Source organism: Pilimelia terevasa (genome assembly GCF_014647915.1).
Lineage (GTDB): Bacteria > Actinomycetota > Actinomycetes > Mycobacteriales > Micromonosporaceae > Pilimelia > Pilimelia terevasa.
The window spans coordinates 340,675-398,345 of record NZ_BMQC01000003.1 but is presented as its reverse complement, the minus strand read 5'-3'; the positions used below and the strand labels follow the sequence as shown (position 1 = coordinate 398,345).

The window sequence follows — 57,671 nt, the reverse complement described above, 5'->3', positions numbered from 1 at the left end:
TTCCCCGGCTTCCCCGACGCAGTCATGGGTCCCTGAGGTGCCTGCGGCTGGCCGGGGTGGTCCGTGATCAGCCGGCGCAGCGACCGCGTCTGGCACGGCCTCGGACAGGGCCTCGGACGACTGCGGCAGATGACCCTGACCATCACCTCTCACGTCCGCGGTACAGCAGCCCACCCTTCGCCAGTCACGCGCGTCCCGCTACCCGCACCCGAGGGCACGGCCGGTCGGCAGCGGCTGCCGGTGCGGCCCATTGCGCGGTGCATGAAGGCGCCACCTCAAAGCCGTGACGCGAGGCGCGACCGATGCCGTCCGTAGTCGCGCCCGGAGCGGCCAGAACGGCGTGTCCGACAAGATCGCGTCGCCCGACCGATCGACTGGCTGGGCTGGTCGAGGTGCTTCGGCAGGCGCTGCAAAAGCGTCGTGCTCCTTGACCGCCATCATGTCGAGGCCCTGTCTGTGGTGCGGTGAGCCCGGCGGCCTTGTTGGCGGTGGCGGCCTATCGGAGCTTGTCGGAGCGCATCGCGATTCCGTGCCGCACCTAGGGCTCCTCGGCGCCCCAGTGTCTGAGTGCGAAGATCGCCTCGCGCAAGGCGAGCCCGCGATCGGTCAGCGTGTAGGCCCGGGTGTTGTGCCGGAGGGGCAGGCGGAACAGCACGCCAGCCGTTTCGAGTTCGCGCAGGCGGGTCGCGAGGATGTTCGTCGGCACGCCGAGGTCGCGCTGCAGATCGCCGTAGCGTTGTGGCCCGTCGAGCAGCCGTTCCACGATGAGCAGGGCCCACCGTGCTCCGACGATGTCGAGGGCCGCGGCGAGGTCGCTCACGCGGTCGGATGGGCGTCCGCCTTCATCCAGAACGGCGAGTAGTGGTAGCCGTCGGGGTCGTCGAATTGGCGCTGGTACATGAAGGGATAGTCGTCGGTGTCACCGATCCGGCCGCCGGCGGCGCCGGCGCGGTCGACGAGTTCGTCGACCGCCTCGCGGCTGCCGAGGTCGAAGGAGACCGTGACCTTCGAGGGCGTCTGAGGGCCGCCGATCAGCGCTTCGGCGCCGCCGACGCTGGCGTACATCTCGCGGCTGCCGAGCATGACGTACTGCTCGGGCGCGATCGCGAAGCACGACACGTTGTGGTCGGACATTTCGGCGTTGAGGGTCCAGCCGAGGGCGGTGTAGAAGGCGGTTGCGCGCGTGACGCTCTCGACCGGGCAGGTGATGAAAAGGCTCATGTAGCCGACACTTGCAAAATACAAGTGACAAGTCAAGTCCCGGCCGCGCGCTCCTGGGCGACAAACGCCGCCATGATCGTGCTCACCGACAGCGGCAGCTTCACCACCGCGATACCGCAACGCATCGACGGCCGGATCGTGAAGGTCACCGGCCCGGTCTCTGGTGACGAAGCCGCGGGCCGGCGCCTGAACTTGACTACCAGCGCGAGGCGACCGTGGTACGGGCGGGCGTTAGCTGCTCGCGCCTGGGCGGCGAACGGGCGGCGTTCCATGTCCCCCACGGGGGCAGATCGTCGGGTCGCCGGTCATTCGGTCATTGTTCCGGCTTCGGGTGCACGCGGATGAGGGTTTGCTGGCCCGCGGCGACGAGCGTCGTCGCGGTGACGTCGGTGCTGAAAACCTCTAGCTGGCAGATGGTTAGCGTCCGGCCGGCTCTGAGGACTGTGCCGACCGCTTCGAGGCGGTCGCCAGCCGCCGGCGCCAGTAGGTTGATCTTGTACTCGACGGTGAGGACCTCGGCGTCCTCGGGGAACAGGGTGAGGGCGGCGTATCCGCCAGCGGTGTCGGCGATGGCGCTGGTGGCTCCGGCGTGGATGTAGCCGTGCTGCTGGGTCACATCGGGCCGGGCGTCGAGGGCGATGTGCACGCGTCCGGGTCCGATGTGGGTCAGCCGGGCGCCGAGGTGCCGCATCAGGCCCTGCCGTTCGAAGCTGGCGGTGATCCGCTGCCGGACGGCGGGGCTAGCGGCTTCGTTCTTGTCCTCTTCCACGGGGTTCCTTCCCGGCGCGCCCTGCTGTCGGTGTCGGGTGCTGGTTGACCGCTTGTTCTACCAGCAGCACTACGTCGATTATGACAATGGCGGCACCGGAGAAGCGGGTCACCGCGGGCGCTGCCCTCGTTGCCGGTCGGCGGGGTGGCGGGTTTGCCGAGCATGCGTTCCCCTCCGTCCGGACCTGCGCTTGCCAGGGGTGGACATGGGCAGCAGTGACCGGGTCCCGACGCGGCACACCGGCAAGGACAGCGTGCGTGACCCTGCACGATCTACTCGGCGCGGCCACCGTGCCCGGCCCCACGTGCTGGTCGGTCACTCCTTCGGCGGACTACTGGCGGCCAACGCCGAAACCTACCCCGCCGAGGTGAAAGGGCTCGTGTTGGTCGACCCTTCGCTGCCGCATCAGGTCGATCTATACGATGCAATCCTTGAACGTGAGCGTGCCGCGGCCAGAGCCGCGGACGAGCAGAATCCCGCTTTGATGAGGGTCTGGTCGGCGGTCTTGGTCCACCGGAATGGTTCGCATCGCTGGTTGTAGGCGTCGATGAATGCTCGGATCGCGCCGATCAGGTCGGGCACCGAGGTGAACGTCCCGCGGCGGATGGCCCGGCGCCGGAGTCGTCATCGGTTCCATTTTCGTCGCCAGCGCACTAGGAGTGCTGCTGCTGCGCACGGACGTTCCATTGGTCGTAGTCTGAGTCGTCTATTAGTACGGTGGCCGCGAGGCTACCGTGAGTTCGTGACTGAGTCGCCAAAATGTTGCACGGATCGAGCGTTGGTCATTGAGGTGATCTCAGCAAGTCTGCTGGAGCCGCGCGGAGACGACGCGGGCGTCACGTCCGTAGCGGACGATGATGGAGGCGCGGGGCGTCGGAATAGACAGGTTTGCGACAGTGGATTCGCCATCCTCACCGGCCGTTGGCGTACCCTCAGACACACCACCGCCAGCGCCGCCAACTCGGTCGGCGCTTGTGCTTGACACTGCGAACACTCCGGCTCTCACCAGGACGAACGGGGTTCCTGACGCTGGCCGGCCGGGTGGACGGGACTGTGACGGGACCGGCTGCGATCAGACTCCTATGAGGTCACTGCCCGCCCGGCCAGCACCACCGGTGGTGCGCCAGCTAAGCGGACGACGGACCAACAGCAAGGACACCCGAACCGCGGGCTCAGTCGTCAGTAAAAGTCAGGCCATTAACAAACTACGTGAATCGGGCGCCCTGGTCGCCCTGTCATGAATCTGTCATGGTCCTTCATGCATTCTCCTCTTGTCAGCACGTCGCCCTACCGAGCGGCTTCACCAAGTCCGCGGGGCACCCGACCTGCTCTCGCCGGACCGAGGTCCAGTTCAGGTGTCCGGCCCGAAGATTGCCGCGACTGTTTGACCTACGAATTCCCCACCTGTGATCTCGGAGGCGGTTCCCTCGCCGCCACTGCGCGAAGTCACGAAGGAGCGCCTCCATGACGATGGTGTCAACGCCATCACCCGCCCCGGTCGCCTGGTACCTGGCCCCTCCGCAGGAGTCCGCCGGGACGAGCCAGCACGGCATCGCCGGAGCACCGGCCCACCATGGTGAACTGCTGCAGGGGGTGTTCGCCGTCGACGGCGAACTACGGAGGGCACTGGTCAGTCTTGCCCATCCCGGTGCCGGCACCGTTGCCACGTTCCGTCCGCAGAGCAGTCCCGGCCTCTCGGTCACAGACGCCTCGCTGACCAAGGTGCGACGGGCCGCCGAACTGACAATGGACGAACTCCGTGCGTTGCCGACAGCTCCGGCCGGCGGCGTGGTGGAGATCGTCAGCAACGTGCCCCGCGGGGTGGGGATGGGCTCCTCCACCGCTGACGTCGTCGCCACGATCCGGGCGGTCGCCGACTATCACGGCGCGGAACTCCCGCCACACACGGTGGCGCGCCTCGCCGTGGCGGCTGAACGCGCCAGCGACTCCATCATGTTCGCCGACCAGGTGGTGCTCTTCGCGCATCGGGCCGGCCGTCTTCTCGAGACACTCGGGACGGCGCTGCCGCCACTGATCGTGCTCGGGTGCAACACGGGCGCCGACGGGGTGGACACGCTGGAGCACCCCCCGGCTGAGTACGACGAGCGCGAAGTGGCCACCTTCGGTGTGCTGCGCGCCGCGCTGCGCCGCGCCGTCGCCACCGGCGACTGCCGGCTGCTCGGGCGGGTGGCCACGGCGAGCGCACGGCTCAACCAGCGCTTTCTGCCGAAACCGCAGTTGGAGGTGCTGATCGAGCTGTGCCTCCGGCACGGTGGCAGCGGCGTGCAGGTCGCACACAGCGGCACGGTGGCGGGGCTCATGTTCGACGCACGGTCACCCGACGTGCAGAACGCGGTGCACGCCTCGACCGTAGAGCTGGAACGCCTCGGGTTGCAGGTCACCACGGTGCTGCGGACGACGACCGATGCGGTACGCCCGGCGGTGCGTGCCCGATGACCATCGTCGTGCCCTTCCCCGAGGTGACCGCGGCGGAGGAGATCCCGAAGGTGATCCGCCTCTCCCACAACCTGTACGCCCTCTCGTTCTCCCTGATGAAGCTCATCCCCGCCCGCTACATCCTGCGTCGCGCCGTGGCGGACGGCCGGATCGGCGCCGACACCGTGATCGTGGAGACCACCTCCGGCACGTTCGGCCTGGCCCTCGCGATGCAGGCGGCCCAGCTCCGGCGCCGACTCGTGCTGGTGAGCGACCCGGCGATCGACGACCGGCTCCACCGCCGGCTGACCGACCTCGGCGCGGTCGTCGAGCGGGTCCGGGGCGAGGCTGCGGTCGGCGGGTACCAGCAGGCCCGGCTGGACCGGCTCGCCGAGGTCCAGGCCGAACGCCCCGATCACTTCTGCCCGCAGCAGTACTCCAACACCGACAACCCCCGCTCGTACGCACTCGTCGCGGAGATCCTCGCCGAAGCGCTGGGCCAGGTCGACTGCGTGGTCGGCCCGGTGGGCTCGGGTGGCTCGATGTGCGGGACGGTCGCTTTCCTGCGCTCGCTGACGCCCGACTGCGTCGCCGTCGGGGTCGACACCCACCACAGCGTCCTTTTCGGGCACCCGGATGGTCACCGTGGCCTCCGCGGCCTCGGCAACAGCCTGATGCCGCAGAATCTGGATCACCGCACCTTCGACAGCGTGCACTGGTGCTCCGATTCGCTCGCCTATCAGGCAACCCGCCTCCTGCACCGACGACACTCTCTGTTCAAGGGTCCGACCAGCGGGGCCGCCTACCAGGTGGCGCGCTGGTGGGCGGCGGCCAATCCCGACGCGGTGACCGTGGCCATGCTCCCGGATGACGGGTCTCGCTACCAGGACACCGTCTACGACGACGGCTGGCTGCGGGACGGTGGGCACCTCCGCCCACCCCTGCCGGACGAGCCCCGACCGGTCAGCGACGCGGGCGACGCTTCCGGGCAGTGGACCAGCTTCGCCTGGGAGCGGCGCACGCTCGACGATGTGCGGGCGGTCGCCCGGTGAGTGGGGGCGGGCGGCTCACCAGCCACCTCGACGCCAGGATCCACCGGGTGATCTACGGTGTCCTGTCTCCGGCCGAGATCGCCGACGAGTTGCGGGCGACCGCGACCGTCGACCGCGCGCACCTGATCATGTTGGCCGAGAGCGGGATCGTGGACCACGAACCGGCCACCGGGCTGCTGCGCTGTATCGCTGAGTTGACGGCAGTTGATTTCGCCCCGCTCGTGGACCGCCCTCTTCCGCGCGGCCTCTACCTCATGTACGAGGCATACCTGGCCGAGCGGCTCGGCCCTGACGTGGGCGGTGTGCTGCACACGGGACGCTCCCGCAACGACCTGAAGGCCACCATCACCGCGATGCGGTTGCGGGATCAGGTGCTCGACCTCGTCGGGCAGGCCGGCCGGCTCCAGGCCGCGCTGCTCTCCCGGGCCCGCGTCTACCGGGACGTGCTGATGCCGGTACACACCCACTTCCAGGCGGCGATGCCGATCACGTACGGGTACTACCTGATCGGCATCGCGACGGCGGTGTCGCGGGACATCCGCGCACTGCGGCACGCAGCGGAAGGGCTCGACACCTGCCCTCTCGGCGCGGGCGCTGTCGCGGGTACCGACCTTCCGATCGACACGAACCGCACAGCCGCACTGCTCGGTTTCGCCACCGGCCCGCGGCACGCACTCGACGCCGTGGCCGCGCGGGACGCGGTGCTCCGGGTCCTCGCCGCCGCGGCCGGACTCGCGGTGACGCTCAGCCGGCTAGCCGCCGACCTGCAGTCGTGGAGCACGGTCGAGTACGGTTTTCTCCACTTCCCGGACCGGCTGGTCGGCGGCAGTTCCGCGATGCCGCAGAAGCGCAACGTGTTCCCGCTGGAGCATCTTCGCGCCAAGGCCGGCCGGGCCATCGGCGCCTGGACGGCAGCGGCCGGCACCATGAAGGCGACGCCGTTCACCAACTCGATCGAGGTGGGCACGGAGGCGGTCGCGGACGCCTGGCCCGGCATCGAAGCGGTGCTCGACGCGCTGCTGCTGGCACAGTCGATGGTCCTCGGGGCCCGCCCTGACCCGGAGCGCATGCGCGACCGGGCGGAGAACGGTTTCACCACGGCCACCTGGTTGGCGAACCGGTTGGTCCGCGGCGGCGTCCCGTTCCGGCAGGCACACTCCCTGGTCGGGGACGCGGTCCGCCGTGCGATCGAGGCGGGTAGCTACGACGTGCGCCCGTTCGGGCCGTCCGGCTGGCTCGACCGCGTGGACGTGGCCGGGGCGGGCCTTGCGGAGGTGGTGCAGCAGCAGCGGTACGGCGGCGGACCAGGTGACTTCGACGGCGCGGCCGCCGGCCCCGTCGCTGAGTGGCGGGGCCACACGGACTGGCACACGCGGTACCGCCACCGCCTGGAGCGGGCCGCACGCGAACTGGCCGCCGCCGCGGCCGCCTTCACCGATCCTGCACCCCGCGGAGCTGACACCCATGCGTGACAGGCCCTGGCTCGTGCTGGTGGAGAGCAACACCACCGGCACCGGGCGCCTTTTCGCCACCACCGCGCGCGCCCTGGGGCTGAGCCCCATCCTGCTGACCGCGGACGAGACCCGCTACCCCTATGTGGTGGTCGACGGCCTGCCGTACCGCCGGGTCGACACCAGCGACGAGGCGCTGCTCCACCGGACCTGCCGGAGTCTCACCCGGCAGGCGCCGATAGCGGCGGTCATGTCCTCCAGCGACTACTTCGTGGCGACCGCCGCGCGGGTCGCACACCATCTGGGACTGCGCGCTCCTGATCCTGAGGCGATCGCTCGGTGCAGGGACAAGGCGGCCCAGCGTTTCGCCCTTCGTGGCCGGCCCTGGTCGGTACCGTTCGCTGAATGCCGCGACGTGGGGTCCGCTGTCGAGGCGGCCGCCGAGCTGGGCGGCGATGTCGTACTGAAGCCGGCGCTCGGTTCCGGCTCCGAGGGCGTGCGCGCCTGCAGCGGAGCGGACGAGGTCGCGGTGTGGGCCCGGCGGCTGCTGGCGGTCACACACAACGAGCGCGGCCTGCCCGTCGTCCCGCGGATCCTGGTCGAGGAGCGGGTCCACGGCCCGGAGTTCTCGGTGGAGTTGATCGACGGCACGGTCTACGGGGTCACCGCCAAGCACCTCGGTCCGCCGCCGTCGTTCGTCGAGACCGGCCACGACGTCCCCGCTCCGGTTCCTGCGGCCGACCGGGCAGCTCTGGCCGCGGTCGCGCGGGAGGCCTGCGCCGCGGTCGGTCTGCGCAGCGGGGCGGCGCACGTGGAGCTGCGGCTGCCGAGAGGCGGACCGAGACTGATCGAGATCAATCCACGGCTGGCCGGTGGCATGATCCCCCATCTCGTGCGCCTGGCCACCGGACACGACATGATCGCCGCGAGCATCCTGTCCGCCGCCGGCCACCCGCTCCCACTGCCCGACCGCCGTTCACTGCACCACGCGGCGATCCGCTTCATCACCGTGCCCGGGGACGGCCGCGCGGCCGACCTGGACCCGCGGGCCGCGTGGGACGTCGCGGGCGTAGTCGACGTCTGGCTGGCCGCCGACCGCGGACAGCGATGTGCGAGGCATGACTCTTTCCGGGACCGCATCGGCCACGTCATCGCACTCGGCGAGGACACCGCGGACGCCGCCGACGCCGCCGAACGCGGTCGGGCGGCGATCGTAGGGCCGCACCCGGTCTCGACCACTCGTTGACAGCCGGTCCCCGTCGCCTCTGGAGGGCATCATGGCGCCACTGCGAGTCGCGCTCCTGCGCGCCGACGACCACCACCACCGGTACCTGGAGACGGCGCTCCGCTGCCGCTTCGAGGTGGTGTTCTGCGCCGTCGAACCGGGCCGGGCCAAGGTCCGGCGGCTCCGGCGCCGCCGCAGGTACCGTGACTACGCCTACGCGAAGTACCACGACATCCGCCGCAGCGTCACCGGCAAGGACCGGTATCGGCGGGAGTACTTCCGCCACGTCCCCGACCTGTCGGGTGGCGAGGGCACCGTCCTCGTCGACTCGATCAACGCGCCCGAGGTCGCCGCCGGTCTCGCCGCCGCGCGGGCCGACGTGGCCGTGGTGATCGGCTGCTCCATCCTCGGCGACGCCGTCCTGGCTGCCGCGGGTTCCCGTGTGATCAATCTGCACGGGGGCTTCCTGCCCGACTACCGGGGCAACCACTGCGTGTTCTTCGCGATGTACCACGGCGAGCCGGAGAAGGTCGGCGTGAGCATCCACTACGTGGATGCCCGCATCGACACCGGACCGCTGATCCAGGTGGTCCGGCCGCCCCGCCACGGTGACGAGACCGCGGAGCAGCTCTACTGCCGTGCCGAGAAGCTGGCCGTCCACCGCCTCGTCGGGCTCCTGGACCGGCTGGCCGGCGGAGCGGAACTGCCGGGCGAGTCGCAGCCGGCGCGCGGTCGGACGTTCCGCACGAGAGACCGCGGCCCCACCCACGACGTGCGGATGTGGGTACGCCGGCGGTCGGCGCGCACCCGGCGCGCCGGGTGACCGGCGGGCCGGGTGCCGCGACGACCGGTCCAGAGCCCGGGCGGCGTACGGGCGCCGGCGTGCTGGCCGCGACCGGGGCGTACGGCGTCTGGGGCCTGCTGATCCTCTACTGGCCGCTGCTCGAACCGGCGCCCGCGCTGGAGATCCTCGCGCACCGGGTCGTCTGGTCGCTGGTCATCGTGGCCGTCGTGCTGGCTGTCCAGCGCGATCTGCGGTGGATCCGTACCCTCCACCGCCGCCCGCGTCAGGCGGCGTTGCTGGCCGCGGCGGGCTGCCTGGTCGGGGCGAACTGGGGTCTCTACATCTGGGCGATCAACAGTGGACACGTCGTCGAGGCGGCCCTGGGCTACTACATCAACCCGCTGTGCAGCGCGCTACTGGGCCTGCTGGCGCTCCGGGAGAAAATGACCGGCGCGCAGTGGGTCGGCGTGGGCCTGGTCATGGTCGGGGTGGTCTGGTTGGCGGCCGGCGCCGGACGACCACCGTGGGTGGCGGTCGGGCTGGCCGCCACATTCGCCTGCTACGGGCTGCTCCGCAAGTGGGCCGCGGTGCCGAGCTGGCGGGCGCTGGCCGTGGAGACCTTGATGCTCGCCGCCCCGGCGGCCGCGTACCTGACTTTTCTGGCAGCGACCGGGCAGAGCCACTTCGCCGACTCCCCGGCGGGGGCACTGCTGCTCGCCAGCACGGGCCTTGTCACCGCGCTGCCCCTCGCGCTCTTCGGCTTCGCGACGGTCCGCACCCCGCTCGTGGTGATGGGTATGCTCCAGTACCTTCTCCCGACGGTCCAGTTCGTGATCGGCTACTACTGGTTGCGCGAGCCGGTCAGCCCCACCGAGATCGGCGCGTACTGCTTCGTGTGGGCTGGCGCGGCGGTCTCCCTCGTGTCGTACGCCCGGAGACAGGTGCCCCGCTCCCGGCTGGCCGACCCACCCGCACCCGAGCAGCTCTCGCGGGCCGACACCAGCCGCTGGCACCCGCTGGAGGAGAAGCCCGCGCCGGCTCTGGCCCCACAGGGATCTGTCGAGAGAAGGCCCCGGCACACCTTCGACTGTCGCGGCGAGTGACGGCCGGTGCCGCAGTGTCGGCCGGACGACGGTGCAGTTCGGACAGTGGCCCCCCCGCAGCCCCACGCTGAGTAACCACCGGATGTGTGCCGGAACCGGGCGCCCGACAGACCCGCTGCCGCGGGCCCCGGCCTTGGTGTCACGGAGCTGTCATCGACCGTACGGGAGGCTCAGCGCCGGGGCCGGCCGCGGCTCGCGGACGATGAGGTGGAGGAGCTGTGGAGTATCCGAGCGAGTTCGACGCCCCGGGGGTCCGGCTGCGCGCCTACCGGGACGAGGACACGGCCGGGGTGCTGGCCATCGGGCGGGACCCGGAGACCATTCGCTACACGCCGGGCGCGTCGGGCGACCGCGACGCCGAGGCGGTTCGGACCTGGATCCGGGTGCACTCCCGCTCCCGCTGGGCGGAGGGCCGGTACGACTACGCGGCGGCCGATCCCCAAACCGACGAGTTCCTGGGAAGCGGCTACCTGCGCGTGACCGCGCGGTGGGCCAGCGGCGAGATCGGGTACCTGGTCCGGCCGACGGCGCGGCGGCGGGGGGTCGCGACCGCGATGACGCGGGCCCTGGCCGACCTGGGGTTCGCCCGCGGGCTCCGGCGCATCGAGCTGCGGACGATGTGGGAGAACGTCAACAGCCAGCGGGTGGCCCTGGCGGCCGGCTTCCGGCGCGAGGCGGAGCTGCGCGCGGCACTGCCGGGCGACAGCGGCCACAGCCACGACGTCATCGTCTGGAGCCGCCTGGCCGCCGACGACGGCGCCCGGGTGCCGCCGCTGCTGCCGCCGCTGCCGGCCGGGGCGCTCTCGGACGGCGTCGTGACCCTGCGCGGCGTCGGACCTGGCGACGCGGCCGCGGTGCGGGCGCTGGTCGGACCGGACGGCGGGTGGGGGGCGCCGCCCGGGCACGACCTCGTCACCTGGTGCGCCCGCTCGCCGGCCCGCTGGCTGGCCGGCGAGCGGGCCGACCTGCTCGTCCTCGACGCCCCCACCGGCGCTCCGGTGGGCCTGCTCGCGCTGGACAGGTGGGAGCCCGCGGCCGGCCACGCGGTTCTGTGCGCGGCGGCGGTGCCGCAGGAACGGCGGCAGGGCGACGGCGCGCGGGCCGTCGCCCTGCTGGCCGCGTGGGCGTTCAGCGCCGGCGCGGCCCGGCTGGCCGCCGTGGCGGCCGCGGACGACATCGCCTGGCAGCGGGTGCTGAGCGGGGCGGGCTTCCAGCCGCAGGGGCGGCTCGCCGCCTTCCTGCCCCGGCCGGGCGGGGCCTGGGCGGACGCGTTCAGTTACGCGCTGCTGCCGTCCTACCAGTCGGCGGCCGGCTGACCACCGGCGCCGCCGGCCAGGTGGGGGCCGAGGGGGTACCGGGCGAGGCGGACAGGGACGCCGTCGGCGATCCGCCACCACGCCAGTTCCCGGGTGTCGTCCGGCGGTCCGAGGACGGCTCGCCGGGCCGCCTCGCTCACCCGCCGCAGTGGGGTCGCGTGGCGTAGATGGTGCTGGTTCCGGCGGCGCCGCCCGTCCCGGCGGGCGACATCGCCGGCGAGTGCCTGCCAGTCGCCGGTCGCCGTCTCGGCCAGCCGGTCGCCGAGCCCGGCCGTGGCGGCACCCGGCGCCCAGCAGACCACGTCGACCTGCTGCGCGCGGCCCGCGATCGTGGTGCGCCCCCCGGGCCGCCGGCGGGGCTCGCCGGCGGCGTCGACGATAGGGCCCTCGTCGGCGAGGAGCGCGTCGAGGACAGCCGAGTCGACCCCGCGCGGGCGCACCAGCGTCACCGCGAGGATGCCGTCCAGCCCGGCGACGGCGCTCAGGGGCGGGCCGGCGGCGGGGCGGCTGCCCGCCGTCGGCGGGTCGGCCGGGAGCGGGGCGACGGTGCCGAGGGTCGCCACCACCTCCGGTACCGGGGACGGCGGTCCGGCCAGGAACAGGCGGGCCGCGGCGGGCACGTACCGCGTCACGGCGAGGGCGTCCACGTCGGCCGGCGTGATCCGGCGTACCGACTCCGTCGTGGTGCGGCCCACGGCGTCCAGCCCCGGCTCGGCGGCGGCCGCGGCGGCCAGCAGCGGACCCAGCCGGAGCAGGGGCTGGTGGTCCATCCGCCGGGTCTCCAGGAGGACGGCCTGCCGCTCGCCCTCGAACACCCGCCGGTCGGCGGGGGGCCGGCGGCCGGCGGCGATGGCCAGCAGCCGGCGCAGCAGCGGCGCGACCCGGACGGGGTCGCCGGCGGCCTCGAAGCAGGTGCGGTCGACGTCGGTGACGGCGAGCAGGGGAATTCCGGCGCCCGGTCCGGCCGGTGCCGCGAGCCCGTGCAGGTGCTCGGCCAGGTGCGCGGTCCCCGACAGACCCGCGGGATCGTCGCGCGAGCCGCAGTCGACCACCAGGCAGGCAGCGAAGGAGCGGGCCCACGGCAGGACCTCGTACCGGACGGCGAGGCCGCCGGCGTTGAACGCCCGGATCCCCGCGGACCGCGGCCCGGTCATCGGATCTCCTGGTAGGCGTCGGCGAGCTGCCGGCGGTGGCGCGGGTCGAACACCCCGACGGCGGCGACCGCCGGCGGGTCCGGGGCGAGGCACAGCGGGGGCGGGTCGGTCAGGAGGCTCACCGCCGCGCAGCGCTCGGCGACGAGTCGCTCGCCGTGCGCCCGCCGTCGGGCCTCGTCCACCAGCCCGAACGGTCCGTCCAGCGCGGCCAGCAGCCCGGCTCGGCTCCGCCAGCGGGCCACGTCCCACTCGGATCTCGGTACGCCGCCGGCCAGCCCGCGCAGCGTGGTCGCCAGCACCCGGACGGCCGCCGCCGCGTTCTCCGCGGCGACGGTGGCCGTGGCGCCGATCGAGGCGGTGCGGTCCTCCGCCCAGCAGGTCGCGGTGAAGCCGTAGGCCAGGGCGTGGCGGTGGCGCAGTTCCCGGTGCAGCCGCCCGTCCGGCCCGTTGCCCAGGACTTCGACCAGGACGTCGAGCAGGTCCGGCGCGGGGTCCGCCACGGCCAGCCGGACCGCGACGCGGGCGTCGCTGCCCGGGTGGTCGGCGACGGCCAGCCCGCCGGACCATCCGCGGCCGGCCACCGGCTCCGCGGCTGCCGCGGCGGGGGACGCCGCGGCGGGAGGTCCCGGGACGGCGGCTTCGTCGTGGACCCACGCGCGGGCGGTGAGGTCGTCGAGCGCGTGCCGCAGGTCCGCGGCGGTCACCGCCGCCAGCGTCGCGGCCGACCCGAGGACGTCCTCCTCGGGCGTGCCCCAGGCCGCACGTTCCAGGACCCGCCCCACCCGGGCCAGCGGGGTGTCGAGGCGGCCGCCGGACGCGGCCGCCTGGCGGGCCCGCAGTGCGTCGAGCACGGCCAGGCCGGCGTCCCCGTCGGGCAGCCGGGCCGACCGCAGATCGCCGAGGATGTCGTCGAGGTCGGCCGGGTCCGAGGACCAGAACGCGAACGACGAGCACCGCGCGGACAGCCGGTGCCGGGTGTGCCAGCCCAGCGCGGCGGCCCGCGCCGCCGCGCCCCCGTTGGCCGGGCTGGTCAGCACCCGGGCGGCCAGGCCGGCCAGGCCGGCCCGGCCGGGCGGGTCGTCGCGGTGGCCGGCCGGCAGGTCGACGATCCGGGCGGCGCCCGGCCGCGCGGCCGCCGTCACCGCGGGCCGCCGACCGCCGCGACCGGGTGCGGGACGGGGTGGGGCCGGGCCGGCGCGGGGTCCTCGCGGCAGGCCCGCCACGCCCACGGTCCGGCAGCGGCCGAGGCCAGCGCGCCGCCGACCGCCACCAGCACCAGAGTCGGCACCCACGTGCTGAGCAGCGCCGCCGCCGCTATGCCGGCGAACTGCCACCCGGCGACCCAGGTGCGGCGGAAGGCCCCGACCCGGCCCCGGAGCACGGGGTCGGGTCGGACCTGGCAGTGCAGGCTCGGGCCGAGTGACACCAGATAGGCCTGCACACCGAGCAGGACGCCGGCCGCGACGGCGAACAGCGGCTGGCGGCCGTGTGCGGCCAGCAGAGCGGCGGCCAGCGCTACCGGGCCGGTGGCGAGCACGGAGACCAGGAGCAGCCGGCTCGCCGGCAGGTGCTTGCGGAGTCGCGCCATCGTCGCGGTCACCGCCATGCACCCCAGGCCGGCACCGAGCCCGAACAGGCCGGGGGCGCGGGCCGGGGCATGGGCGCCGAAGTGGAGGATGACCAGCTCGGCGGCCGCGCCGAAGCAGAGGTACCAGGGGGCCTCGGCAGCGAGCGTCCGGCGCAGGACGGGGTCGGCGCGCAGCGCGGTGACCCCCTCGCGCAGGCGAGCCCGCGCCCGGCTCGCCGGTGCCCCGCCCGCCCGGCCGGCGGCGCCCGGGACCCGCGGCAGGCAGGCGGCCGCCACGAGGTAGGAGATCGCGTTCAGCCAGATGACCGCGCGGATGCCGTACCCCGCCAGGAGCGCCGTGCCGACCAGCGGGCCGACGGTCATCGCGACGGCGACCGAGGCGTTCAGCAGGGAGTTGGCCGCCAACAGCCGGCCGGCGGGTACCAGGTCCGGCAGCATCGCCATGAACGCCGGGAGGCTGAGGGCCGCCAGCACCTGGACCAGCAGGAGCTGACCGTAAACCAGCGGCAGCCGTTCGGCGTCGGCGGTCAGCGCCATCGAGGCGGTCACCGCGAACGCGCCGAGATCGGCCGCGAGGACGAGGCGCCGGCGGTCGAACCGGTCGGCGAGCACGCCGGCGAACGGGGAGCAGACGAGCCGCGGCAGCGCGAACACCGCGAACGCGGCCAGCCCGGCGACGGTCGACCCGGAGACGTGCCGGATCCACAGCGGCAGCGCGATGACCTGGAAGGCGCCGCCGAGCAGGGACAGCGAGCGCCCGAACCAGATGATCTGGAAGGTGGCGCCCAGCGCGGGCGTGGCGGGGCTAGCCATGCGCTCGCCGCGCCCGCTCGGCGGCCCAGCCGCGCTGGGACTTGCTGGTGCGGTCGCGTGGGCGGCCCAGCCGCTCGTCAATCGCGCGGGCGAGGCCGTCGAGCGCGGCCAGCGCGGCCGGCAGCGGCGAGTTGACCTCGATCTCCAGGCAGGTGTACCGGCTGCGCCGCTCCCGCGCGACCTCGGGGCCGCCGAACTCCACCGCGTCGAGACTGCAGAAGACCTCGGTGCCGTCGACGGTGCGCCCGAACCGCTTGTACCGCCGCTGGACGGCGACGCCGGCCGGCCGCGGGACCCCGGTGAGGAGGCCGAGCCGGCGGGCGTAGGCCACGGGCAGCGACCGGTCGTGGCGCAGCGGGACGCCCGGCCGGTGCGCCAGGCGCTGGCGGATCTCCAGGCCGTCCCGCCAGCCGCGGTAGCAGACGGTCTGCTTGAACGCGACCACGCAGGCCGTTGACGGACCGCCGCCATTGACGACGACACTCAACGAGTGGCCGGCGGCAGCGAGGCTGCCGTTCCCGTCGTCGAGGTAGAGCGCCGACTGCAGGTAGTCCCGCGGCCGGCCGTACGGGGTCAGCAGATCGGGGAACAGGGTGGCCTCGACCAGGCCGGCGGGGTCGTCCGCCTCGGCGGCGGTGAGTTCCCACTTGCACTCGTGCTCGATGCCGATGTGCACGTCGTCACGGTCGAGCTCGGGGTACGGGGGCAGGGTGGCTTCCATTGTCGTGTCGCCTCCGGGACAGGTGTCCGGTCAGGCCGCTGTGGCCTGCGGCAGCGTGAAAACGTCGATGCCGGCCGGGTCGTCGATGCGCAGGGCGCGCATCGCCGCGGAGCGCACCTGCGCCGCGCACTCGGATCCCGGCCGGAAGTGGCCCGACTTCAGGTTCGCGACGACGAAGACGCAGCGCGGGGATCCGACCACCACCAGTTCACCGGCGGCGGTGGCGCGCAGGCGCTCCGGCACGAGCATCGGGTGCACGACCCGGTCCGCCGGCCGGGGCCCGCCGGGCGCCCAGCCGAACGTCAGGTCCGCCACGTCCCGCGGCTCGGGCCAGACCAGCAGGACACCCTCCTCGTCGACCACGTACAGGTACGACGCGCCGAGCCGGAGCACCCGCAGGGCCGCCGCCCGGTCGGTGACCGCGACGGCCCGCCGACCGCTCGCACCCAGCCGGGCGCGGTACGCGCGTTCGAAGTGGTCCCGGTCGAACTCGATGACCGTCGGGCCGGTCGCGACCGTCCGGTGGAGGACGCGCTCGGCGCCGAGCACGCCCGCCGTGTCGAACCGGCTCTGGATGGCGGGGCCGAGCTCGCCGACCCGCCGGGCCACTACGGCGCAGCGGCTGTCGTCGGCGAGGAGCCGCCGCATCGACACCAGCTCCTCGTACAGCAGGAACGTCACCGCCTGCGACTGCGCGCCGTAGCGGACCGCCAGGTCAGCGCGGACCTGGGCGAACCGCGCTATCACCGCGGTACCGGCCGACTGTGACCGCACTGGCTGTCTCCCCTCGATGTCCCGGGGTGGCGGCGCGGGCGGCGCCGCGCCGCCACCCCGGGGAACTGCCGCTCCGCCGCTGGCGGAGCGCCTCCGTCAGCCCTGGGTGTCGGAGAACGTGGCCTGCGTCATCGACAGGGCCTGGGTGCCGTACTCGGTCGCGTCGACGGCAAGCAGGCTCTCGACGATGGCGTCGACCCGGTGCAGTTCGGCGGCGGCGGTCTCGGTCATGACTTCTCCTTAGTGGAGCGGAACGTACTGACGGAGACGAGCATGCGACCCGACCCATGACAATTCGGTGACACGCGCTCCTCCCGATCCGGCCGCCGACTTGGGGACGGTCAGCCCTCCGAGCTACCGGGGGAACCTCACACCGCGTTTTCCGGTTGTCGGGCGGTCGGGTGGCTACCTCTGGCTCCTGATGGGGCGAGCGGCGGGCAGCGCGGCCACTACGCGTGCGGTGGCTTGGTGGAGGAGCGTCTCGTCGACCGGCTCCATGATGGCCGTGAATGTGATCTTGACGAGATGGTGACCGCGGCGGACCATCAGGTGGGTCATGGTCCCGGAGATCGGGCGGGGACCGTTGATGAGTGTTGCCACATCGGCGCGCCACGCCTGGTCGCCGAGTGTCGGTGCGGCCGCGGGGCGTGGGGTGAAGCGGATTCCCGAGAGTTCGTAGCTGGGGCAGGCGGCGCGGTCTGCCTCGGCGGCAGTGAACAGCGACGGGGCCACGGGGTGGGCGTAGGTGCTGACGGTGACGAACAGCAGTGACCTGGAAACGTTCATCGTTGCCGGCCGGGTCTCGTAGCTGGCCGTGGCCGTCGCCCGTTGGCTCGGGTCCCATGCGTGTAGTGCGCGGTCCTCGGCGAAGGCCGCGCAGCGTCCGGCCCGCGAGGGCGGTTCCGGCAGGGCCGGGGTGGCCCGCGAGGGCGGTCCCGGCCGGGTCCGGGTGGCGTGTGGCTGCCAGTACCTGGGGAGCACATCGGCGGTCAGCGCGGCTACCTGGGCGACCTCCGCCGGCCCGAGCGGCCGGCCGGCCGTGGCGGGGGTGGGCGAGGCGAGGGCGGTCGGGTCGGGCCGGGTGGGCGGGCCGGACCGGACTGTGGGCGCGGTGACGGGTGCGGTGTATCCGCCCGGCACGCCGAGGACGGTCACCGCGGCGCATGCCAGGGCCGCCGCCCCGATGGGGGCCGCTGGTGCCCGAAGCCATGCGCGGACCGCGCCGACCGGCGCCGGCCCGGCGCCCGGTTGGGCAGTCCGGCGCGGTGTGGCGTCCTCGGCCAGCACGGCCAGGGCGGTGACGGCGGCGGCGAGATACCCGAACCAGACAAGGGGAGCGCCGACGAAGGTGCGTACCGTGACGGGGCCGACGGCGAAGCCAGCCGCCGCCCAGTACGCCAGCGCAGCCAGGCCCGTACCGAGCACCGCCAGGGCGCCCCCCAGGACGGCCGACGGGCTCGTGGCGGCCGAGCGTCGACGCAGCCCGGCCGCCACGATGACGCCTCCGACCGTCAGCGCCACCGACTGCACCACCTGCAGGCTGCGTAGCGTCCCGTCGAGGGTTCGTGGCGGATGGGTCCACAGGTACAGCAGGGCGGCAGCGGCGCCGACAGCCGTAACCGCGGCAGGCGTCCACACCGCAGCCTGCCAGCGGAAGGCGCGGACCCGTACCGCCAGCACGGCCGCCACCGGCAGCGCCGCCGCCAGGTACGGCCACGGGGCGGCGGGCAGTGCGTACACCCACCAGCCGCGCAGCGAGCTCCCCCCGTTGAGGGAAACGACGACCGGCGGGACCGGCCACAGCAGCGCGACGGCGACCGCGGCGGCAGCCGCGTACATCGCCGCCCGCCACCGCGGGCCCGACCGGGTGCCGCGGGCAGCGACGAGTCGGGCGACAACCACGCACGTGGCCGCGGCGGCGGCCACGGCAACGGCCCCGACCACCGTCGCGACCAGGCCGTAGTCCGACGAGGGCGGGACAGGCAGTCCCACGACCGCGGTCGGGGCCAGCAGCCGGCCGCCCGCCGCCCCCGCCGCGGCGGCCAACACCGGACGCCACCAGCGCGCGGCGGCGCCGCCGCGGCGCGCGGACCGGGCGTGACGGGCGAAGCCGGGAGTCAGCCCCAGGCCGAGCAGGACGCCACCCACGACCCCCGGGGCCACCCACATCTCACCCGTGGCGTCGAACTGCTGGGCGAGCTGGTGGCCCAGCACCATGGACAGACCAGCCACAAGCCCCACGGCCCCCGCCTGACCGGCCGTCCCATCGCTGGTGGCCTCGGCGCGCCGCAGCGACGCGACCCGCTGCGCCGGGCGCGGATGCCGGGCCAGTACCGAGGTCAGCCGGCCCCATCGGCCCACAGGGGACGTGCGGTCGGCGCCCAACGCGGCGACCAGCGGCGCCGCACCGGCCCACGCGGCGGCGACCCGGTCGGCGTGACGCTCGCGCATCCGCAGCAGCGCCGCCGCCAGGCAGGCGGCCAGCAGCGCCAGAACGGCCGCGCGGCCGGTCGACTCCCCGAGGATCAGCAGGTCCGCGCCCGGCGTCCACAGCGTGGGGGCGTTGGCGGCAAGGAGGGCCGGCACCAGCACCCAGGCCAGGCCCCGCGCGACCGCGACCCAGGCGACGTCGCGTGCCGCCACGTGCGCCAGTTCGTGGTGGACGACCGCGTCGAACCGCCGCGACCGGTCCAGCGCCACCGCCAGGGGCAGGACCACCACCGGACGCCCCCGCACAGTCCCGGTGGTGAACGGCTGCCGAACCGGCGGCGGCGCGACCACCAACACCGGACCGCGCCGGCCGGTGAGCCCACGGGCAGCGCACAGCGCGGCGAACCGGTCGTACGCCGCGGGCGCGAGCAGGCGGCCCGCGTACCGGCGCACGCGCCACCGGTCCCAGCGCGGCACGACGGCGACCACCGCGGCGAAACCGAGCAGGACAGCGGCGGCTCCCGCGGTCATCACCCAGGCACGGCCCCGCTGGGTATCGGCCACGCAACGCAGAAAGCCCAGGTCCACCGGGCCGGCAGAGCCGCCGCCGACGGCGATGCCCAACGCCCGTTCGCAGGCGGTGACCGCCCGCCCGTACGACAGGGCCAGCGGCCAGTGCGAGTCGAAGAAGATGCTGCCGGCCGCGGCGCCGACACTGGCGACCAAGGCCACGATCAACCCGTACAGCCAGATCAGCGACGCCGGCCGCAGCGCCGTGGCCGGGACGGGTGAGTCCGGCGGCCCGCTCATCGACTATTCAGGCCCACAGTGCAGGGCACCGACGGCGGCGTCGGCCAGGAGCGCGGCGCGGTCGGGCGGCAGGCCCAGCGTCACGGCGTGCCGAGCAGTGGCCTCACGCAACCGGGCCAGCACGGCCGGTGAGAGCGTCGAGAGCTGCCGGTCCGGGTCCTCCGGCGGTGTGCTGCCGTCGGCGCCGTCCTCGGGTGGGGGTGGGGCCGCGCCGGTGCGCCGCCGTCGCCACCAGCGCCGCCCACCTGCGACCGTCCCGACCGCGAGCACCTCGGCGAACCCGGCGCTCAGCGCCTGCAGGGCGATCTCGCCGACAAGCAGCGCATCGATTCCGAAACCCACCGCGCGGCCCGGCGCCACCACCCGGCGCCGGGCAGGGGACCGCCAGCGGTCGACCACCTCGTCGAACACCTCGGCCTCATCCGGCGCCAGGACCTGCACGGCCCGCCGGGCGCCTGCGACAACCAGCGCTACCCGCGCGGCCTCAAAGTCCGTACCGCTCACACGCTCCGCCCTTCACCCCGCACCCACGCATCGTCATCCATTCCACACGATGCGCATCGATTGGCGGCCCGCCGAACGCTGTTTTCCGGGTAGACGTACGACGGAGGTCCGAAAGAGACATACCGCGCGGGGGCGGCGCAGCGAACACCCGCGACTGCTGCCGGCCGGCGCGACCGGAACCCGCCGCCGCCATGCCCGGACGTCTTCGGCCAGGTCGCCATCAGCGCCCGAGCGGGTACGGATCGCCGGTCGACGCCAGCGAGCACCGCGTTCGGCCGCCAGCACGCCTGCGCGCTGCGCAGCGCCGACACGCTGTGGTGCTGGGGCAGCAGCGCCAACGGCAGCAGGGCCGCGGCAACACCACCACCGCGCAGACCCCCGCCCAGGTCGGTGCCCTGACCACCTGGACCGCCATCGCCGCAGATCGGGCGCCCGAAAAGCGTAGAAGTATGACTGCCCCTACAGCGCGCCAAATTCCATCCAGTCATTCGCCGATCAACCTCGTGAGTGCGGTCGTCTGCCCTTTCGTCCTCGTGTGGGGACGTCTGTGCGTGTCAGTTCGGGCGCATATGAGTCGGCGTGAGTGGGTGCTTCGAAATCCGAGCAATCGTGGGGCGAACACCGCACGCGATCGGCCTTCCTGCTCGTCACTGCGAATAATCTTCGCTACGAGGCGCGATACGTCTGAGAATTCGTGGGCCAGGCGTGTCTTTGCTCCTGGTATAGCCCGGTTATGCTCGCTGCATGACCGTCGATAGTGCCACCAGGGCGCCTGACCTCGAAGAGCGTAGGCGTCGTCGGGAAGGTGACCACACGCTCCGCTGGACGATCGTCGGATCGCTTGCCGGAATCGGCGGTCTCGCTGTCGCGATAATCGCGCTGTCCGGAAACAGGGACCAACCTACGACGCCCTTCCCGGAGAGGCCCGGGTATGACTCGTGCCTTATCGGTACCTGGGCGTCGAAGCCGATGCCGCCCAGACGCGGGACGAGGTACACGCTGCCCGACGGGCGCTCCTTCGCGGTTTCCACGGTCAAAGGAGGATTGCAGTACTGGTTCAGAACGGATGGGAGCGGAGCGACCGAGGAGGTGGAGGAAATCATCGGGAGGTTTGCGGACGGGCGCGGTGTCTGGCGTCGTTCGCTGAGGAAGGCGACCTTCCAGTACTCGACCGATATCAAGCAACAGATTGTCTACGACGTAAAGGAGAAGACGGCCCTGTCCGCAAGTCAGGCCGAGAATGAGCCACTCAAGGAAGACAACGCAGATGTCATGGTGGCGAACGATACGTACACCTGCCTGGGCGACAATCTGACACTGCGGAACGCCGACGGCGTGGAATACCGCCTCGTCCGGCAGCGGCCAGCTCGCTCACGAGCTGCTCCACCAGCTTGACCCGCTCACGGGCCTCACGCGAATCGGTGGACTCGGTCCTCAGGCCACTGCGGCAGCCTGTCGCGCGCCGGTCCCGGACGCCTAGCCTGGAAGCGTGATCAGAGACGCGTACCTCGCCGCGGCGACCGTACTCACCGACTTCCTCGACCATCCGGCGATCGGAGCCGCGTGGGGCGCGCCGAGTCGGCTGCCGAAGATGACCGTCGGCGGCGTCGCGGTGCACCTTGGGAGTGCGATCGGCCGGGTGCCGCCGCTGCTGGCCGCGCTACCGCCGGACGAGGCGCCGATCCCGCTGCTGGAGCACTTCGTCCGGGCGTCCTGGCGGGGCGGGGACATCGACAACCCCCGCAACACCGAGATCCGTACCGGCAGCGAAGCCGCGGCGGGCGACGGCGGGGCGGCGCTGGTCAAGCAGTGCCGCGGGCACTTGGCCGAGCTGCGCGAGCGGCTGCCGGTCGAGCCGACCGACCGGGTGGTGCCGTTCGCTCCCGGCCCGTGGGCGCTGACCCTGGACGACTTCCTGATCACCCGGCTCGTGGAGACGGCGGTACACCTCGACGACCTGGCGGTGAGCGTCGGGCAGGAGGCGCCGGACCTGCCGCCGGAGGCACTCGCGCCGGTGTTCGCTGTGCTGACCCGGCTCGCCGTGCACGAGCACGGGCCGACCGCGGTGCTGCGGGCGCTGGCCCGCGCCGAGCGCGCGCCGGCCAGCATCGCGGTGCTGTGAAGACCGGCCTGGTCATTCCGGTACCGGAGACGGATCCACTGCTCGACCGCCTACGCGAACAGTTTCCCGACCCTGGTCCGGATGATCCCGGCGCACCTCTCGCTGCTGTACCCGTTCGTCCCGCTGGACGACGCAACTGTCGAAGCCGTCGAGCGGCTGGCCACCGGCATGCCGGCTTTCGAGTTGACGCTGGGGACGCCAGAGGTCCGCGGAGACCTCAGCTACGCGCCCGGCGTGTCGCCGCAGCTCGCGCACCTGATCGGGCGGGTCCGCGAGCGCTGGCCCGACGTCGTGCCCCGGCAATCGGCACCGAAACGTCTACCTGTACTCCCACCTCCGGGATGAGGACCGGCGATGGTTTCTCGGGTTGACCGGGTGAGGGGCACCCGGCGATGCCAGAGGGTGTGATGTGTCCGGGTTCCACGTTCTGAGGCTTGTGGAATTAGTCGTTGTTGCGTCCGTCGACCTGTGCGGTGTGCGTCAGGATCGCTTCGGCCAGCGGCGCGAGGACCGGGGATCCGATTGCGTGCCCCATCCCCGCAATGGTCACCTGTTGCGCGCCCGGGATCGCGGCGGTGATACGTGCGGCGGCAGGTGGCGGGTTGATCGGGTCGGCGGGCGCCTCGACCACCAGCGTGGGTGTGGTCGACGCCGACAGTGCGGCTCCCCGGGCCAGGCCACCTTGGCCGGCGCGCGCGTGGGCCGCCGGGTTGTCGCAGCGGCCGGCGTGTGCGATGACGCGTTCCTCCAGTCGGCGGAACTCATCGGCGTCGAACGGCACCTCCTCGCCGTTGAGGAGCTGCCAGTGCCGGACCCGGAAGGCGATCTCCTCCTCGCGATCCCGTGGATCGCCGAGGTGCTCCCACAGCGCGAGCAGTCGCGGGTCGATGTCGACGAACGGCGGCGGAGCGCCGTGGGGGCCGGCTCCCTCAAGCACCGCGGTCGCGAACACGGTGGCGGAGAGCAGCCGGTCCGGACAGTCGATCAGCAGCAACTGCACGAGCGTGCCGCCCATGGACATACCCACCACATGAGCGCGGCCGACACCGAGCCCGTCGAGAACCGCGACGGCATCGCGAGCCAGGTCGGCGACGGCGTACGGCCGGCGGTCGAAGGCCCACGTCGACCGGCCGGTATCGCGGTGGTCGTAACGCACCACGCGATGCTGCTCGCCGAGTCTGGCGACAAACTCCTCCGGCCAGACGACCGCGGATGCGTTGGCCCCCATCACCAGAAGCAGCGGCGAGCCGTCGGCCCGGCCGGACTCCGCGACCCACAGTCGTACACCGTCCACCTCGACGAAGCGTTCCACGCCAACATCCTCCCGTGACAGACCGCCGACGGCGATCGAGTTCTGCCCAATCCTGCAGAAGACTGGCATGGCGGTAACGAGGTGTCCGCCCGTGTGATCGGCATCCGACCGAAAGTGAATTGCGGCGGCCGCCGTTCGCGCGAACCCGCGCGCCGCCGGCAGCATCGCCCGCGCCGCGGCCGCCCGAGTTCGACCTGCCGGCAAGAGGATCGGTCAGCGCCGACGCAACCGTCCAGGAAGCCCGCGGCGGAAGCCGTCGCGTCGACCTGTGCCCGCCGCCGTCGTCGGACCCGACGCCGCCGGCCGACCTTCGGGTGCGTATCCGAGCCGGACGGGTGGTCGACCGCCGCCGTGCTGCTCTGCCACTGTGGATGTTTGGCCGGCGCGTGGCGTGCCGGCCGGTACGAGGGGAGACGAAGGCATGCGCAGAGTCTTGTCAGTGGTTCTGGGGGTGGTGGCCGCGCTCGGGGGGACGGCGATCGCCGGTTCGGCCTCGGCGGGCACGGCCGCCACCGCCCAGGACAGGCTTCATCGGGGCGAGGAGCTCAAGAAGGATCAGGAGTTGAGGTCCGCGGGTGGGCGGCACCGGTTGGTGATGCAGGGCGACGGCAACTTCGTTCTGTATCGGCGCGACGGCGCGCGCGAGGTGGCGCGCTGGGCGACCGGCACCGCGCGGCCGAACCCCGGCGAGGTGACGGCCTCGTTCGCGGCGGTGGATGACAACCTTCAGGTGACGCACGGTGTGCGGGTGGTCTGGCGGGAAGATGTCCCGGGCGCTTCCGTCCTGGTTCTGCAGTCGGACGGCAACGTGGTTGCCTACACCTCCCGCGGGGTTGCCGTATGGGCGACGAACACCGTCGATCGGCGCGACGCCGGGACAACGCCGCGCCGTTGACCTCGTGCGGAGAACGACGGGACCCGTACCGGTCGAGTTGACGGCCGGGCAGCCGGCGTCGCCAGTCCCGGCGGCGCCGGCTCCGGGGAAACTAGTCGATCGGGGCAGTCGGGGGTGGCTGAGAATCGTCATGGTGGCGCGGCAATGCCATTATGGCAGGCGCCACGAATATCAGCCGCGTGCTCCCGGATAGGTGCGAGTGAAACCCGACAACCTGATCGCGTTGTTGTCCATGATGGTCTCATTCCTGGCGCTCGTGGTGTCGGCGGTGGTGGCGCTCAAGCAGTTGCGGATGCTGCGCCACCACAACTCGCTGCCGATCGTGGTGGACATGTTCCAGGAGTTCCGCTCGGTGGAGTTCCGCCGGCACGTCCACGCCCTCGACGACCTCTGGACCGGCGAACCGCCGGAGGCGACCGGTACCCGCGACCTTCCCGACGAGGCGTGGCAGCACTTCACCATCGTCGCCGGATTCCTCAACAACGTCGGGCTGATGGCTCATCAGGGAGTCATCGACAGCGCGGTGGTCCGCAGCTTCATGAGCCGCACCGTCACCAAGTCGTGGTACCGCCTCGCGCCCTACGTCCGGCACGAACGCGCGCTGCGCGGCGACCCCTACTATCAGGTCTACTTCGAGCACCTGGCCGCGCTCTGCATCGCCCGCCCGCCCGTCGACCTGCGCACCCAGCGGGTCGACCCGGGGTGGGTCTGGACCGAGTCCGACCGCTGGCGCAGCGCTCACCTGGCCGAAGCGGGGCGCCTCACTCGCGCACGTACCGCGGATAGGTCGCCTTCGCCGCACGCGCCGCCGCCAGGTCGACCTCGACGGTGACGAACGGCTCGTCGGCGCTGGTGGTGGCGAGCACCGCGCCGTCCGGGTCGACCACCCAGCCGGGTCCCCCGCGGTCCAGGCCCGACCCGGACGGAACCCACTGGTTCGACGAGGCGCAGAAGGCGCCCGCGCAGACGGCGGCGGCCTGCCCGCCGGCCACCCACTTGGCCTGCGACGCGACCGGCGTCGCGCGGGGTACGCACAGCAGCTCGGCGCCGCTGCGGGCGTAGTGCCGCGACCATTCGAGGAACCACAGGTCCGTACACAGCAGCACGCCCGCGCGGGCGTCGCCGACCCGGCAGGTGTCGAACGTCGGCTCGCCCCGCTCGTACCAGGACGCCTCCCAGAAGCCCTCCTCGTCGGGCAGGTAGTACTTGTCCCGGACGCGGACGGCCCCGGTCGGCTCCGTCCACACGAACGCCTGGTTGCGTCGCGCGCCGGTCGCCTCGACGATCGGCCGCGACGCGACGACCGCGGGGGCGCCCAGCTCCCCGAGCCGCGCGACGCCGGCCCTGTGCGCGGCGACGCTGCGCTCCCACCGCGCCCGGTCCGGCACCGGGCCGGCGGCCAGCCAGTCGGAGAACGGCATCTCCGGCAGCACCACCAGGTCGGAGCGGGCCTGGGCAACGTGGTCGGCCAGCGCCGCCAGCGCCGCGTCGCGCCGCCCGCCGCGGGCGTCGAGCTGGCAGACGGTGATCCTCATCGGGTCGCTCATGCCCCCAGCATCCCCGCCCGGAACGCGCGGAGTCCACCGGCGGCCGGCCGCCTCACCGCCGCGCCGTGAGCGCCTCGCCCGCCTCGTCCACCGTGTACTCGCCTTCGGGGAGCTGGTCGAGCCGCACCAGGGCGTCCGCCGGCAGGTCCGCGGCGACGGCGTGCTGGTAGATGTCGGCGCGGCTCAGCCGCTCCTGACCGGCGAAGATGCTGTCGAGCAGTGCGTCGATCGGTCCGTTCGCGGTCTCGTGCGCGTCACCCATGGCGACAGTCCTACCCTCGCTCGGCCGGCGGAAACGAGGGTGCCGCGGATCCGGGGTGGGCCGCCCGATGCGGCGGGCAAACCCGATCGGTCGCGCGCGCCAGGTTGACCCCCGCCCGGGGCGGGTACTCGAAGCTGACCTGCCGCCCGGCACCACCGGGCGCGCGCTCCGCTACCGGACGGCAGGACGGAGTCGCCGTACGACAGGACGAAGTGGGCTATCCCGGGCGTCGCGCCGCGGTGTCGACGCGCTCACCCGGTGGTCGGTCGGAGACAGCGGAGGTGCGGGTGCCCGTTGACGTTCACGACTATCTGGAGTCGCACCGCGGCAGGCTCGTCGAGCAGCTCCTCGGTTGGGTCCGGCTGCGTTCGGTGGCCGGCGTCGACGGGTGCGCGCCGGAGCTGACCCGCTCGGCGCACTGGCTGGCGGGAGCCCTGCGGGAGACCGGTTTCCCGGTCGTCGAGGTGTGGGACGCCGGCGGCGCGCCCGCGGTGTACGGGCGGTGGTGCGCCGCGCCCGGCGCGCCCACGGTGCTCGTCTACAGCCACCACGACGTGCGCGCGGCCCAGGACGAGCTGTGGGCGGAGACGGCGCCGTTCGACCCGGCGGTCCGCGACGGCCGGGTGTACGGCCGCGGCGCCTCGGACGCCAAGGGCCAGGTCGTCAGCCACCTCTGGGGCATCCGGGCGCACCTGGCCGCCACGGGCCGGGACGCGCCGGCGGTCAATCTGAAGCTCCTGGTGGAGGGCGAGGAGGAGACCGGTTCGGCGCACCTGGCCGACCTGCTGCGCCGGTACCGCGGGGAGGTCGGCGCGGACCTCGTGGTCTTCTCCGACACGCTGATGTGGCGGGCCGACCACCCCGCGGTCTGCACGAGTATGCGCGGGACCATGAACGCCGAGCTGGAGGTGTACGGCCCGCTGCGCGACGTCCACAGCGGCGCGGTCTCCGGCCCGGCCCCCAACGCCGCCGCCGCCCTCGCCGGCCTGGTCGCCGGGCTGCACGACGACCGGGGACGGGTCGCCGTACCCGGCTTCTACGACGACGTGGCCGCCCCGTCGCCGCGCCGCCGGGCGGAGCTGGCCGCCCTGCCGTACAGCGACGAGGACTGGCTGGCGCGGTCGGAGACCCGCAGCATCGGCGGAGAGCAGGGGTACACCGTCCTGGAGCGGCTGTGGGCCAGGCCCGCGGTGGAGGTGCTGAGCCTGGCCGCCGGGGACCCCGCGGGCGCCTCCCGCTCCACGATCCCGGCCGTCGCCGCGGCCAGGATCAGCATCCGTACCGTGCCGGACCAGAAGGCCGCCACCGTGGCCGGCCAGCTACGCCGCTGGGCGGCCGGCACCGTCGGCGACCGGGTGGGGTACCGGCTCACCGTGGCCGAGGGCACCGCGCAGGAGCCGTACCGGACCCCCGAGCCGCACCCCGCGGTGGAGGCGCTCGCCGCGGCGATGGCCGAGTGCTCCGGCCGCCCGGCCGGCCGCATGGGCAACGCCGGCGGCGGCCCGGCCGAGCTGCTGTCCCGCGTCCTGGACGCACCGGTGCTGTTCTTCGGCACCGGCCTACCCGAGGACCGGTGGCACGACGGCGACGAACGGGCGTCCGTCCAGGCGCTGACCGACGGCGCGGCGACGCTGGCCGGCTTCTGGGACCGGCTCGCCCGCTGCGCCCCGCTCCGTTCAGACAGCTAGTGGCCCGGCGGCGTCGCGCCGCCCAGACGATCGGCGTCCGCCCATGCACATCGACTCTGGTTCGGCGGCCGTGGCCGACCGCGCCGCCGCCGCGGACGTGTTGACCCTGGGCGTGGAGGAGGAGTTCCTGCTGCTGGACCTCGGTACCGGCGAGAATCTGCCGGTCGCCGACGCGGTCGTCGCCGCGCTCCCCGCCCGCCTGCGGGCACAGAGCCGGCTGGAGTTCCGGCGCAGCATGGTGGAGCTGGTGAGCCTCGTCTGTACCGACCTGTCGGACCTGCACGGCCAGCTCGGCGGGCTGCGCCGGGCCGCGGCGGCGGTCGCGGCCGAGGCCGGCGCGCGGCTGGTGGCGGTGGGTGCCACGCCGGTCGCGGAGCCGGACCGGTCGGTGCCCGACCAGCCGCGGTACCGGGCGATAGCGCGGCGGTACGGGGCGGTCGCGTCCGACCCGGCGGTCTGCGGCTGCCACGTCCACGTGGGCGTCCCCGACCGCGACCTGGCCGTCCGGGTCTGCCACCACCTGCGCGACTGGCTGCCGGTCGTCCAGGCCCTGACGGCGAACTCGCCGCTGTACGCGGGCCGCGACACCGGCTACGCGAGCTGGCGCTCCGTACAGCTCGACCGGTGGCCGAGCGCGGGGCCGACCCCGGTCTTCGCCTCGGCGGCCGACTACGACGACACGGTCGCCGCCATGATCACCTCGGGGGTGATCCTGGATCCGTCGATGGTCTACTGGTACGCCCGCCCGTCGCCGCGGTACCCGACCGTGGAGGTCCGCGTCGGCGACGTCTGCCCGACCGCGGCGGACACGGTGGTGGTCGCCGCGCTGGTCCGGGCGCTCGTGGCCACCGTCCTCGGCGACATCCGCGCCGGCCGGGCCGCGCCGCGCACCCGCGACTGCCTGGTGGCCGCGGCCCACTGGCACGCGGCGCACGAGGGAATGGCCGGAACGCTGGTCGACCTCCGGCACGGCGTGCCGCGACCGGCCTGGGACCTGGTCGACGAGCTGCTGCTGACGGTCGCGCCCGCCCTGGACCGCCACGGTGACCTCGACCGGACGGTCAGCGGCCTGGCCCGGCTGTGCCGGGAGGGCACGGGGGCGGCGCGCCAGCGCCACGTCCACCGCGGGACCGGCGACCTCCACGCCGTCCTGGCGGACCTGGCCGGGCAGACCGTGTCGGACGCCCGGCCGCGCGCGGCCGTCGACGACACTGCGGCGCCGACCCCCGACCGGATGGTCCGGGAGTGCGACAGGCCGAGAGCCTGATGCCGGTACGGGGGACGTCCCGGGCCGGGTCCCGCCGCGGCGCGCCGGGGTGCGGGCGCCGGCCAGCCCCCGCGGCCGGCGGTGCCGGCGGGGCGGGCCGGTCCGGCTCCAGGCATCGACGTACGGGGCAACCGTGTGGACAATGGGTGCGTGGTCTACTCAGGTGACTCGACGTCCGCTACCTGCCCGCTCCGCCCGCGACCGCCGGGGTCGATCCGCGTGGCCGGCCGGGAAACCTCCGCCGCCCGCGCCGTCCCCGGAGCGCTGCCGCTGCCCGGAGGGCGGGGCGACCTGCTCCGCGCGGCGGGAGTGACCGCATGAGCGGCCCGGCCGACGCGCTGGCCTACCCGTTCCCCGACGACGGCAGGCCCGGCGTTCCGGCGGAGTTCGACCGGCTGCGCGCGCAGTGTCCGGTCCAGCGGGCGCGACTGCCGTACGGCGGCGAGGGCTGGCTGGTGAGCCGGCACGAGGACGTGAAGACGGTGCTCGGCGACTCCCGGTTCAGCCGGGCCGCCACTGTCGACGCCGACATTCCGCGGACCACCCAGTGGCGCACCCAGGCCGGCAACCTCATGGCGATGGACCCGCCGGACCACAGCCGCGTCCGCCGGCTGGTCGCCGGAGCGTTCTCCCGCAAGGCCGCCCAGCGCCTGCGGCCGCGCACCACCCAGATCGTCGAGGAGCTGATCGGCGGGATGCGGTCCGCCGGCCCGCCCGTCGACCTGGTGGAGCACTTCTCCGCGCCGCTGCCGGTGACCGTGATCTGCGAGCTGCTCGGGGTGCCGTTCGCCCAGTGGCACCTGTTCCGGGACTTCTCCGAGAAGATGTTCGGCGGCGGCGCGGCCTCCGCGGAGGAGGTCGGCCAGGCCACCGCCCACCTGGACGCGTTCCTCCGGGAGCACGTCGCCGCCCGCCGCGCCGAGCCCCGCGACGACCTGCTCTCGGACATCATCCGGGCCGGCACCGGGGAGGACGCCCCGCTGACCGAGCACGAACTCGTCACCCTCGGCGTGACGATCCTGGTCGCCGGCCACGAGACGACCGCCACCGCCATCGCCAACCACGTCCACGCGCTGCTCACCCGCGGGGAGTGGGCGGACCTGGCGACCAGGCCCGAGCTGGTGCCGACCGCGGTGCACGAACTGCTGCGGTACGTGCCGATCGGCGGCCCGGAGACGATGCCCCGGGTGGCCGTGGAGGACGTGGAGCTGGCCGGCACGGTGGTCCGCGCCGGCGAGACCGTCTTCCCGGTCGTGGGCGCGGCGAACTTCGACTCCGCCGTCTTCGCCGACGCCGACCGGCTGGACCTTGACCGCGCCGCGAACCCCCACCTGACCTTCGGCTTCGGCCCGCACTACTGCCTCGGCGCCCAGCTCGCCGTCATGGAGCTGGAGGTGGGCCTGGGGGCGCTGCTGCGGGAGTTCCCGGGACTGCGCCTGGCCGTCCCCGACGCCGAGCTTCGCTGGCGGACGGACAACCTGGTCCGCGGCCCGCTCCGCCTGCCGGTCGCCTGGTAGCGCGCTCCCGGCAAGGTGCCTGCCCGACGACAGCGCCGCGCTGTCGTGTCCACATCGGCGAAGGAGAGACCGATGAATGCGATCCGGTACACCGCCCTCGGCACGGCCGTGCTCCTCGCGCTCGCGGTACCCGCGTCGCCCGCCCGGGCCGCGGCGGCGGACGACTCACCGAAGGTGAAGATCACGGGGCTCACCTTCAACGGCTCGGGTTGCACGAGGGGCGACGACCCGCTGGTACACCTGGAGAACGGGGGTCGGCGGCTCACCGTGGAGTTCTCCGGCTTCCACACCCAGGCCGGGCTGGTCCCGAGGGACAACGCTCCCCGCGTCTGGGTGCCCAGAGCCAACAGGAACTGCCAGGTCGGGTTTACGTTGGCCTACTCCCCGGGCTGGACCTTCGCGCTGACCGGGGTGGACGGCATCGGCTTCGCCGACGTCGACCAGGCCGCCAGCACCCGGCGCCACGACACGTACTACTTCGCCGGCATGACCCAGACCGACGGGTTCACCACCGTGACGGACGGCCCGTACACCGGCACGTACCACCACGCCAACACGGCCGCGGCGCCGAACTGGTCCGAGTGCGGAAAGGCCCGGGGGCTGAACGTCAACTCGCGGATCCAGGTCGATGCGAGCAAGGCCGACCGTGCCTCACTGAGCGAGGTGACGATGGACGCGATGATCGTCAACCTGGGCTGGAAGCGCTGCTGAGCAAGCCTTCTCGCCCGTCGCCGGGCCTCGTCGGCGGCGCGGGAGACGACGACCTCAAGTAGGCCCGTCCGGAAGCCGTTGACCTGCCGGCACGGACTGCGCAGGCCCGTGACGCGCACGACGGCGCGCGCGCCGAGGTGCAGCCGGGTGTGCCGCGGCAGCCCCGCCAGGTCCAGGCCCGTGGGCGTCTCCCTCGACAGCCCGGAAATCTCCTCCTCGGCGCGGCGCCGCCCCGGCCGACCGGCCGGCGGCGGGGCGGTCGTCGGATCACGTGACGGCGGGCAGGATGTCCTCGTCGAGGAAGGCGAGGAGGTCCAGCTCGCGCGCCTCCACCTTCTTCGGCTTGCCGGTGGTGTCCTGGGTGGAGCTGAACACCAGGTCGAGACTGGGAACGACGGCGACGTACTGGCCGCCCCAGCCCCACGCGAACTGCACCGGGTGCCCCTGGACGGTGGCCAGCCACCACAGCGCGCCGTACTGGTACCGCGGGTCGCTCTCCTTGTGCCCGGAGTAGGTGCGGGAGAACGCGACGGCCTCGGCGGGCACGAGCTGCCGCCCGTTCCAGACGCCGTTGCGCAGGTACAGCTCCCCGAAGCGGGCCAGCGCGCGGGCCGGCAGGAAGAGATTGCAGCCGCCGGAGGCGATGCCCTGCGGGTCGCAGCCCCACCCCTGGTGGCTGATTCCCAGCGGGGTGAACAGGTGGGCCGACGCGTACTGTTCGAGCGTGGCGCCCGTGGCGGCCTGCAGGACCGCCGACAGCAGGTGGGTGTCGCCGGTGCTGTAGTGGAAACGGGAGCCCGGCGTGGCGGCCAGCGGCTGGCCGAGGATCGCCTCGATCCAGTTCTCCTCGTTCTCGATGGCGTACTCGGTCTCGTCCTCCGACCACTGCAGGCCGGAGCGCATCAGCAGCAACTGGCGGATCGTGATGGCGGCCTTGGCGCCGCCGGCCGCGACGGCGGCGGGCAGGTAGTGGCCGATGGGGATGTCGTAGCCGGGGAGGTCGCCGCGCCCCACGGCGATGCCGTAGACCGCCTGCAGGATGCTCTTGGACGCGGAGTGCACGTTGTTGCTCTGCTGCGGTCCGCTGCCGTGGAAGTAGCGCTCGTAGGCGATGCGGCCGCCGCGCAGCACGATGAGGCTGCGCGCGTTCTTCACGCCGTGGAACCAGTCCGCGGACTCGTCCAGCGACTGCACGTCCACGCCGGGGGCGGCGTAGCGGGCACCGTTATCCCAGCCGGCGTCCGGGTCGCCGCGGAACGTCTGCGGCCCGTTGTCGAGGTAGAACTCCGCCACCGCAGCGCCCCTTCCGCCCTACCACCGCCGACGCGATGTGCAGGCGAACGTATCAGGCACCCGCACCCGCGCCAACCGCCCCGCGCGCGTCGGGTACCGGGACCCGGCCGGGTGGCCCTGCTCCGTGGCAGGACCACCCGGCGGCGCCGCGCAGGCGGGTACCGAACGGTCAGAACGGCTGGAAGGAGCTGATCCGGTCGTTGGCGCCCGCGCCGACGTTGGCGGTCGAACCGCCGCCGTCCAGGCAGAGGAGCTGGCCCTGGTAGTTGATGTCGTTGTAGAAGCAGACCTTGCGCCCGGTCCGGTTCCAGATCGACGTGGTCAGGTCGTTCATGGCCGGGCCGATGTTCGAGACGAAGAGGTCGTGCTCCGGCTGGAAGCGGTACCGGCCGGCGTAGTTGCCGTCCCCCCAGAGGCAGACGTAGCGGTCGGGGCAGTCCTTCCACTCCGCCTGGGCGGCGCCGGTGGTGGTGACCTGCAGGGCGGCGCCGGCAACGAGTGTGGCGAGGGCCGCCGCGGCGGCCTTGAGAACGGTGCGCATCAACATCTCCATACTGTCGAATGTGGTCCGTGTGGATCGCATCTCACCGGACGGTGCTGCGCTTCATCCTCCGATACGGTCTGTCACGCAGACAGGCTGTCGACCGGACGTTCACAGGAAGTCAGGTTCGCCGCAGGGCCGGCTCGCGGAACCTGCCGGCCCCGGTCGGCCGGCAGCAGGCGAAGGGGGAGCCTTGTTCGGGGAGCTGACCCGCGACTACCGCAGGAGGCTCGCGCTCTCCCAGGAGGAGCTGGCCGCACGCGCCGGCCTCAGCTCCCGCGCCATCCGCGCCATCGAGACCGGCCGCAGCGGGGCACCGCGACCGAGCACCGTGCGCCTGCTGGCCGAGGCGCTGGAGCTGTCCGACCAGGAGCGCCGCCGGTACGCCGCGCTGGCCGCGGGCCGCGGCACCCCGGCCGCACCGGCCGCCGCGACCCCGCCCGCCGCGGCCTCGCCCGCCGCGCCGCCGGCCGCGGCCCCGGCCGGCGCGGCGGCGGCGCGGGTACCGCGCGGACTGCCCCTGGCGGTCCCGGTGTTCGCCGGGCGCGGCGCCTACCTGAGGTACCTGACCGCCCGTCTGGACAGCCGGCCCGGCACGATCGTGATCTCGGGAACCGCCGGTGTCGGCAAGAGCACCCTGGCGGTCCACTGGGCGCACCAGGTCGCCGACCGGTTCCCCGACGGGCAGCTTTTCGTCAACCTGCACGGCTTCGGGCCGGGCCGGGCCGCCGTCACCGCCGGTGAGGCGATCCGCGGGTTCCTCCACGCGCTGGAGGTGCCGGAGCGGCGCATCCCGGCTGACCTGGCCGGCCAGGCCGCCTGTTACCGCAGCGCCCTGGCGGGCCGGCGGGTCCTCGTGGTGGTGGACAACGCCCGCGACGCCGACCAGGTGCGGCCGCTGGTCCCGGGCAACCCGGACTGCCTGGTACTGGTCACCAGCCGACGGCAGCTCACGAGCCTGGTCGTGACCGAGGGCGCGGTGCCCGTTCTGCTGGATCTGCCCAGCCTCGACGAGGCGCGGGCGCTGCTGGCCGGCCGGCTGGGCGCGCCGCGGGTGGCGGCCGAGAGCGCCGCGGCCGACGCCCTGATCGACCGCTGCGCGCGGCTGCCGCTGGCGCTCGCGGTCGTCGCCGCCCGCGCCGCGCTGCGGCCGGCCTTCCCGCTCAGCAGCATCGTCGCCGAACTCGACGCCGCCGACGACCAGCTCGGCCCCCTGGACGGCGGCGACGCCGTCAGCGACGTGCGGACCGTCTTCTCCTGGTCGTACCGGCAACTGTCGGAGGACGCCGCGCTCTTCCGGCTCCTCGGCCTGCACCCGGGGCCGGACATCGACGCCGCGGCCGCCGCCAGCCTGGCCGGCCGACCGGTGGACGAGGTCCGGCGGTGGTGCGCCCGGCTCGCCGACGGCAACCTGGTCACCGAGGCCGGGCCGGGGCGGTTCGTCCTGCACGACCTCATGCGCAGCTACGCGGGGGAGCTCGCCGGCCGGGTCGACTCCCCGGCGCAGCGGCGCGCCGCGGTCCGGCGGATGCTCGACTTCTACCTGCACACCGGGCGGGCCGCGGCCACCCGGCTCGCACCGCACCACGATCCGATCACCCCCGACCCGGCCGCCGCGGGCACGGCGCGGATCGCGGTGCGGGACCAGGACGACGCGCTCGCCTGGTTCGCCGCCGAGAAGGGGGCGCTGCTCGCGGCGAGCCGGCTCGCCGCCGAGTCGGGATTCGACACCCACGCGTGGCAACTCGCGTACACCGTTCACCCCTACCTGCACCGCCAGGGGCGGTGGCACGAGGCGGCGGACCTGCTGCACGGCGCGCTGGGGGCCGCCCGGCGGCTGGGCAGCGACGCCGGGCAGGCCCACACCCACCAGCTTCTCGGCCGGGTGCTGGTCCACCTGGACGCGCAGGAGGCGCGGCAGCACCTGGAGTCCGCGTACGCGCTGTTCCGCGGCCTCGGCGACACCGGCGCGGCGGCCCGGACCCAGCAGGTCATCGGCATCACGTACGAGCGGGACGACCCGGCGCGCTCCCTGCCGCACGCCCGCCTCGCGCTGCGCCTGGCCACGTCGGCCGGCAACAGGTACCTCCAGGGCCGCATCCTCAACGGGCTCGGCTGGCTGCACGCCCTGCTCGGGGACCACGCGGAGGCGGAGGCCCACTGCCGGCGGGCGCTGGGCCTGATGACCGAGATCGGGGACGACGACGGCGCCGCCGACGCCTGGGACAGCATCGGCTTCGCCCTGCACCACCTCGGCGACCTGACCGGGGCCGTCCGGTGCTACCACGAGGCGCTGCGGCTGTACCGCGTCCTCGGCCACCGGTACTACCTGGCGCTCACGCTGACCCACCTCGGCGAGACCCACCGGGCCGCCGGCCGCACCGCGCTGGCGCGGCAGGCGTGGGGGGACGCGCTGGAGGTCTTCACGGAGCTGCGCAGCCCCGAGCGCGACGGTCTGCGTCAGCGGCTGGGCGAGCTGGGGCACACGCCCTGACCGACCCCCACCACGGCTACGCCAGCGCGACCGCCAGCAGCCGGGTGGCCCCGGTCTGCGGGTCGTCAGTCTGGAACACCAGCGTGGCGTCGTCGGCGGCGATGCCCTGGTGCACGTCCGGGAACGGCGCGGCGCAGGGCGCGCCGGTGGTGGCGTCGAGGATGTGCAGCGTCGCGGGGCGGCCCCCCGGGGGCGCGCTGAGCACGCAGACCCGGCCGGCACCGACGGCGAGCTGCTCCAGCGAGAGGTCGCCCGGCGGCAGCGGCCAGTGCCAGCGGGGCCCACCCGTTCCCGCGTCGCGCGTGTGCAGGCCCTGCCCGCGGACGCCGATGTGGACCTGCCCTCCGGCCGCGGCCAGGACGTCGACGGCGGCACCGCCGAAGCCGACCTGCCAGCCGGTGGCGCCGGTGGCGGCGTCCAGGCGGGTCACCGCCGGTACGGCGGCGGCGGTGGGGACGGCGGCGGGCCGGGTGGTGGCGAACAGGTGGGTACCGAGGTCGACGGCCGCGCCGCGCTCGGTCAGGGCCAGGTCCCGCCGGACCCAGGAGGGCCGGCCGGTGGCCAGGTCCAGGAGTACGGCTGTCCGGCCCTCCGGTACCGCCGCCAGCAGCAGCCGGGCCGGGCCGGGCGCCGGGGGACCCCCGGGCAGGGCGTGCCGGCCCGAGGACCAGTCGCGGGTGCCGTCGGCCAGCCGGTAAGCGCTCACGCGGTACGCGTCCGGTCCCGTACAGATCGTCGTGACCGCGTGCGCGCCGAAGACCCCCACCCGGCGCTGCGAGGCGCTCCTGGTCCGGTAGACGCGCTGTTCCCAGCGGACGGTGCCCGCGGGCGGGTCCAGGATCCGCAGGTAGGTCAGCGGCCGCTTCGGCTTGCCGCCCGAGCTGTGCCAGTGCATGAGGGCCACGTGCCCCGCGGCGACCGCTGTCCACCCGCCCCGGGTGGTCCGCGGCAGGGGCTGCTGCCAGACCCGCCGGCCGGTACCGGCGTCGAGCGCCAGGAACTCCTCCCGCACCCCCACGTAGACCCGGCCGCCGGCCAGGACCGGCCGCAGACTGGTCGGCTCCGGCAGCGGCAGCGACCACAGCTCGTCGCACCGCCGCGGCCGCGGCCCGCCGGTCGGCCGCGGGCGCGGCACGCGCACGCCGCCCCACGTCAGGCCGGCCAGGGCGCCGGCGCCCCGCAACACCTCCCGGCGGCTCACCCGGAACCCTGGCACGCGCCACCGCCCCTCGACAGTCGGCGAAGCTCCCGACAGCCGCCATCGTCGCGCACGGCACCGCGCCCGGGCAATGTCCGGAAAGGACAGCGTCGCAGGCGGCCGCCGCGCCGCGGGCCCGACGGCCCGGCGGTTCAGCGCGCGGCCGACCGCCGGGCCGTGCGGGTTACGGCTTCTCGCCGGGCTTGAGTGCCTTCGTGACCGCGGCGTACGCATCGACGATGCCGTAGCCGTAGAAGCCGTTGAAGTTCTCCGTGCCCTCGCAGGTGGCCGTGTAGGAGGTGCCGTCCTTCTGCGGGTAGGTCATCGTGCCGCCGGGCGGGCAGGGGCGGGCCTGCGCGGTCCGGTACAGGTGCTGCTCGACCTTCGCCGGGGCGAGGGTCAGGCCGCGGCCGCCGTCGCGGGAGCCGTGGGCGGCGACGATCAGCGCTGCGACGCCGCTGGCGTACGGCGCGGCCATCGACGTCCCCTGCAGGTAGGTGTAGTAGCCGCACGGACCCTGGGCCGGGCACTGCTTGAACACCGTCGTCTCGTTGCCGGGGGTGACGTTGCCGTCGGCGTCGATCTTCTTCGCCTCCAGCAGCACCTTCCGCGGGTACGTCGAGAGGATCAGGTTCTCCGGCGCGTCCTGGTCGGCGGTGCCCGGGTAGTCGCGGCGGAAGCCGCCCGGGGCCGAGATGCCGATCTGCTCGACGCCGTAGTTGGAGTAGTCGGACTTGTGCGACGACGGGCCGAGCGAGGACGTGCCGATGACGTGCGCGCCCTCGACGGGCAGGTCGACGCAGGTGGCGTTGTCGATCTCGCGGGGGTGCGCGGTGTTGGCCGGGTAGTTCGGGCTGGTGGTGTCCCGGCCGGGGTGGCCCAGGTCGGTGTGCGCGTTGCCGAGCGCGGCCAGCAGCGTGACGCCGGCCTTGTGGGCGTAGTTCAGCGCCCGCGTCATCGCCTTGACCGTGGCGCGCTGCTGTGCCTGCTGCTCGGGGGTGTCCGCCGGGTTGCTGGCGCAGTTGAACGCCCACGGGTCGACGTAGAACGACATGTTCACCACGTCGATGCCGGCGTCACCGGCGTAGGTGAGCGCGTTGACGACCGCGTCGAGGAAGAAGAAGCCGGAGTCCTGGCCGGCCTTCAGCTCCACCAGGCTGACGTTCGGGGCGACGCCGGAGAGGCCGAAGCCGTTGGCGGCCGCGCCGATCGAGCCGGCCACGTGGGTGCCGTGCCCGCCGTCGTCGGTGCCCACCGGGTCGACGCAGCCGCGGACCTCGCACGGGCCGTCGATGGCCTCGATGTCCGGGGCGAAGTTGCGGGACAGGTCGGCGTTGAAGTTCGGCGCGAGGTCCGGCTGGCTGGCGTCCAGGCCGGTGTCCATGACGCCGACGGTCACCTCGTGGGTGCCGGGCTCCTTCGCCCGGGCCAGGTCGGAGCGGACCATTTTCAGGCCCCACAGGCGGTGGTCCAGCGGGTCGGCCCGCAGCGGTCCCCGGGCCGCGGCCGGGCGGCCGGCGGTGCGGGCCGCGCCGCGCCCGGCGGCGGCCAGCGCCTCCACCGGGTCGACCTTGCGGACGGCCGGGGCGACGCCGACGACCCGCTGCGGCACGGCCGCCAGCAGGGAGCGGGCGGCGAACGCCCGCCGGGAGAAGTCCGACCGGCGGGTGGTCACCTGGAACGTGCCCGCCCGGCTGTTGTGGCCGACCACCGCGCCGCCGGCAGCGGTGATCTCGGAAACGGCCCGGTCGGCGGGGACGCCGTCCTCGGTGACGACGGTGAAGGTGGTGGGTGTGGTGAGCGCCTCGGCGCGCGGGGCGCCCGTCGCGGGCAGCACGGACGCCGTCACAAGGACCGCCGCGGCCGCGGCCGCGGTCGGAAAGACGGCGGTGAATCGTGGATTCACAGGGGTGTCCTCTCCTGAATAGACCTACGCATCCAATCGCATGAGGGGTGATTGGCCAACCCACGAATAGTCGGTGACGTTCACGCGGCCGGGCTGGGCCGGGACGGACCGTCTTTTTCCGGGTCGCCGTCAGGAAAAGCGTCCCACTACGCGTACCATCAAATAGCACAATTAATCAGCAGATTCGTCGCAGCCGCGGCCCGTGGGGGGTGACCCATGACAACGTCGTTGCCGCACCGGTCGGTGGGCGCCCTGGCCCTGGCCCTGGCCCTGGCCGGCGTCGCGCCCGCCGCGCCCGCCGCGCCCGCCGTGCCCGCGACCGCAGCCGCACCGGACTGCGCGGCGCGCCTGTACGTGGCCGACGTCCAGGTGGACGGCCGCACCGTCGAGGCGGCGCACTCGATGGCCCGGGCCGTCTGCGGCGTACCGATGAACCACTACCGCGTCACCTGGGAGATCACCGGCCCGCCCGGCGCGCGCGTCATCCCGCTCCGGCACGAGGTCCTCGACGCCGACGGCGCGCCGATGCGGCTGACCTTCCGCGACACCGACCCCTCCGGGGTGTACCGGGTCCGGGGGACCGGACTCGTGGACGAGGACACCGGACTCCCCAGGCCGCAGGCCGACACCTCCTTCACCCTCCACCGCAGGGCCGGCGTGGCGCTGAGCGCCGTCCGGTCCGGCCGGTACGTGACGACCCGCGGGGTCGCGCGGGCCTACAGCCGCACCGCGCACCGGTTCGCGCCCTGGCGCGCCGCCACCGTCGTGCTCCAGTCGCGGCCGACCGTGCGCGGTACCTGGGTGACGCTGTCGACGTACCGCACCGACGACGCGGGCGCGACGCCCCGGTTCCGGTGGCACGCGCCGCGGTACCGCTACTTCCGCATGGTGGCCCGGGGCACGCCGGACATCGCCGCGGCCTACGGTGCCCAGCAGCGCCGCTAGCCGGTCCGCGCGACGCGCGGACCGGCACCACGCCCGCCACGCCGCCCGAGTCCGCTGGTCGAGCGGCCGGCCGACCGCGGCCCAACGGGACGTCTACCCGCCCATCTGTCGGATATCCGACAGATCACCGAGTGTCGTCGCGAGTCGTCCTCCCGTGACAGTGGGGTCGCGGCCGCGTTGACCCGTGGGGGTGGGAGAGCCATGACCGGATCGGTACGGCGGCGCTGGGTCGCCGCCGGCGCGCCGCCCCCCGCGCCCGGCGCCGCGGGCGCGCACCCCGGCGGCGTCCCGGCGCCCCGGGCCGGCGGCGGGCCGGCCGGCGAGCCACCGCACCCGCTCGCCGCCCTGCTCACCGCGGTCACGGCGGTGGACCGGCGCCGCCGGCTGGCGCGGCCGGTCGTCGCGCTGGCGACCGCGCCGCCCGGGTCGGCCGACCTGGTCGGCGCGGTCGGGGCGCTGCTCGACGCCGCGGCCCCGCGCGTCGCGCACGCCGTCGTCGACGCCGCCGCGCACCCCGAGGTGCGCGGGCTGCTCGACGCGGCCGTCGCGCAGCTCGAACGGCCGGGCTCGGGCTGGCGGCCGCTGCCCTTCCCGCGGTACCGCGACGTCGTGGCGATCGCCGACCTGCGGCTGACCGCCGCGGGCGTGGACCGGCGCGCCGCCGCGGTCCGGGCGGCGATCGGCCCGCCGAACACCGGGGCGCCGCGGGCCACCGAGCCGATGGTGTCGATGCTGACCGCCGCCGGTACGGTCGCCGCGCTCTCCGCCGGCCAGGCCGGCGGCACCCGGCTGTCCACCGCCCTGTACGCCCTGGGCGTGGCTTTGCTGTGCGTGGTGCTCGGGCTGGCCGCGCGCCGGCTGTGGGCGGTCGTCGGCCCGCGCTGGCGGCTGCGCCGGCTCGGCCGCCGCGGCGTCGGCGTCGAGCGCGGCGCCGGGGTGCTCGCCGAGGCGACCACCTGGACCGCCGACGCGGTGGCGTCGGCGCGCGACCCCGCCGCGGCCCGGCTGCGCCGGGACCGGGTCCTGGTGGCCGCGTTCCTGGCCGACCTGCGGGCGGCCCACGGCCGGCGCTGGTGGGGGAACTGGCGCACGGCGTACCCGGTGCTGGTGCTCGGCGACCGGGCCGGCGGGCCCGCGGCGGCGGCGCTGCTCGGCGGCCACGCGGCCAGCGCCGACGCGCGGGCGCTGGTCGTCGTCACCGACCGGCCCCACCCGGACGCCCGGTACCGGCCCCTGGCGCAGTGGGAGGCGTACCGGGCGCCGTGGGCCGGCGGCGCCGACGCCACCCGCCCGTGGGCGCTCACCCTGGACGCCGCCGCGGTCGCCGGCCTGGCGGCGGCGACCGCGGGGCCGGTCGCCCGCCCGCCGCGGCGGGCCGAGCGCGCCCGGAACCGGCTGCTGGCCGCGGCGCTCGGCGCGGGCCTGCTGGCCGGCACGGGCGTGGTCGCGTACCGGTCGCTGGTGTGGGCCTGCCGCCCCGGCGTGTCCGGGGAGAACGTGGTGACCGTGGACGGGCAGGAGGTCGGGTACCGGCTGTGCGGGGCGCCGTTCGGCGGGGCGGCGAGCCGGTCGGCGCGGTACGAGAAGTTGATCTACGCCGAGAACCGCCGGGTCGAGCGGCTGCACCGCGAGCAGCCCGGCCGGCGGCCGCTGACGCTGGTCCTGCTCACGGCCCTGACCAGGCCCAGCGGGGACGCGCGGACCTCGCAGGTGGCGGAGTCCGAGGATCTTGCCGGCGCGTACGCCGTCCAGCTCGCCGCCAACAACGACGGCCCCTCCGGCGGGCCGCTGCTGCGGCTGGCGGTGGCCAACGCGGGCGCGGCCAGCAGGTTGGTCGACCACACCGTGACCAGGCTGGGCGCGCTGCTCGCCGCCGACCCGACGGTCCGCGGCGGGGTGGTGACCCTGGACAGCCGGGAGCCGGTCAAGCGGGCGCTCGCCCGGCTCGACCCCGCCCGCTTCGTGATGATCAGCCCCACGATGACCGCCGAGGACCTGGTCGAGACCCTGCCGCGGTTCTTCCAGATGATCGCCCCCAACAGCATGCAGGCGGAACTGGTCCGCCGCTACGTCGACCGGGTCGCGCCCGGCGCCCGGCTGGTGGACGTGTACCGCGCCGGGGCCGAGGACCCCGACAACCGGGACGCGTACGTGATGACGCTGCGCGACGAGCTGGCCCGGCGGTTCGGCCCGCGGTTCCGGCAGTGGCGGTGGACCCGCCCGGGTGAGCCGCCGGGCCCCGGCCGCGACGGCCCGATGACGCCCGCCCTCTGCGGCGGGACGAACCAGGTGCTGTTCTTCGGCGGCCGGTACACCGACTTCCGCGACTTCACCTGGGACCTGGTGGACACCTGCAACGGCCGGATCCCGCTGCTCGTCGCCGACGACTCGACCTCCCGGTTCATCGCCGACCGGGACCTGGCCGCCAGCGCCCCGCCCGGCCTCGCCGTGGTGATGGCCACCAAGAGCGTCCTGCTGTCCTGCCGGCGGCTGCTCGACGACCGGTTCGCCGGGGCGACCGCCGGGCCGGCGGGCACGGGGGTCGCGCCGCGGCTGCAGTTCCGCCGCGACATCGCGGCGCTCCAGCGGTGCGCGGGCGCCGAGCGCGCCGGGGAGCGCGCCGACGAGCTGACCGACCTGGCCGGCGGGTGGGCGGCGACGTCGTACGAGGCGGTCCGGCTGCTGCACTGGGCCGCCTGGCGGGCGGACCCGCCGCAGCCCGGTACCGCCGCGGCCGGGCCGCTGGCCGAGCGGATGGCGGCGGTGCTGCACGGCGGCACGCAGCAGGTGCCGCTGCCCTACGGCGTGAACAGCCCGGTCCGGTTCGACGCCGACCGGGTGAGCCGCAACCGGCGGACCTCACTGGTCTGCCTGCGCGACCTGACCGCGGCCGCGGTCTCCGGCACGGCCGCCGACCTGGCGGTGGAGGTGGCGCGCCAAGGTACGGCCTACCCGGCCGACGGGCCCGAGCCGGTACCCGTCACCTGCCCGCCGCCGGGCGCCGCCCGCGCCGCCCGCTGAGTCGCCGCCCGCGCGCCGGCAGCCGGTCGGACCGCTGGTCCTGCCTGTGGACGGACGACCCACCAGGTCGGACGGACGCGGAGCCGCTGTTTCGCGCTCTCCTGCCCGCGGGTGTCTGGCCGCACCCGTGATCGCGGACAAAGCCGGCAATCTATATTATGTCTCAGTAAGTAGCGTTGGTGAGCGTCAATCTGCCTGCCCTTCGCGCAGGCGTGCCGGGCGGTGTCCTCGGTGGTGAGTGGACACATCCGGGATCCGTCCGATTTCTCGGGTTTCGATTGTTGTGGCGCCGCCGAGAACGGTGAACTCCGTCGATAAATGAACCGCTCCGCACGCCGCACCCGTAGTAGCCCGTACGCGAGGATGGTTCCCGCCAGCGACGAGGAGTAATGATGAAGCTGCCATTTAGTCGGATCATGCGCGGCAAGCGCCGAGTGATCAGTGCGGCGGTTGTCGCCGGTGTGCTGGGCGTGAGCGGCGTAGCCACAGTGCAGTTTGCGAATGCGAGTGTCAACAAGGCAGGCAGCAACATCCTGTCCCTGAACGGGCAGGACTTCGACGTCTCGAACTGTGCCGACGTACGGCTCAACGACGGGGCGGTCGCGTGCGACGGGAGGGTCCTGGCGCCGCAGGACGCCAACGCGGAGGAGTTGGCGAGGGCCGCCGCCGAGGCCCTGTCGGACTCGTGCGACATCTTCATCGCCGCGGTCCAGGACGCGTTCGACGACCAGCTCAATGTCGACGAGAACCGCCGGGACCAGGACCGCCAGGCCCAGGACCGCGAGGCGCAGAACCGCGAGGCGCAGAACCGCGAGGCGCAGAATCGCGAGGTCCAGAATCGCCAGAACCAGGACCGCCAGAACCAGGACCGTCGCGGCGACGACAACAACAAGGTCCAGAATGGCAACAGCAAGGAGTACCGGGTCGATGCGGCCAGGAACGCCAGGGCGCAGAAGGCGGCCCGGAACGACGTGAAGGCGGCCGCGGAGGCGGAGTGGGCCAAGGCCAAGGCCGAGGCCGAGCGGAAGAACAACGACGCCCGGAACAAGAACCAGGCGGACAAGGTCGACGAGGCCAGGAATGCGGACCAGAACGACCGCAACGCCAACGACCGCAACGCCGACCGCAACGCCAACGACCGTAATGCCAACGACCGTAATGCCAACGACCGGAACAACGACGCCCAGGCTATCGCCGACGCCGAGCAGGTGCTGGTGAATGCCTGTGTCGCGCTGGCCCAGGCGAAGGCCGGGGACTTCGACGACAACGCCGACGACCGGAACAAGGCCGGGAACGACGCCGGTGACGAGAAGAAGGCCGCGATCAAGCGGAACGCGGGCAACAACCACGGGGCCGACAACGCCCGTGCCTGGAAGGCGATGCACCAGTAGCCGGTGGTCCGACCACTCACCCGCGGCAGGGGGCGGGTGGTCGGCGCCGCGTTCCCGAGGAGGCCAGGCCGCGCACATCGGCCTGGCCTCCTCGGGTGCTGCCGGAACATCGGCTCCGGCCGGTGGCCGCCGCACCGCGCCACCCGGCCCGGCTGGGAGGTACCCCGGTCGGGGGCCCGCCGGTCACCCGATGGGCCGGCGGCGGCGCCGATGCCCGACGGGGTACGGACCAGGACGTACGTTGAGGCCGGGAACCCGAGCGAGGGAGCACGATGGCCGACCGCGTCCGCGCCACGCTGACCACCGCCGCCCTCGGCGCGGCCGCCGTACTGGCGACCGGCGCCCCGTCGGCCGCGGGCCCGCCGCCGACGGTGTGGGCCCACCCCGGCGCGCACCCCACGCGCGACCACTACAACCCGGGCGAGACCGCGCTCACGGCGGACACCGCGGGGGCGCTGCGCCACCGGTGGTCGGTACCCCGGGCCAGCGCGGTCTGCGCGAACCCGGCCGCACCGCTGGTCGCCGCCGACCGGCTGTTCACCGCCTCGGGCTACCGGGTCAGCGCCCACGACGCGCGGACCGGCGCGCTGCGCTGGCGGACGCCGGAGGCGGGGAAGCGGCGGATCAGCCTCGCCGCGGTCGTCGGCAACGCGCTGCTGACGCAGTGGACGCACTGCCGGTCGGGGCGGGACTACCTGACGGCGCTGGACGTGCGGACCGGCCGGGTCCGCTACAGCCGGGAACTGCCCGAGGTCATGCACTCGACCGTCGTGGACAAGGGCGTGCTCCTGGGCGAGTACTGGGACGCGGCGGCCGCCCGCTACGCCGTCGGCGCCCGCCGGGTGGCCGACGGCTCGCTGCTGTGGTCGCGCAGCCCCGGCGCGTTCAACGGGCTGCCGGTCTCCGCGGCCGGCCGGGTCCAGGTGTCGACGACGACGTCCAGGGTGGTCGACATCGCCACCGGCCGGAAGCTGTGGGACACGCGGGCCGGCTGCCTGGTCCCGGACGGCGCGTCCCCCGACGGGGCGTTCTTCTACTTCACCTGCACCGACGGGCGCACCCGCCGGCTGGACGCGGGCACCGGCGCCGTCCTGGCGACCTTCCCCGACCGCGACGAGCCGTTCGCGTTCGCCACCGACGGCGCCCGCCTCTACCACCGCGGCTTCGGCCCCGACCGGCTCTACGCCGTGGACGCCGACACCGGGGCGGAGGTCTGGTCGGTGCCCGGCGTCGACGTCACCGACATCACCGTCGCCGGTGGCGTGGTCTACGGGGTGCGCGACGAGGACCCGCTGATCGCGGTCCGGGCCGCGACCGGCCGGCCGGTCCCGCTCGCCGGCCCGCCGGTCGGCCTCCGCGAGGAGCCGGTGGTGGCCGGCGGCCGGCTGTACGGGGTGACGGGGTCGGCCGTGGTGATGTACGCGCCCTGAGCGCCGCCCACCACCCCGCGGGGCCTGAGCCGGTCCGACCGCCGGAGTGCGCCGGGCGTCGCCCGCACTGTCGAGGGTGCCCCGACGGTGCGGCGCCGGTCTAACATGTACCGGTCGGTGCGGCGGGCGGTGGCTCCCCTGCCGCGCGGAGGCCGGCGGCGACGCGCGACGCGCCCGGCGTCCGCCGCCGACGCGTGCGGCTGGTGACCCGATCCGTCACAGGAGGTGCGATGCCGGTACGTGGATCGGTGCTGGTGTCCGGGGCCGGGGTCGCCGGCACGGCGGCGGCGTACTGGCTCAGCCGGTCCGGCTGGGACGTGGTCCTGGTCGAGCGGGCCGCCGCCCTGCGCACCGCCGGCCAGAACATCGACGTCCGCGGCGCCGCCCGCACCGTCGTCCGCCGGATGGGCCTGGAGGCGCACCTGCTCGCGGCCGGCACGGGCGAGGTGGGCACCCGCTTCGTCGACCGGCGCGGGCGGACGGTCGCCGAGTTCCCCGCCGGCACCGCCGACACCGACGGCCCCACCGCCGAGATGGAGGTGCTGCGCGGCGAGCTGGTCGCCAGCCTCGACGCCCTGCTGCGGGACCGGGTCGCGCACCGGTACGGCGACAGCGTCCGGGCCGTGGTCCAGGACGCCGAGGGCGTCGACGTGGAGTTCGCGCACGGCCCACCCGGCCGGTTCGACCTGCTCGTGGTCGCCGAAGGCTTCCACTCGCACACCCGCCGGCTGGTCTTCGGCGACGTCCGCCTCCGCGACCTGGGCCAGTACATGGCCTACGGCACCGTCCCGCGGACCGCCGAGGACGACCACTGGTGGCGCTGGCTGCCGGCCGGGCGGGGCCGCGCGGTGATGCTGCGCCCGGACAACGTGGGGACCACGCGGGCCCTGCTGGCGTTCCTGGGGCCCCCGACGGGGCTGGAGCGGCGCGCGCCCCGCGAGCAGGTCGCGCACCTGCGCGAGGTGTTCGCCGACGTCGGCTGGGCGGCCCCCCGCATCCTCGGCGCGCTCGCCGCCGACCACGACGACTTCTACCTCGACCGGGTGGGGCAGGTGCACGCGCCCCGCTGGACGCACGGCCGGGTCGCGCTGACCGGCGACGCGGCGTACTGCCCCTCGCCGATCAGCGGCATGGGCACCAGCCTCGCCCTCACCGGCGCCTACGTGCTCGCCGGGGAACTGACCGCCCGGCAGGACCACGCCGCGGCGTGGGGCGCGTACGAGGCCCTGATGCGCCCGTACGTCCGCCGGGCGCAGCAGCTCCCGCCGGGTGGGCCGCGACTGGTCAACCCTGTCAGCGGGGTCGGCGTGTCGGTCCTGCACACCGTGATGCGGTTGGCCGCCTCCCGGGTCGGCCGGGCGGTCACGGCGCGGCTGTTCGCCCCGCCCGCCGACTCGATCGCGCTGCCCGCGTACCCCTGACCTGGGTCGGCCGGGCGGCCACGAGGGCCGCGGTCACGGCCGACCGGCCAGGACGTCGCAGCCGAGGAGGACGACCGGGACGTCGGCGGCCCTGTTGTGCTCGGCCACCCAGCCGTTCAGCGCGGTCTGGCAGGCGTGGTCCAGGTGCCGCAGTCCGCGCAGGTCCAGGTGGACCCGCCGGTCGGCCGGCAGGTCGGCCAGCGCGGTCAGCATGGCTGGCAGGCGCAGGAAGGTCGCGTTGCCGGCGATGGCGACGCGGATGGACCCGTCGGCGTGGTCGTGGGTGTCGACCCGGACGTGGGAGGTCTCCCAGGCCAGCTTCCCGACCGCCAGAGCCAGGCCGATGAGGACGCCCTGGAACATGTCGGTGGCCAGGATGGCCGCCGCGGTGGCCAGCACGACGACGGCCTCCCCCCGGTGCTCCCGCCACAGGGCCGGCAGGGTGTGCACGGGCAGCAGGCTGACACCGGCGTGGATGAGCACCCCGGCGAGGGCGGGCAGCGGGATGAGGGCGAGCGCACCGGGCAGGGCGGCGGCGAACAGCAGCAGCCACACCCCGTGCAGGACCCGCGACGCCCGGGTCCGCGCACCGGCACGCACGTTCGCGGAGCTGCGTACGATCACGGCGGTCAGCGGCAGGGCGCCCAGCGCGCCGCACAGGGTGTTGCCGACCCCCTGCGCCACCAGCTCCTTGTCGAAGTCGGTCCGCGGCCGGTCGTGCATCCGGTCGACGGCGGCGGCGCTGAACAGGCTCTCCGCCGAGGCGATGAGCGTGAACGCCACCACCGTACCCAGCACCGCCAGGTCGGCGAGCCGGCCGAGCTCGCCGAACGGGGGCCGGATGACGTCGGCGAGTCCGCGGACGTCGATGGTGGCCACCGGCAGGTCGGCGACGGCGGTGACGACGCCCGCCGCGACGACGGCGACGAGGACGCCCGGCACAGTCCGGACCCGCGCGGGCAGCCGGCCCCAGCCCACGATGACGCCGATGACGCCGATGCTGAGGGCGGCGGCGGCCCGGGCCTGCGGGTCCGCGGCGAGCCGGCCCACGAGCCCGGGCAGACCGATGATCTTCTCCAGGCCGGTACCGGGGGCCGCGGCGGCACCGGCGACGTAGAGCTGGCCGGCGACGAGCAGCAGGCCGATCCCGGCGAGCATGCCCTGGACGACCGCCACGGAGATGGCCCGGAACCAGCGGCCCAGCCGCAGGGCGCCGAGGGCGATCTGGAGACAGCCGGCGGCGAGGACGATGATGCCGAGCGCGCCGATCCCGTAGGCCGCCACGGCCTCGGCGACGAGCACGGTCAGGCCGGCGGCCGGCCCGCTCACCTGCAGGGTGCTCCCGGGCAGGAGACCGACGACGAGGCCGCCGACGATGCCGGTGACGAGCCCCACCTCGGCCGGTACCCCGGAGGCGACGGCCACGCCGACGCACAGGGGCAGCGCGACGAGGAAGACGACGACGGAGGCGGGCAGGTCCGTGCGGAGGGTCCCGCGCAGGTTGTTCGCCTTCACCGGGGCCTACAGCGGTCCGAAGTCGGCAGTGCCCGGGCGGTGGGCGAGCACCTCACCGGTGTCGACGGTGTAGTACCACGCGTGCAGGCGCAGCCGGCCCTCGCCGAGGCGCGCGGCGACGACCGGGTACCGGCGCAGGTGCGCGAGCTGGGTGAGGATGTGCTGCTGGGTGACGGCGACCGGGTCCGCCGTCGGCGCCGGCCGGTGGGCGGCGTGGGCGAGCCAGCGGCCGACGCTGGGCAGCGTCGTCCCCTCGGTCATCGCCTGTACCGCGCCGCAGTGGGAGTGCCCGCAGACCACGATGTCGGAGACGTCGAGCGAGGCGACCGCGAACTCCACGGCGCTGGCGACGGCGCACGCGGCGTCGGGCCGGTACGGCGGGACGATGTTGCCGACCGACCGCAGTTCGAAGATGTCGCCGGGCTCCGCGGCGGTGATCAGGGCGGGTACGACGCGGGAGTCGGAGCAGGAGATGAACAGGGCCTGGGGCCGCTGGCCGGACGCGAGTCGGGCGAACCGGTGGCGGCGCTGCCCGACGCGGTGCGGGAAGGTGCGCGCGTGTGCGATGAAGGTCTGCATGTCTACCTCTGCTGCTGGAGGTCCGGTGGCGGCGGCGGGTCCGCGCCGGCCTGTGCGGCACCGACCGGGCCGTCGACGGCTCGGTGGGTCACAGGTGGGCGGCGGGGCCGGTCAGCAGCGGTAGATCTGGAGGACCGCGGGGTCGCAGTGGTGGTCGGTGGCGGGGCCGCGGTGCGCCGCCCCGCCGCTCCACACTGTGGCGGGGCCGGGTCGGTGGGTGGTGGCGGCGGGCGCGCCGGAGCGGCGGGCGACGAACCGGGGGCGGACGGCCAGGTGGGCGCTCAGCCGACTGCCGAGCTTGCCCCAGCTTCGCCCGCCGTTGCTGTCCACTTCGGGCGACGCTTCGTGGTACTGGTGCGTCGCGGTGGGGGAGGCGGTGCCGCCGGCCGCGCGGTCGGCGACGACCAGGCCGCCCAGCAGGACGCCGATCAGCAGCGGGATGCCGATGAGGGCGGCCCGGAGTGCGTGCAGGGACGACGCCGGACGGATCGCGGCGAGGGCCCCCAGCAGCCTCACGCACCGACCTCCTTCTCGACCTCGCTTGGCGCCGGAAGTCTATCGAAGGACGGGTGCAACTGCCACGAAACGGAAGCCTCGCCGGCCCTGGAGGCGAGTGTTCGTCACCTCGTTCGCCTGCGTTCACGTCGCTCGCGGCGCGGTCATCCTCCACTTCGCTGACCGCGCGGAGGCAGCCGGCTCACCGGCCGCCGCGACTCGCAGATCCGGACCCGCGCCAAGGGAGGGCCTGAAATTACGGACAGCCAGCCAGACGCTCATGCGCCATCGGGAGTTGTCTGACCATCTCTGATCATGGGTGCACGGGTGCCGCCTCGGCGAACTGGCGGTCCTGACGGGACTTGAACCCGCGACCTCCGCCTTGACAGGGCGGCGAGCACTCCAACTGCTCCACAGGACCTCAACCGGACCGGCCGAAACCGGAACGTGCCCCCAACGGGATTCGAACCCGTGCTACCGCCTTGAAAGGGCGGCGTCCTGGGCCGCTAGACGATGAGGGCGGCGACGTCATCCTCGCATACGCGGGGCGCGCGATGTGCACCGGCGTTGTGGGCGGTGGCAGGGACCCCGAGGTCCAGCCCTTCGCACACAGCCCCGCGACATCCCCACCTGCGACATCTACAGCCGTGCTCACGTCCGGCACCGCCGGAGGCTCGGCCAGCATACGTGATCGCCGAAGCGGGGGCCAACCGAACCCCCGGCCGGGGTCAGCTCAGCGGCACGATCCGTAGGCGCTGCTTGAGCGCGGGGATGATGGTGCGGCAGGCGGCCACGGTGTTGCGCCGGTCCCCGCCGCCGTCGTGCATCAGTACGATCGCGCCGCGCCGCGAGCCCTTGAGCACCGTCGACGCGATCGCCCCGGCCGGCGGGCGGGCCCAGTCGCGCGGGTCGACCGCCCAGCCCGTGGGGACCATGCCCAGCTCGCGGGAGGCCTGGATCGCGGCGGGGGTCCAGTTGCCCCCGGGGTGGCGGAAGTGGGTGACGGGGGCGCCCGGGACGGCCTTGCGGATCGCGTCGTTGGTGCGGCGCAGGTTCGCCCGGATCTGGGTCGGGGTGCCGCGGCCGAGCCGCAGCTCGTGGTTCCAGCTGTGGTTGCAGAGCTGGTGGCCCTCCCGGGCGATCTGCTGGATCAGCTCCGGGTGGGCCTCGGCCTGGCTGCCCACCACGCAGAACATGGCCCGGACGCCCTGGGCGCGCAGCAGCGCCAGGATCTGCGGCGTGTGCACCGGCGAGGGGCCGTCGTCGAAGGTCAGCGTGACGCCGGTGCCGCGGGTCCGGGTGATCACCCCGGCCGCGAAGACGCCGGTGGTCGGCCGGGCGGGCCGGGTGCCGCGCGGCGGCCGGGCCGGGGGCGGGCCGCTCGGGCCGGCCGTCGGCGGTCCGGCCGTGGGCGCGCGCGACGGTACCGCCGGGGCGGGCGCGCTGCCGCCCGGGCCGGCGGTCGGCGGCGCGGCGGTGGCCGGCCGCTCGGCGGCGACGGGGCGCACCTCGGGGCGGGCCAGCCAGCCGGCCAGCACCTGCGTGCCGAGGAGGACACCGGCGAGGACGGCGGTGCCCAGTACGGCAGGGCGTCGGGTCACGTGGCGCTCCGGGAAACTGTGGGGTGCGCCCACCGTATCGCCCCGCCGCACCCCTGCTAAGGGGTCGAACAGGCCATTCTGCGGATGTCAGGCATCGACGAGGGTGGCCAGCACGCCCGCCAGCCACGGGGCGTACGCGTGCGGCGCGGCCCGGACGGCCCGGCGCACCGCGTCGAGCTCCGCCCAGCGCACCTCGTCGATCTCGGCCGGATCGGGGTGCAGCGGGGCGTCGGCGGCCAGCGCCCCGCGCAGGACGTGGTCGAATTCGCACTCCACGAGCCCGCTGGCCGGATCCTCCGCCTGGTACGAGTACCGGCCGACCTCGGCGAGCGCCGCCTCGACGCCCAGCTCCTCGCGCAGCCGCCGCCGGGCGGCCTCGACGACGGGCTCCCCGGGGCCGGGGTGGCCGCAGCAGGTGTTGGCCCACCGGCCCGGGAACCGGGTCTTGGTGGCGGCCCGCCGCTGGAGCAGGATCCGCCCGTCCGGGTCGAGCAGGATGATCGAGAACGCCCGGTGGAGCCGGCCGGGCGGCCGGTGCGCCTCCTGCACGGTGGCCGTGCCGCAGGCCCGGCCCTCCGGGTCGACCAGTTCGACGGGGAGCTGCTCCCGGGACCGCACCGTGCCGCTGATGCCGCTGGTCGCGCCGACTCCGCTCAACGTGCCACCTCGCTCACCTCAGGGTTCCGGCGACCCGCTCCGCGGCGAGCCGTCCGGAGATCAACACCATCGGGACTCCGACGCCGGGCTGGGTGCCCGAGCCGGTGAACACCACATTCGCCAGGGCGGGGTGCCGGTTGCCCGGGCGGAACGGCCCGGTCTGCCGGAGGGTGTGGGCGGCGGCGAACGGCGTACCGGCCGCCATGCCGCGGGCGGCCCAGTCGGCCGGGGTGACGATCCGCCGGCTCTCCACCGCGGCGCCGAGGCCGCGGTAGCCGCGCTCCTCCAGGGTGGCGACCAGCGAGTCCGCGTACCACTCGGCGAGGCCGGACCGCCAGGCCAGGGGCGCCCGGTCCAGGTTCGGCACGGGGGCGAGCACGTAGTAGGTGTGCCGTCCCGGCGGGGCGACGCCCGGGTCGGTGCGGCTCGGGTTGGTGACCAGCAGGGACGGGTCGGACATCAGCACGCCGTCGGAGATGACCTCGTCGAACGTCCGCCGCCAGGCCCGGCCGAAGTGGATGTTGTGGTGCGCGATGGCGCCGTACCCGGCGGCGGCGCCGAGGTGCAGGACAACCGCCGAGGGGGAGTAGCGCAGCCGGCGGCGCAGGGGCGGGCCGGGCAGCAGGTCGTACGCCGCCGCGAGGTCGGGGTTAAGGACCACGGCGTCGGCGGCCACGCGCTCGCCGCCGACGGTGACCACGGCGGTGGCCCGCCCGTGGGCGGTCTCGACCCGCTCCACCGGCGTGTCGTACCGCAGGGTCACGCCGTGCTTGCGCGCCGCCCCGGCCAGCGCCTGCGCGACCGCGTGCAGCCCGCCGCGCGGGTGGTACACGCCGGCCACCGAGTCGAGGTAGGCGATGACGGTGTAGATGGCCAGCGCCTGGCGGGGGGCCAGGCCGGCGTACATCGACTGGAACGAGAAGACGCGGCGGGTCCGCGGGTCCCGGAAGAACTGATTGATCTTGGTGTCCAGGCGGCGCAGGCCGCCCGCGGCGACGAGCCGGGCCAGGTTCGGGGTCAGCAGGTCGCGGGGGGAGTCCAGGTGCCGGCCGATGAAGTCGTCGCGCTGGTAGCGCCACATCCGCGCGGCGTAGGCGACGAAGCGGCGGTACCCGGCGGCCTCCCGCGGGCCGCAGACGCGGGCGACCTCGTCGGCCATCCGGTCGGGGTCGGCGTGGACGTCCAGCGTGGAGCCGTCGGGGTAGAACGCGCGGTACGCCGGTTCGAGCCGGGTCATCGGCAGCCAGTCGGCCAGCTCCTCGCCGACGGCGCCGAGGGCCTCGGCGATGAGGTCCGGCATGGTCAGCACGGTCGGCCCGGTGTCGTGGTGGTACCCGTCCAGGCTCAGCCGCCCGGCCCGGCCGCCCGGCGCGTCGTCGCGCTCCAGGACGGTGACCCGCCGGCCCGCGCCGGCCAGGTGCAGCGCGCAGGCCAGCCCCCCGAGCCCGGCCCCCACGACGACGACGTGGTCCGCGCCGCCACGCAGATCCCGGCCCGGGCCTCCCCGGCCCGCGCCGGCCCGGTCCGCAGCGGGCCGGGAGTCGGCTGCTCGGCCCGCGGTCGCTCGGCCAGCGGGGGAGTTTCCCCCGACGGATGCCGGAGCGCCCACCGCAGACACGCCGTTACCGTACCCCGCCCCGCCGGCCCCGGCGCGGTGCGCGCCGCCGCGGATTCGGGTCGCCGGCCGCCGGGTCACCCGCCCGGACGGCCCGCGCCCGCCGTGGCGGCGCTCCGCCGCCGGACCGCGGCGGCGGGCTCAGGCGCTCGCGGCCAGGCCGCCGCGGCGCCGCTGCTTGGCGGCGTACATCTGGCTGTCCGCGCGGCTGACCAGCGCGTCGGCCAGGTCGCCGCGGTCGGCCACCACGGCGCCGAGGCTGATCCCCACCCGGACGTCGCGCGCCTCGGCCAGGTCGAACGGCGCGGCGAGCGCCGCCCGGATCCGGCGGCCGATGCTGGCCTGCGCGGCGACGGGGTTGCTGGTCTCCACGAGCAGCAGGAACTCGTCGCCGCCGTACCGGGCGAGGGTGTCGCGCGCGGCGACCAGGCCGCGCAGCCGGCGGGCCACGGCCGCGAGCAGGTCGTCGCCGACGGCGTGGCCCAGGCGGTCGTTGACGGCCTTGAAGCCGTCCAGGTCGGCGAACATCACGAGGACGTCGTTGCCGCCCCCGGCGGCGCGGCGGGCCAGCGCGTCGTCCAGCCGGCGCAGCACCTCGGCGCGGTTCACCAGGCCGGTGAGCGGGTCGTGGGTGGCCTGGTGGGTCAGCTCCCGCTCGGCCTGGTTGCGCTTGGCGGACAGGTACCCGATCCGCAGCATCACCAGCGGGACCGTGGACAGCGTCCCGAGCGCCAGCAGCGGCCCGTCGACGGCGAACCCGAGCAGTTCGCGCCCCGCCCCCACGACCGGGCCCACGGCCATCGCGACGCCGAGGAACGCCAGCCGGCGCGGGCTCAGCGGCTCGTTCCGGGCGGGCGGCGTCTCGGCGAACTGGAGCGTCGAGGGGTGCACGCCGATGGCGCCGAGCAGCGTGTACGTGGTCAGGAACGCCACCTCCGCCCACACCGGCCGGCCGACGGTGAGCGAGCCGACGGTCATCGCCATGGCGACGTTGCCGACGAGGGCCAGCACCAGGGCGGCCAGGATCAGCCGGATCGACACGATCGGCTCGGCGGCGGTCTGCGCGAGCCGGGCCAGCGTGCCGAGGACGCCGGTCAGGACGAGGATGTTCACCAGCAGGCCGATCTGGGACCCGGCGCCGGTGTCGACCAGCCGCGGCTGGATGACCGCCGTCCACAGCAGCCCGCCGCCGGCCATCGACACGACGGCGACGTCGATCAGGCCGCCGAGGTCGTTGCGGCCGCGGATGGCGGCGGTACTGAGGGCGGAGGCGAGCGCGAGCAGGTGGCCGAGGCTGATGGCGATCTCCGCGCCGACCGCCATCCCGGGCCGCCACAGCACGGCGAGGCTGGCGCACACGTTGCCGACGCCGAGGACGGCCATGGCGAGCACGAGCAGCCAGTTGGCGGGCCGGGCGGTCATGTACCCGCCGCGCAGGCCGCGCACCAGCGGGACCAGCGCGCCGCCGGCGATCAGGACGTAGGTGACGGCGCGGGCCTGCGGGCCGAGCAGGGCGTGCACGCCGGTGGCCGTCAGCGACACCGTCAGGTAGATCAGGAAGTACGGGTGGGCGGGTCGCGCCATCACGCCGCCCGGTGCCGGGCCGAGGGCCCGTCGGGGTGCACGCCCCGGTACGGGTCGGCGGCGACCTCCTGCGCGTGCGCGGCCCGGGTCAGCAGCGGGTAGATCTGGCCCGGCGACGCCGGCCGGGAGAAGTAGAAGCCCTGGGCCAGCCGGTACCCGAGGCGGTGCAGCACCTCGGCCTGCTCGGCGGTCTCGACGCCCTCGGCGACGGCGGCCAGCCGCAGCGTCGAGGTGATCTGGATCAGCGAGATGGCGATGGCGGCCTGCTCGGCGGTGCCGGTGACGCCGTCGACGAAGGACTTGTCCACCTTGAGGATGTCGACCGGGCAGGTCCGCAGCAGGCCGAGCGAGGAGTGGCCGGTGCCGAAGTCGTCGAGGGCGACCCGGGCGCCGAGGCGGTGGATGCCGCGCAGCGCGGTCAGCGCCGCGTCGCTGTCGAACACCGCGGTCTCGGTCACCTCGACGGTGAACCGCGACGGCTCCAGCCCGGTCTCGTGCAGCACGGCGGCCAGCTCCTCGGGGAAGCCGGGCTCGCGGAGCTGCCGGGCGGACACGTTGACGCTCATCGTGATCGAGGCGGTCGCCGGGTCGTCGGCCCACGCCGCGGCCTGGGCCGCCGCCTCGCGCATGATCCAGCGGCCGAGGGGCACGATGAGGCCCGTCCGCTCGGCGACGGGGATGAACTCGCTCGGCGGGATCAGCCCGCGCTGCGGGTGCTGCCAGCGGATCAGCGCCTCGACGCCGGTGATCTGGCCCTCGGGGAGGGTGACGATGGGCTGGTACACGAGGTGGAGCTGGCCGTGGGTGCCCAGCGCCTGGCGCAGCTCGGCGCCCAGCTCGGCGTGCTGGACGCTGCGCCGGTCCAGCTCCAGGTCGTACGCGGCGTAGCGGCCCTTGCCGTGGTCCTTGGCCGCGTACAGCGCCACGTCGGCGCGGCGCAGCAGCTCGGCCGGGTCCTCGCCGGCCTGGCCGTGGGCCAGTCCGATGCTGGCGCCGACGAGCAGCTCGTACCCGTCCACGATCATCGGCGTCTCCAGCGCCACGATGATCTTGTTGATGATCTCGGCGGCCTTGTCCGGGGTCACGCCGGTCATCAGGACGGCGAACTCGTCGCCGCCCAGGCGGGCCACGGTGTCGTGCGGGCCGACGGCGCGGGACAGGATCCGGCCCATCCCGACGAGCAGGCCGTCGCCGACGGCGTGGCCGAGCCGGTCGTTGAACGCCTTGAAGTCGTCGAGGTCGACCAGCGCCACGCTGATCTGCCCGGCGTTGACGTCGGTGCCGCGCGGGGCCAGCGCCCGCTCCAGCCGGTCGAGCAGCAGGGCCCGGTTGGGCAGCTTGGTCAGCTCGTCGTGGGTGGCCTGGTGGGTGAGCTGCTGCTGGTACCGCAGCATGTCGGTGATGTCGCGGGCGTTGGACACGATGCCGCGGACGCTCGGGTCGGCCAGCAGGTTCGTGCTGACGATCTCCAGCCAGCGGTAGGCGCCCTGGGCGTCGGCGATCCGCGCGCGGTACGTGGCGACGCTGCCGGGCACCGACGCGACCTCCTGCGCCTGCTGGTTGACCGTCTCCAGGTCGTCCGGGTGGAAGTACCTGCTCAGGTTTAAGCCGGCGGTCTCGTCCGGCTCGACGCCGATGAGCTGGCGCAGCGCGGGCGAGGCGTAGCTGACCTCGCCGGTGGGCGAGGTGATGACGATGATGTCCGACGCCTGCTGCACCATCGAGCGGAACCGCCGCTCGTGGTTGCGGACCTCCTGCATGCTCGCGTCGAGCTGGCGCAGCAGCCGGGCGTTCTCGTAGAAGGCGGCGAGCTGCCGGACCAGGACGAGCGTCACCAGGATGACGGCGCCGGTGACGATGATCCGGCCCTCGCGCCCGGAGTCGGCGCCCTCGATGAGCAGCAGCCCGCCGACGGCGATGACGCCGGAGTACGGCAGCAGGCTGAACGGCCGGTGCGCCGAGTGCTTGCGGTGGTGCCGGCCCGGGATCACCCGGAGCTGGCGCCGCGCGGCCAGCACCCACAGCACGGTCGCCAGCGGGATGCCCAGGTGCAGCAGCGGGGTGCCCGGCGTCACGTACGGCAGCTTCAGCAGCGCGCCCGAGAGGATCCCGGCGAGCAGGCCGAGGCCGAGCAGGGCGTTGGCGAGCTGGTCGACGGGGCCGGCCCAGGCGAGCCCGACCTTGGCCACGACGTACACGCTGAGGGCGGCCAGGGCCACCACGCTGACCAGCGTCGGGCGGCTCAGGGCCGGCCCGTCCAGCAGGTGGCGCAGGGTGAAGTGCCAGGCGAACAGCGCCGCGGCCACCAGCACGGTGACGGAGTCCAGGCCGAAGGTCAGCCAGTCGTACCCGGCCCGCGGCGTCGCCGGCAGCCCCCAGACGGCGACGCACAGCATGAGGACCGCCAGCGCGAAGACCCCGAGCCGGGCCTCCCGCACGTACGGCAGGGGGAACTCGCCCGCGGCGCAGACGGCCAGCCCCACGGCCACGATGACGGACGCGGCCGAGAGCCG

General features: G+C 74.4%; 49 protein-coding genes, 2 tRNA genes and 2 pseudogenes (2 of these 53 only partly in view). 25 read left to right on the top strand and 28 right to left on the bottom strand.

Features of this window, described 5'->3' with window-relative positions:
- Positions 1 to 33 (top strand): annotated as a pseudogene (locus tag IEY75_RS21395) (NAD(P)/FAD-dependent oxidoreductase); its annotated part reaches 150 nt to the left of the window's first position; the annotation flags it as partial.
- Between the two features lie 505 nt (positions 34 to 538).
- On the opposite strand, the gene IEY75_RS07020 reads toward IEY75_RS21395, so the two are convergent.
- From IEY75_RS07020 to IEY75_RS07010, 3 genes are all read right to left on the bottom strand, one after another.
- A complete protein-coding gene (locus IEY75_RS07020; protein WP_189113365.1) occupies positions 539 to 820 on the bottom strand; it encodes a winged helix-turn-helix transcriptional regulator in 282 nt (93 codons plus the stop codon).
- Positions 817 to 1,221, bottom strand: a complete 405-nt coding sequence (locus tag IEY75_RS07015) for a VOC family protein (protein WP_189113364.1) — start codon at positions 1,219 to 1,221, stop codon at positions 817 to 819. The genes IEY75_RS07020 and IEY75_RS07015 overlap by 4 nt, the downstream gene beginning before the upstream one ends.
- Before the next feature lie 313 nt (positions 1,222 to 1,534).
- Positions 1,535 to 1,990 carry a PaaI family thioesterase gene (locus IEY75_RS07010; protein ID WP_229789408.1) on the bottom strand — a complete coding sequence of 152 codons (456 nt, stop codon included), beginning with the start codon at positions 1,988 to 1,990 and terminating at the stop codon, positions 1,535 to 1,537.
- On the opposite strand from IEY75_RS07010, the gene IEY75_RS21390 reads away from it, so the two are divergent.
- The 8 genes from IEY75_RS21390 to IEY75_RS06970 all read left to right on the top strand — a co-directional run bounded on the left by IEY75_RS21390 (position 1,881) and on the right by IEY75_RS06970 (position 11,357).
- Positions 1,881 to 2,531: an alpha/beta fold hydrolase gene (locus IEY75_RS21390; RefSeq protein ID WP_189113362.1), complete on the top strand. Its 651-nt coding sequence runs from the start codon at positions 1,881 to 1,883 to the stop codon at positions 2,529 to 2,531. The genes IEY75_RS07010 and IEY75_RS21390 overlap by 110 nt on opposite strands.
- 923 nt (positions 2,532 to 3,454) lie before the next feature.
- Positions 3,455 to 4,447: a GHMP family kinase ATP-binding protein gene (locus tag IEY75_RS07000; RefSeq protein WP_189113361.1), complete on the top strand. Its 993-nt coding sequence runs from the start codon at positions 3,455 to 3,457 to the stop codon at positions 4,445 to 4,447.
- Positions 4,444 to 5,478 carry a pyridoxal-phosphate dependent enzyme gene (locus IEY75_RS06995; RefSeq protein WP_189113360.1) on the top strand — a complete coding sequence of 345 codons (1,035 nt, stop codon included), beginning with the start codon at positions 4,444 to 4,446 and terminating at the stop codon, positions 5,476 to 5,478. Before IEY75_RS07000 ends, IEY75_RS06995 begins: the two co-directional genes overlap by 4 nt.
- Positions 5,475 to 6,950: an argininosuccinate lyase gene (argH, locus tag IEY75_RS06990; RefSeq protein ID WP_189113359.1), complete on the top strand. Its 1,476-nt coding sequence runs from the start codon at positions 5,475 to 5,477 to the stop codon at positions 6,948 to 6,950. The genes IEY75_RS06995 and argH overlap by 4 nt, the downstream gene beginning before the upstream one ends.
- Complete coding sequence (locus IEY75_RS06985; protein ID WP_189113358.1) at positions 6,943 to 8,175, top strand: ATP-grasp domain-containing protein; 1,233 nt, start codon at positions 6,943 to 6,945, stop codon at positions 8,173 to 8,175. Before argH ends, IEY75_RS06985 begins: the two co-directional genes overlap by 8 nt.
- Before the next feature lie 31 nt (positions 8,176 to 8,206).
- Entirely contained in the window at positions 8,207 to 8,977 is a 771-nt protein-coding gene (locus IEY75_RS06980; protein ID WP_189113357.1) for a formyl transferase, read from the top strand.
- Positions 8,935 to 10,041 carry an EamA family transporter RarD gene (rarD, locus tag IEY75_RS06975; protein ID WP_229789406.1) on the top strand — a complete coding sequence of 369 codons (1,107 nt, stop codon included), beginning with the start codon at positions 8,935 to 8,937 and terminating at the stop codon, positions 10,039 to 10,041. The genes IEY75_RS06980 and rarD overlap by 43 nt, the downstream gene beginning before the upstream one ends.
- Positions 10,042 to 10,259: 218 nt before the next feature.
- Positions 10,260 to 11,357: a GNAT family N-acetyltransferase gene (locus IEY75_RS06970; protein WP_189113356.1), complete on the top strand. Its 1,098-nt coding sequence runs from the start codon at positions 10,260 to 10,262 to the stop codon at positions 11,355 to 11,357.
- Here IEY75_RS06970 and IEY75_RS06965 read toward each other — a convergent pair.
- The 8 genes from IEY75_RS06965 to IEY75_RS06935 form a co-directional block, all read right to left on the bottom strand.
- Positions 11,336 to 12,511: a peptidase M16 family protein gene (locus IEY75_RS06965; protein ID WP_189113355.1), complete on the bottom strand. Its 1,176-nt coding sequence runs from the start codon at positions 12,509 to 12,511 to the stop codon at positions 11,336 to 11,338. The two genes, IEY75_RS06970 and IEY75_RS06965, sit on opposite strands and share 22 nt — an antisense overlap.
- Positions 12,508 to 13,653, bottom strand: coding sequence for an insulinase family protein (locus tag IEY75_RS06960; RefSeq protein WP_189113354.1), 1,146 nt, complete (start codon positions 13,651 to 13,653; stop codon positions 12,508 to 12,510). The genes IEY75_RS06965 and IEY75_RS06960 overlap by 4 nt, the downstream gene beginning before the upstream one ends.
- Positions 13,650 to 14,912, bottom strand: a complete 1,263-nt coding sequence (locus IEY75_RS06955) for an MFS transporter (protein WP_189113353.1) — start codon at positions 14,910 to 14,912, stop codon at positions 13,650 to 13,652. Before IEY75_RS06955 ends, IEY75_RS06960 begins: the two co-directional genes overlap by 4 nt.
- The gene (locus IEY75_RS06950) at positions 14,905 to 15,633 is read right to left on the bottom strand and encodes a hypothetical protein (RefSeq protein ID WP_189113352.1); all 729 of its coding nucleotides are present in this window, start codon (positions 15,631 to 15,633) and stop codon (positions 14,905 to 14,907) included. Before IEY75_RS06950 ends, IEY75_RS06955 begins: the two co-directional genes overlap by 8 nt.
- A gap of 30 nt (positions 15,634 to 15,663) precedes the next feature.
- On the bottom strand, positions 15,664 to 16,380 hold the full coding sequence (locus IEY75_RS06945) for a hypothetical protein (RefSeq protein WP_189113351.1): 717 nt from the start codon (positions 16,378 to 16,380) through the stop codon (positions 15,664 to 15,666).
- Between the two features lie 123 nt (positions 16,381 to 16,503).
- Entirely contained in the window at positions 16,504 to 16,638 is a 135-nt protein-coding gene (locus IEY75_RS21250) for a hypothetical protein (protein ID WP_268244332.1), read from the bottom strand.
- Between the two features lie 174 nt (positions 16,639 to 16,812).
- Entirely contained in the window at positions 16,813 to 19,647 is a 2,835-nt protein-coding gene (locus tag IEY75_RS06940; protein ID WP_189113350.1) for a M48 family metalloprotease, read from the bottom strand.
- A gap of 3 nt (positions 19,648 to 19,650) precedes the next feature.
- Complete coding sequence (locus IEY75_RS06935; RefSeq protein WP_189113349.1) at positions 19,651 to 20,151, bottom strand: hypothetical protein; 501 nt, start codon at positions 20,149 to 20,151, stop codon at positions 19,651 to 19,653.
- Positions 20,152 to 20,370: 219 nt separating this feature from the next.
- On the opposite strand from IEY75_RS06935, the gene IEY75_RS21460 reads away from it, so the two are divergent.
- The 4 genes from IEY75_RS21460 (at position 20,371) to IEY75_RS06915 (ending at position 22,618) form a co-directional block, all read left to right on the top strand.
- Positions 20,371 to 20,550: an RCC1-like domain-containing protein gene (locus IEY75_RS21460; protein ID WP_189113415.1), complete on the top strand. Its 180-nt coding sequence runs from the start codon at positions 20,371 to 20,373 to the stop codon at positions 20,548 to 20,550.
- Between the two features lie 345 nt (positions 20,551 to 20,895).
- Positions 20,896 to 21,546: a hypothetical protein gene (locus tag IEY75_RS06925; protein ID WP_189113348.1), complete on the top strand. Its 651-nt coding sequence runs from the start codon at positions 20,896 to 20,898 to the stop codon at positions 21,544 to 21,546.
- Between the two features lie 94 nt (positions 21,547 to 21,640).
- Entirely contained in the window at positions 21,641 to 22,273 is a 633-nt protein-coding gene (locus IEY75_RS06920) for a maleylpyruvate isomerase N-terminal domain-containing protein (protein WP_229789405.1), read from the top strand.
- A 33-nt stretch (positions 22,274 to 22,306) separates the two neighbouring features.
- Positions 22,307 to 22,618 carry a 2'-5' RNA ligase family protein gene (locus tag IEY75_RS06915; protein ID WP_308425680.1) on the top strand — a complete coding sequence of 104 codons (312 nt, stop codon included), beginning with the start codon at positions 22,307 to 22,309 and terminating at the stop codon, positions 22,616 to 22,618.
- Between the two features lie 97 nt (positions 22,619 to 22,715).
- On the opposite strand, the gene IEY75_RS06910 is transcribed toward IEY75_RS06915, so the two are convergent.
- Positions 22,716 to 23,585 (bottom strand): alpha/beta fold hydrolase, encoded by an 870-nt coding sequence (locus tag IEY75_RS06910; protein WP_189113346.1) that lies wholly within the window; start codon positions 23,583 to 23,585, stop codon positions 22,716 to 22,718.
- Between the two features lie 439 nt (positions 23,586 to 24,024).
- Between IEY75_RS06910 and IEY75_RS06905 the strand changes: the two genes are divergently transcribed.
- Together IEY75_RS06905 and IEY75_RS06900 are read left to right on the top strand one after the other, a co-directional pair.
- Entirely contained in the window at positions 24,025 to 24,480 is a 456-nt protein-coding gene (locus IEY75_RS06905) for a lectin (RefSeq protein ID WP_189113345.1), read from the top strand.
- Between the two features lie 199 nt (positions 24,481 to 24,679).
- Complete coding sequence (locus IEY75_RS06900) at positions 24,680 to 25,312, top strand: DUF4760 domain-containing protein (protein ID WP_229789404.1); 633 nt, start codon at positions 24,680 to 24,682, stop codon at positions 25,310 to 25,312.
- Here IEY75_RS06900 and IEY75_RS06895 read toward each other — a convergent pair.
- Together IEY75_RS06895 and IEY75_RS06890 are read right to left on the bottom strand one after the other, a co-directional pair.
- Positions 25,242 to 26,027: a carbon-nitrogen hydrolase family protein gene (locus IEY75_RS06895; protein ID WP_189113343.1), complete on the bottom strand. Its 786-nt coding sequence runs from the start codon at positions 26,025 to 26,027 to the stop codon at positions 25,242 to 25,244. The two genes, IEY75_RS06900 and IEY75_RS06895, sit on opposite strands and share 71 nt — an antisense overlap.
- 52 nt (positions 26,028 to 26,079) lie before the next feature.
- Positions 26,080 to 26,289, bottom strand: a complete 210-nt coding sequence (locus tag IEY75_RS06890; protein WP_189113342.1) for a hypothetical protein — start codon at positions 26,287 to 26,289, stop codon at positions 26,080 to 26,082.
- A gap of 287 nt (positions 26,290 to 26,576) precedes the next feature.
- Between IEY75_RS06890 and IEY75_RS06885 the strand changes: the two genes are divergently transcribed.
- From IEY75_RS06885 to IEY75_RS06870, 4 genes and pseudogenes are all read left to right on the top strand, one after another.
- Positions 26,577 to 27,977, top strand: a complete 1,401-nt coding sequence (locus IEY75_RS06885) for a M20/M25/M40 family metallo-hydrolase (RefSeq protein WP_189113341.1) — start codon at positions 26,577 to 26,579, stop codon at positions 27,975 to 27,977.
- 43 nt (positions 27,978 to 28,020) lie between these two features.
- Positions 28,021 to 29,151 (top strand): annotated as a pseudogene (locus tag IEY75_RS06880) (carboxylate-amine ligase); the annotation flags it as partial.
- Positions 29,152 to 29,561: 410 nt separating this feature from the next.
- On the top strand, positions 29,562 to 30,761 hold the full coding sequence (locus IEY75_RS06875; RefSeq protein WP_189113339.1) for a cytochrome P450: 1,200 nt from the start codon (positions 29,562 to 29,564) through the stop codon (positions 30,759 to 30,761).
- A 72-nt stretch (positions 30,762 to 30,833) separates the two neighbouring features.
- Positions 30,834 to 31,472, top strand: coding sequence for a DUF4360 domain-containing protein (locus IEY75_RS06870; RefSeq protein ID WP_189113338.1), 639 nt, complete (start codon positions 30,834 to 30,836; stop codon positions 31,470 to 31,472).
- Positions 31,473 to 31,739: 267 nt separating this feature from the next.
- On the opposite strand, the gene IEY75_RS06865 is transcribed toward IEY75_RS06870, so the two are convergent.
- The gene (locus tag IEY75_RS06865; RefSeq protein WP_189113337.1) at positions 31,740 to 32,765 is read right to left on the bottom strand and encodes a serine hydrolase domain-containing protein; all 1,026 of its coding nucleotides are present in this window, start codon (positions 32,763 to 32,765) and stop codon (positions 31,740 to 31,742) included.
- Positions 32,766 to 32,934: 169 nt separating this feature from the next.
- The gene (locus IEY75_RS06860) at positions 32,935 to 33,306 is read right to left on the bottom strand and encodes a peptidase inhibitor family I36 protein (RefSeq protein WP_189113336.1); all 372 of its coding nucleotides are present in this window, start codon (positions 33,304 to 33,306) and stop codon (positions 32,935 to 32,937) included.
- Positions 33,307 to 33,499: 193 nt separating this feature from the next.
- On the opposite strand from IEY75_RS06860, the gene IEY75_RS06855 reads away from it, so the two are divergent.
- Complete coding sequence (locus IEY75_RS06855) at positions 33,500 to 35,800, top strand: tetratricopeptide repeat protein (protein WP_189113335.1); 2,301 nt, start codon at positions 33,500 to 33,502, stop codon at positions 35,798 to 35,800.
- Positions 35,801 to 35,816: 16 nt separating this feature from the next.
- Here IEY75_RS06855 and IEY75_RS06850 read toward each other — a convergent pair whose 3' ends face one another.
- Together IEY75_RS06850 and IEY75_RS06845 are read right to left on the bottom strand one after the other, a co-directional pair.
- On the bottom strand, positions 35,817 to 37,001 hold the full coding sequence (locus IEY75_RS06850) for an outer membrane protein assembly factor BamB family protein (RefSeq protein ID WP_189113334.1): 1,185 nt from the start codon (positions 36,999 to 37,001) through the stop codon (positions 35,817 to 35,819).
- A 181-nt stretch (positions 37,002 to 37,182) separates the two neighbouring features.
- Entirely contained in the window at positions 37,183 to 38,904 is a 1,722-nt protein-coding gene (locus IEY75_RS06845) for a S8 family serine peptidase (protein ID WP_189113333.1), read from the bottom strand.
- 216 nt (positions 38,905 to 39,120) lie between these two features.
- Here IEY75_RS06845 and IEY75_RS06840 point away from each other — a divergent pair, with 216 nt between their 5' ends.
- From IEY75_RS06840 to IEY75_RS06820, 5 genes are all read left to right on the top strand, one after another.
- The gene (locus IEY75_RS06840) at positions 39,121 to 39,849 is read left to right on the top strand and encodes a hypothetical protein (RefSeq protein WP_189113332.1); all 729 of its coding nucleotides are present in this window, start codon (positions 39,121 to 39,123) and stop codon (positions 39,847 to 39,849) included.
- A 201-nt stretch (positions 39,850 to 40,050) separates the two neighbouring features.
- Positions 40,051 to 42,870, top strand: a complete 2,820-nt coding sequence (locus IEY75_RS06835) for a hypothetical protein (protein ID WP_189113331.1) — start codon at positions 40,051 to 40,053, stop codon at positions 42,868 to 42,870.
- Between the two features lie 392 nt (positions 42,871 to 43,262).
- On the top strand, positions 43,263 to 44,261 hold the full coding sequence (locus IEY75_RS06830; RefSeq protein ID WP_189113330.1) for a hypothetical protein: 999 nt from the start codon (positions 43,263 to 43,265) through the stop codon (positions 44,259 to 44,261).
- A 272-nt stretch (positions 44,262 to 44,533) separates the two neighbouring features.
- Positions 44,534 to 45,691 (top strand): outer membrane protein assembly factor BamB family protein, encoded by a 1,158-nt coding sequence (locus IEY75_RS06825; RefSeq protein WP_189113329.1) that lies wholly within the window; start codon positions 44,534 to 44,536, stop codon positions 45,689 to 45,691.
- A gap of 230 nt (positions 45,692 to 45,921) precedes the next feature.
- Entirely contained in the window at positions 45,922 to 47,112 is a 1,191-nt protein-coding gene (locus tag IEY75_RS06820) for an FAD-dependent monooxygenase (RefSeq protein ID WP_189113328.1), read from the top strand.
- 33 nt (positions 47,113 to 47,145) lie between these two features.
- On the opposite strand, the gene IEY75_RS06815 is transcribed toward IEY75_RS06820, so the two are convergent.
- The 10 genes from IEY75_RS06815 to IEY75_RS06770 form a co-directional block, all read right to left on the bottom strand.
- The gene (locus IEY75_RS06815; protein ID WP_189113327.1) at positions 47,146 to 48,627 is read right to left on the bottom strand and encodes a SulP family inorganic anion transporter; all 1,482 of its coding nucleotides are present in this window, start codon (positions 48,625 to 48,627) and stop codon (positions 47,146 to 47,148) included.
- Positions 48,628 to 48,633: 6 nt separating this feature from the next.
- A complete protein-coding gene (locus tag IEY75_RS06810) occupies positions 48,634 to 49,206 on the bottom strand; it encodes a carbonic anhydrase (RefSeq protein ID WP_189113326.1) in 573 nt (190 codons plus the stop codon).
- Between the two features lie 111 nt (positions 49,207 to 49,317).
- Positions 49,318 to 49,722: a hypothetical protein gene (locus IEY75_RS06805; protein WP_189113325.1), complete on the bottom strand. Its 405-nt coding sequence runs from the start codon at positions 49,720 to 49,722 to the stop codon at positions 49,318 to 49,320.
- Between the two features lie 323 nt (positions 49,723 to 50,045).
- Positions 50,046 to 50,122: transfer RNA gene (locus IEY75_RS06800), tRNA-Asp, on the bottom strand.
- Between the two features lie 27 nt (positions 50,123 to 50,149).
- Positions 50,150 to 50,222 (bottom strand) — tRNA-Glu (locus tag IEY75_RS06795).
- A 207-nt stretch (positions 50,223 to 50,429) separates the two neighbouring features.
- Positions 50,430 to 51,302: a polysaccharide deacetylase family protein gene (locus IEY75_RS06790; protein ID WP_189113324.1), complete on the bottom strand. Its 873-nt coding sequence runs from the start codon at positions 51,300 to 51,302 to the stop codon at positions 50,430 to 50,432.
- Between the two features lie 87 nt (positions 51,303 to 51,389).
- A complete protein-coding gene (gene idi / locus IEY75_RS06785; RefSeq protein ID WP_189113413.1) occupies positions 51,390 to 51,920 on the bottom strand; it encodes an isopentenyl-diphosphate Delta-isomerase in 531 nt (176 codons plus the stop codon).
- Positions 51,921 to 51,972: 52 nt separating this feature from the next.
- The gene (gene crtI, locus IEY75_RS06780; RefSeq protein ID WP_373290221.1) at positions 51,973 to 53,415 is read right to left on the bottom strand and encodes a phytoene desaturase family protein; all 1,443 of its coding nucleotides are present in this window, start codon (positions 53,413 to 53,415) and stop codon (positions 51,973 to 51,975) included.
- Between the two features lie 300 nt (positions 53,416 to 53,715).
- Positions 53,716 to 55,158: a GGDEF domain-containing protein gene (locus tag IEY75_RS06775; RefSeq protein WP_189113323.1), complete on the bottom strand. Its 1,443-nt coding sequence runs from the start codon at positions 55,156 to 55,158 to the stop codon at positions 53,716 to 53,718.
- Positions 55,158 to 57,671: the 3' portion of a putative bifunctional diguanylate cyclase/phosphodiesterase gene (locus IEY75_RS06770; RefSeq protein ID WP_189113322.1), read on the bottom strand. The gene runs 225 nt beyond the window's last position; the window shows 2,514 of its 2,739 coding nt (coding positions 226-2,739); its start codon lies beyond the right edge, outside the window; its stop codon occupies positions 55,158 to 55,160. The genes IEY75_RS06775 and IEY75_RS06770 overlap by 1 nt, the downstream gene beginning before the upstream one ends.

Excerpts from the sequence above, each read along its gene's own strand:
- IEY75_RS06895 (WP_189113343.1), bottom strand. The coding sequence starts at position 26,027 with ATGAGCGACCCGATGAGGATCACCGTCTGCCAGCTCGACGCCCGCGGC.
- IEY75_RS06840 (WP_189113332.1), top strand. The coding sequence starts at position 39,121 with ATGACAACGTCGTTGCCGCACCGGTCGGTGGGCGCCCTGGCCCTGGCC.
- IEY75_RS06925 (WP_189113348.1), top strand. The coding sequence starts at position 20,896 with ATGACCGTCGATAGTGCCACCAGGGCGCCTGACCTCGAAGAGCGTAGG.
- IEY75_RS06775 (WP_189113323.1), bottom strand. The coding sequence starts at position 55,158 with ATGGCGCGACCCGCCCACCCGTACTTCCTGATCTACCTGACGGTGTCG.
- IEY75_RS06830 (WP_189113330.1), top strand. The coding sequence starts at position 43,263 with ATGAAGCTGCCATTTAGTCGGATCATGCGCGGCAAGCGCCGAGTGATC.
- IEY75_RS06875 (WP_189113339.1), top strand. The coding sequence starts at position 29,562 with ATGAGCGGCCCGGCCGACGCGCTGGCCTACCCGTTCCCCGACGACGGC.
- IEY75_RS06940 (WP_189113350.1), bottom strand. The coding sequence starts at position 19,647 with ATGAGCGGGCCGCCGGACTCACCCGTCCCGGCCACGGCGCTGCGGCCG.
- IEY75_RS06955 (WP_189113353.1), bottom strand. The coding sequence starts at position 14,912 with ATGGCTAGCCCCGCCACGCCCGCGCTGGGCGCCACCTTCCAGATCATC.
- IEY75_RS06825 (WP_189113329.1), top strand. The coding sequence starts at position 44,534 with ATGGCCGACCGCGTCCGCGCCACGCTGACCACCGCCGCCCTCGGCGCG.
- IEY75_RS07000 (WP_189113361.1), top strand. The coding sequence starts at position 3,455 with ATGACGATGGTGTCAACGCCATCACCCGCCCCGGTCGCCTGGTACCTG.
- IEY75_RS06995 (WP_189113360.1), top strand. The coding sequence starts at position 4,444 with ATGACCATCGTCGTGCCCTTCCCCGAGGTGACCGCGGCGGAGGAGATC.
- IEY75_RS06820 (WP_189113328.1), top strand. The coding sequence starts at position 45,922 with ATGCCGGTACGTGGATCGGTGCTGGTGTCCGGGGCCGGGGTCGCCGGC.
- IEY75_RS21390 (WP_189113362.1), top strand. The coding sequence starts at position 1,881 with ATGTGGGTCAGCCGGGCGCCGAGGTGCCGCATCAGGCCCTGCCGTTCG.
- IEY75_RS06950 (WP_189113352.1), bottom strand. The coding sequence starts at position 15,633 with ATGGAAGCCACCCTGCCCCCGTACCCCGAGCTCGACCGTGACGACGTG.
- IEY75_RS06835 (WP_189113331.1), top strand. The coding sequence starts at position 40,051 with ATGACCGGATCGGTACGGCGGCGCTGGGTCGCCGCCGGCGCGCCGCCC.
- IEY75_RS21250 (WP_268244332.1), bottom strand. The coding sequence starts at position 16,638 with ATGACCGAGACCGCCGCCGCCGAACTGCACCGGGTCGACGCCATCGTC.
- IEY75_RS06890 (WP_189113342.1), bottom strand. The coding sequence starts at position 26,289 with ATGGGTGACGCGCACGAGACCGCGAACGGACCGATCGACGCACTGCTC.
- IEY75_RS06965 (WP_189113355.1), bottom strand. The coding sequence starts at position 12,511 with ATGACCGGGCCGCGGTCCGCGGGGATCCGGGCGTTCAACGCCGGCGGC.
- IEY75_RS06870 (WP_189113338.1), top strand. The coding sequence starts at position 30,834 with ATGAATGCGATCCGGTACACCGCCCTCGGCACGGCCGTGCTCCTCGCG.
- IEY75_RS06985 (WP_189113358.1), top strand. The coding sequence starts at position 6,943 with ATGCGTGACAGGCCCTGGCTCGTGCTGGTGGAGAGCAACACCACCGGC.
- IEY75_RS07015 (WP_189113364.1), bottom strand. The coding sequence starts at position 1,221 with ATGAGCCTTTTCATCACCTGCCCGGTCGAGAGCGTCACGCGCGCAACC.
- IEY75_RS06860 (WP_189113336.1), bottom strand. The coding sequence starts at position 33,306 with ATGCGCACCGTTCTCAAGGCCGCCGCGGCGGCCCTCGCCACACTCGTT.
- IEY75_RS06810 (WP_189113326.1), bottom strand. The coding sequence starts at position 49,206 with ATGCAGACCTTCATCGCACACGCGCGCACCTTCCCGCACCGCGTCGGG.
- IEY75_RS06980 (WP_189113357.1), top strand. The coding sequence starts at position 8,207 with ATGGCGCCACTGCGAGTCGCGCTCCTGCGCGCCGACGACCACCACCAC.